This is a genomic window from Arthrobacter sp. zg-Y1110 (assembly GCF_025244865.1).
Taxonomy (GTDB): domain Bacteria; phylum Actinomycetota; class Actinomycetes; order Actinomycetales; family Micrococcaceae; genus Arthrobacter_B.
The window spans coordinates 168,034-224,205 of the sequence record NZ_CP104272.1 but is presented as its reverse complement, the minus strand read 5'-3'; the positions used below and the strand labels follow the sequence as shown (position 1 = coordinate 224,205).

The window sequence follows — 56,172 nt, the reverse complement described above, 5'->3', positions numbered from 1 at the left end:
TGCCCAGCAGTACACCGACTGGGTTCTCGATGAGGCCGCGAAGGATAACGGCAGAAGGCTGGCCGTCGGTATGGTCTATGAAGATCTTGTGGGGTACTGGGATGCCGCCTGCACCGGCGAACCGGACCGTTGGCTGCATCCGTCACCGGTAAAACGGAACATCTGGAACTCCCGCCTGGAACCCGAGTTCAGTACGGCGTACATGGCGTCCGCCTGGAGTGGCCGGGACGCCGAGTGGAGTGAGGATACATTCGAGCTGGCCCTCGAGTTCTATCCGGAGGCTTACGAGGCCGGGCTCGACTCCTACTGCGAGTAAGCGCTCCGGCGCACCTCAGACCGACCCAAACGCCGCCACGGCGTTTTGCCCGCCGAAACCGAACGCGTTTGTGAGCGCATAGCGGACCGGTGCTTCGCGGGCAGCACCGGGAACATAGTCCAGGTCGCACTCCGGGTCTTCAGTGGTGTAGTTCAGCGTGGGCGGAATGACGCCTTCACGGATGGCCATCACGCAGAGCAGGGATCCGAGGGTGCCCGCAGCACCGATGAGGTGGCCGGTCATGGACTTGGGTGCCGTGACAGCAAGCGACGGCGCATGCTCACCGAAGGCGGTGTGCAGCGCTCTGGTTTCGGTCCGGTCATTGGCCTGCGTGGAGGTTCCGTGGGCGCAGATCAGGTCCACGTCCTCGGGGTTCAGGCGGGACCGGTCCAGGGTGCGGCAGATGGCTTGGGCCGCATACTGTCCGCCGGGTTCCGGAGCCACAATGTGGAACGCATCGGAAGTCAGTGCGCCGCCCAGCAGCTCCGCGTACACCTCGGCACCGCGGGCACGGGCATGGCTGAGCAGTTCCAGCACGCACACCACGGCTCCCTCGGCGAAGACAAAACCGTCCCGGTCCGCATCGAAGGGACGGCTGGCTTCCTGCGGTGAATCGTTGTTCCGGGACAATCCGCGCATCGCGCTGAGCCCGGCGAACATCACGGACGTTATGGCCGCATCGGTTCCGCCGGCCACCACCACATCCGCATCGCCGGCCAGCAGGGTCCGGCGTGCCTCGAGCAGGGCCGAGGTGCCGCTGGCGCAGGCCAGGGCGCTGGCGTTCACGGGACCGTGAACTACCAGATCGATGGCCACCTCGCAGGCCGGCATATTCGTCAACGACGACGCCACGAAGCTGGGGCTGATGGGCCGCAGCCCGTCACGGTGGAAGATTTCCGTGGCGGACTGGATTTCCGGATACCCGGAGACAGCACTGTTGATGATTACGGCCGCGTCGGTGTCTTCCAGCGAAGGTCCCAGTCCGGCGTCGGCCACCGCCTCGCGTGAGGCCGCCACTGCCAGCTGGGAAGCACGGGAGGACCGGCGCAGCCGCTTGACCGGCAGGTACTGCGCCGGATCAAAGTTCTTCACTTCCCCGGCAATCCGGGTGGGGAACTCGGAGGCATCGAAGGCAGTGATCTTGTCGATCCCGCTGCGCCCGTCCTTCAGTCCCGCCCAGGTTTCGCCCCAGGTACCGCCGAGCGGCGTCACCGCCCCCATCCCAGTGATGACCACGCGCTCGTCCATCTACTCCGCCTTCCGGACCGGCGCCGGTACGTGCATCCGGCCGTCCAGCCAGTCCTGCGCCGCGGAATCCGCCACCTTGTAATGCATCTTCTTTCCGGTCGCGGTCATCGGCACTTCGTCGACAAAACGGTAGCCGCGGGGCCGCTTGAAATCGGCCAGCCCGGGATGGGCCAGACAGAACGCATCCAGCCCGTCGGCGTCGAGCTCCGCGTCCCGGCGCACCACGTACGCCACCACGCGCTGGCCCCACCGGTCATCCGGCACTCCCACCACCACGGATTCGAGGACGCCGGGGTGGTCCGCCAGGGCCGCTTCCACCTGCACGGGATGGATGTTCTCCCCGCCGGAAATGATCATGTCATCGGTCCGGCCCATGATGGTCAGGTAGCCTTCCGCATCCCAGGTGGCCATGTCCCCGGGGTAAAGCCAGCCGTCGTGGAACTTCTCCTCCTCAACGTGGGGCAGGTTGGCATAACTGAACCCGGATTTCGGCGAGCGCATGATCACCTCGCCGATTTCGCTGCCGTCCCGGGCGGCCAGTTCGTGCGGCTGCCCGCGGCGGCCTTCAAACACGCGGACGACGGCGACGTCGTCGTCCGTGCACGCGCGTCCGGCACTGCCGGCGTGGGCGGGGAGATCCTCGGGCCGCAGGAAGGTGTTCCAGAAGCCCTCGGTGGTCCCGTAACCGTTGAAGATCCGCGGGGTAAGCAGCTCCTGGTACCGGATGGCGGCGGCGCGGTCCAACGGTGCACCCATGGTGACGATGCCGCGCAGCGTCTCCAGGTTCCGCGGGATCTTTTCCTGCTCGACGGCGATCATCTCCAGCGTGGTCGGCGCACCAATCAGGTACGTCAGCCCCTGCTCCCCCACCCAGTCCAGCACCGTTCCCGGATTAAAGCTGCGCATCGGCACCACGGATCCGCCGATGTAGAACACCGGGTTGGGTCCGCCCGAGTGCAGGCCGCCGCGGTGGAACCACGGGGTCATGTTCAGGGTGCGGTCGGACGGGCTGAGTGGAAAGTGCATGATGACGTCGTGGGCGCTCATCAGCTCGGCGATGGACGGCAGCGGCACCCCCTTGGGCATGCCCGTGGTGCCCGAGGTGTAGAAACGGGTGCTTTCCTCGAAGGTGGAAAAGTCCGCGGGGAGGTCCGGCAGGTCCCCGGCGGCCTGCTCGACGGCGGTGTCGAAGTCCTGCCCCAAATGCCCGGACCCCAGTCCCCAAGCCCCGGAGTCGGGAGCGCCCGCCACCAGGACCAGCGGCGACACCCCGGCAAGCTCCAGCGCCTGCGCAGCAGTCTCGGTGTGCTCGGCGTCCACAACGAACACCACCGGGTCACTGTCCCGCAGGATATGCGCCGTCTCAGCGGGCGCCAGCCGGTAGTTCACCGGAACGCTGACAGCCCCCAGCCGCTGGGTCGCCAGGTACAGCAGGGCGAACTCGATGCCGTTGTAGAGCTGGTAAAGCACCCGGTCCCCGCGGCCCACGCTGCGCTCGGCCAGGGCGCGCGCTACGGAGTCCACGGCGTCGCCCAGCTGGGCGTACGTGAATTCCCGGCCCGTCGGCGGATCGGCGAGGGCAACGCGGTCCGCGTACCGGGCCACGTTGCGTGCGAAACCGGCCGCGTAGGTCAGGGAGTGTTCGAAGTAGTTCCGGTAACGGGCGGGATCGTAGCTCACTGATGCTTCCTTTCAGTCCGTACGGCGCGCTTACCGGCTGCCGCCTCGGGTGGGCCGGGTTGGCCGGTCCGGGAGGGCGACCGGCGGACCGGCCGCGTCGGAATGGAACGGCGGGGCGATGACCGAGAGACCGCCGTCGACCGCCAGGACCTGGCCGGTGATGTACTCCGCTCCCGGGGAGAGCAGGAACTCCACCGCGGCGGCCATTTCATCCACGGTGCCGGGCCGGCGTTTGGGCAGGCGGGAGATGACGCTGTCCATCGGCGCCATGCCGTCCATGGAGTAGAAGTAGTCCAGCGAATCGGAATCGATCAGCCCGCCGTTCACCGCGTTGACGTTAATGCCGTAGGGACCGAATTCCACCGCCATGAACCGGACAAAAGACTCCACTGCGGCCTTGTAGGAGCCGAGTGCGGCATAGGTCGGGAAGGCCCGGCTACTGCCGTAACTGGTGAGCGCGACTATCCGGCCGCCGTCGTCCATCAGTTTCACCGCTTCCTGCGCGCCGAGGACAAACGGCCGCACGTTCACTGCGTACGCACGGTCCAGATGATGGGTTTTCAGGTCCACCACGTTCTTGAAGGCGGCAGCGGCGGCGTTGTTGATGAAGTAGTCCAACCGGCCGTATTCGTCCGCTGCGGCGTCGAACAGCCGGACAATGTCTTCGGGGTTCTCCACATCGGCCTGCACCGTGATGCCGCTGCCGCCGAGTTCCTGCAGCGTGGTGACCACTTCCTTGGCCAGCTCGGCATTCCGGCGGTAACTGACGACGACGGCGGTCCCCTGCGCCGCGAGCCGCTCCGCCACGCGCCGGCCGATTCCCCGCGAAGCACCGGTGATCAGCGCTACCTTTCCGCCGCCATGTCCCACGTGTGCCCTCCTGCGCCCGGTGATAGTGCATCACACCTTGTCACCGGTGCCGTCCGCGAACAAGACCCGGGACGAAACAAGCGGCACCCGCCGGTCAGGAGCGGAGGTAGGCCAGAGTCGCCAGCACCCTGCGGTGGCCGCTGTCCGACTGGGCCAGCCCAAGCTTCGCGAAGATATTGCCGATGTGTTTGCTGACCGCGGTCTCGGACACGGAAATGGCCGAGGCAATGGCGGTGTTGCCCAGCCCTTCGGCCACCAGCCCCAGCACTTCGAACTCGCGCGGGGTCAGTGACCGGATGGGATCCTGGTTGCTGCGCCGGCTGAACAGCTGGGCGATGACTTCCGGGTCCATTACGGTGCCGCCGGCAGCTACGCGCCGCAGTCCGTCCACGAATTCCCCCACGTTGCCCACCCGCTCCTTCAGCAGGTAGCCCACACCCTGGGCGCCGGAGGCCAGCAGCCGGCTCGCGTACCGGTCCTCCACATACGCGGAGAGGACCAGCACCGGGAACTCAGGCACCCGGGACCTCAGTTCCAGGGCGGCGCGCAGCCCCTCGTTGGTGAAGGTCGGCGGCATCCGGACGTCCAGCACGGCGCCGTCGGCACTGCCGGGTTCGAAGGCCGCGAGCAGGTCATCGGCGTTGTCCCAGGAGCCCACCACGTCGAAGCCTTCACCTCGCAGCAGCAGCTCCAGTCCGGCCCGCAGCAGGGCATCATCTTCAGCGATCAAAAGGCGCATGGCAGCTCCACTCTCAGGTTCGTCGGTCCGCCGTCGGGGCTGTTCAGCACCAGCCTGCCCCCAAAGGCGGCTGCACGCCGGGCAATCCCGGCCAGACCGGTGCCGGAGCCGTTGGCGTCGGTTGCGCTCTGCGCCCCGGCGGCCGGATCCACCCTCGCGCCGCCGCGGCCGTCGTCGTTCACCAGGATCACCAGGACGTCCTCCCGAGCCGTTGATTCCGTGCGGAGGACCACGTCGATCCGGGAGGCGCCGGAGTGTTTCGCAGCATTGGTCAGGGCTTCGGCCAGGACAAAATATGCCGCCGATTCCACTGCTGCCGGCGCGCGCAGCAGACCCTCCACGTCCAGGGAGCAGGGTATGGGCGAGCGGCTGGTCAGGGCCGAGGCCGCACCGCCCAGGCCGAGTTCGTCCAGGACCGGCGGATAGATATCGTGCACCGCGGCGCGCAGACCGGCGAGTGCTTCGGAGGCGGCATCCTGTGCCCGCCCGATGAACGGTACGGCGGCCGCCGGGTCGGTTTCGGCCGCGCGCTGGGCCAGCCCCAGCATCATTACGACGCCGACCAGCCGGTTCTGCGCGCCGTCGTGCAGTTCGCGTTCGATCCGGCGCAGCTCCGCCGCGTGGGCGGCCAGCGCGCTGGCCCGGGCCGCCGAGAGGTCGGAAATGCGGCGGGCCAGGTCCGCATACCGGCGCGGGGAAAGGATCCCCAGGGTCGCCGCGCTGAACCGCCGTGCCAGCCAGGGCAGCAGCAGCCACGCCCCGGCGGCGTATACGAGTCCCAGCAGCATCATCAGGATGGCATCGCCCCAGCTGCGGACAAAGATGGTCAGTTCCAGCGGCGCGTCCGGCGGGAACAGCTGCCATAGGGGCGCCGCGGCTACATAGAGCACAGCACCGAAGGGAAGCGCCAGGGCCAGCGCCGCTGCCAGTACGGCAAATGCGCAGTGGAAAAGCAGCCAGGAGAGGTCCCGCTTCGTTTCGGGAGCACTCAGCAGGGCCGCCAACTCGGTAAACGAATACCTGCCCGTGAGGCGGCGCCGGTCAAAGGGAATGACCGCGGAGGAGAACGTCGCCGAACGGGCCTGCGCCCTGGCAGCCAAACGGTTCAGGAGGTCCAGGAGGGTAGGCACCGCATACAGGCCCACCCCCAGCGCCACGAACGGAAGCAGCGCAATACCGGCTACCAAAACGGTCAGGGACGCCAGCCAGCACCAGCCCTCGCGCACAAGGAAGGCTGCATCCCGGAGACGGGTCTTGGCGCGGCTGGGAAGTCTCACCCGTTGAATTATGCCCGACCCCCATCGGGCTGTCGGTATAGCCAGCTATACCCCAAACCGGGCTATTGGCTGTATCGGATCGCGTTTCCGGAATCCGTAGCGTCGAAGTCAGCAAGTCAGCTCACTTCACGAACCCGCACCCTCGACCAAAGGATGACCCGATGTTCTCCGACGCTTCCGAATTCTCCGGCCCCGCAGCCCTGCAGCTGCAGGGCGTGTCCAAGAGCTACCGATCCGGCAACACCAGCGTGCCCGCCCTGCGCGATGTGTCCCTGGCGGTTCCGGCCGGAACCTTCACCGCCATCATGGGACCTTCCGGTTCCGGCAAAAGCACGCTGCTGCAGTGCGCGGCAGGACTGGACGCACCCGACAGCGGCCGGGTGCTGCTGGGGACCACCGAAATCTCGAAGCTGCACAGCAAGGCCCTGACCCGCTTCCGCCGGGACCACGTCGGTTTTGTGTTCCAGTCCTACAACCTGCTCCCCCAGCTGACCGTCGCACGGAACGTGACACTGCCGCTGCTGCTGGCCGGACGCGGAACGGACAAGGTCTGGCTGGACTACGTGCTGGAGGCAGTCGGGCTGGCTGGTCTGGGTGAACGGAAACCGCAGGAACTCTCCGGCGGCCAGCAACAGCGGGCAGCCATCGCCCGGGCGCTCATCACCCGCCCGGATGCCGTCTTTGCGGACGAACCCACCGGAGCCCTGGACTCCGGCACTGCACGCCAGGTGCTGGACCTGCTGCGGCACACCGTTTCCGTGCTCGGACAGACCGTGATTATGGTGACCCACGACCCCGTGGCCGCCGGACACGCAGACACCGTCATTTTCCTTGCGGACGGGCGCCTCGACGGCAGCATGACCGGCGCCACCGCCCAGGACGTCAGCGAACGCATGGCCAACCTCGGGGAGCGCTAACATGTTTTCTCTTGCCAGAGCATCCATCCGGCACCACCGCGGCGGATTCGCCGGGGTTTTCGTAGCCGTGTTCCTGTGCGCCGCGCTCATCACCGCGATGGGCGTCCTCATTGAATCCGGAACCCGCGGCGGCATTGCCCCGCAGCGCCTGCAGGGGGCCGACGTCGTAGTGGGTGCGCCGCAGGCACATCCCGTGGTCGAAGACATGGACGCCCCCTTCGCCGAGCGCGTCCTGCTCCCCGCCGACGCGGTCGACGAAATAGCGGCCGTCCCCGGCGTCGAACGCGCCGTGGGCAGCATCGAGCTCCCCCTGGCCACCACCGACGGTACGGCGGTTTCCGCCGCCGCCTGGGACTCGGCGGCCCTGACCCCCTACACACTGACCTCCGGGGAAGCTCCCCGTGGAGCAACCGAAGTGGTGGTGGATGACTCCTTCGGTGTAACTCCGGGAACCTCGCTCACCTTCACCCACGGCGGGGAGCCAACCGAGTACACAGTGTCCGGCGTCGCCGCTCCCGAGTCGGGGGTGGACACCGGCCCTGCCGCTTTCCTGAGCACCGCCGGGGCTCAGGCCCTGTGGCCGCACGGCGACACAGTGTCCACCGTGGGCGTGATCGCCGAATCCGGCGTCCGGCCGGAGCAGCTCTCCGCCGATATCGAGGCGCAGGTGGCCGACGTCGTCGGCTATACCGGGGACCGCCGCGGAGACGTGGAGAATCTCGGCGGGTCCGCCGCCCGCTCCACGCTGCTGCTGCTCAGCGGTTCGCTCGCGGGTGTGGCCGTGATGACCGCGGTCTTTGTGACTGCGGGAACCCTGTCCCTGTCCATCATGGCGCGGCGCCGGGAATTCGCGATGCTGCGCGCCGTGGGAGCCGGCGCTAACCAGACCCTGGGCATCGTGATGCGTGAAGTCCTCCTGGTATCCAGTGCGGCCGCCGTGCTGGGCGCGGCGCCCGGCTTCCTGCTGGCCTGGTTCCTGGGTAACCAGTTCGTTGCCGGCGGTGTGCTTCCGGAATCCTTCGTCCTGGCCTACAGCCCGCTGCCGGCCCTGGCTGCAGTGGCCATCAGTGTCGCCGCAGCAGTGGGCGCCTCGCTCGTCTCGGCGCGGGGCACGGTCCGTGCGGCGCCGACGGATGCCCTGCGGGACTCCGTGACGGAGGCTTCCCGGCTGGGCCGCGGACGCGTCATCACCGGACTGTCGCTGCTTGCCGCCGGTCTGGTTGCGGCCTTGGTACCGATTGCGGTTCCTGGCACTGCGGGCCTGGCGTCGGCAGCCTCCAGCATCCTGCTCCTGATGATCGGCGCGGGCCTGCTGGGACCGTGGCTGGTGACGGGCGCCTTGAAACTGGTGCGGCCGCTGGTCCGCCGCAGCCCCTCCGCGTCGCTGGCCCTGGCGGAGGCCAACGCCAGCGCTTTCCCGCGGCGGCTGGCCTCGGGAATCGTTCCGCTGGCCCTGGCCATTGCGCTCGGGTCCGTGCAGTTCTTTATGCCGGCCACAGTGGCAACGGAAGCCGAGCGGCAGTCCCGCGACGGGGTGGTGGCCGGATATCTGGTTAGCGCTCCGGGATCCGGAGTGTCCGAGGATCTCGCCGACCAGGTGGCGGAGCTGCCCGGGGTGGAGTCCACCTCGCCGGTGGCCCGTTCCGCGGTCCTTGCCAAGGCCGGCTTCGCGGGGATGGAAGACGGTGTGCAGCCCTATGCCATTCAAGGGCTGGCCGCTGAGGACCTGAACGGAACCCTGGACCTAGATGTAAACGAAGGGGCGCTGGACCGGCTGGCGGATGCCGACACCGTGGCGCTGAGCGTGGATCTGGCCCGGGAATCCGGTACGGCCGTGGGCGAGGACTTCGACTTCTACTACGGGGACGGAACCGAGGCGACCGCCGTCGTCGTCGCCACCTACGAACGGGGGCTGGGATTCGGGGATGTGGCGGTGGCGAATGACACTCTGCGCGGCCACACCACAACGGGGTTGAACGACTACTTGCTGGTCAGCACGGCGGGGGATGCCGATTCGGGAGAACTGGCCTCGGCCGTGAGCGGCTTGGGGCTGACGCTCCTGGATAAGGAGGAATTCGGGGCGGCCGGAGCCGCACAACGGGATGCCGACTCATGGGTTTCGGTGATCGCGATGCTGGTCCTGCTGGGGTACCTCGCCGTCTCCGTGGTCAACACATTGGTGATGGCGACGGCGCGGCGCCGGCCGGAGCTGCTGCTGCTGCGGACCCTGGGGGCGTCGGATACCCAGCTGCGGCGGATGATGGGAGCCGAGTCCCTGCTGATCGTCGCGGCCGCCGTCGTCATCGGCACCGTCCTGGCCCTGCCGCCGCTGATGGGAATCGCCGTGAGCGTCTCGGGGATGCCGCTGCCCACGATCGTGCCGGCCGTGTACCTCGGCCTGGCAGGTGCGACGGCGGCACTCGGGCTGGGCTCCATTGCGGTAGCCACGCGTGCCGCGCTGCGGGCCGAGCGGTAGCTGTTCGGGCAAAAAGAAATACCCCGGTCCGAAGACCGGGGTATTTCTTTGTCCTGGCGGAGGATGGGGGATTTGAACCCCCGAGGGCGTTAACCCAACACGCGTTCCAGGCGTGCGCCATAGGCCGCTAGGCGAATCCTCCAGGCTTGCTCCCGTAGAAGCAGATATAAGACTACCCGACACAGGCCCAAACCAACGAATCGACGTCATTTGAGGGGCAGCTTAGGCCTTGCCGGTTCGTCTGCGGCCGAGGCCGTGGAGCAAGGCATTGATAACGACAATTCCCAGCCAGGACCAGCTGGCCGCCTGCGGACTCCACAGGATGGCAATGGGAATCGAGGCCAGGAAAACCGCAGGAGTGACCGGGGCACGGACCTGCGCGAAGGCCGGAAGCCGGGGATCCACGTCATCCCGGAAAAGGCCCACGCGGCTGCAGTAAATCCACAGCCCGGTATTCGCGGTGCCGATAAGACCCAGGGCCGCCGCATAAATCACGACGCCGAGCACCTGGTCTCCGTAAAACGCCAGCATGTCGGTGGCGTAGCCCAGCAGTGCGACGAACAGCAGCAGCAGCAGGTTCAGCTGCTGCAACCGGCCGGTAAATCCCTTCAGGAGCCGGAAGAGCCGGTGATGGCTAAGCCAATAGGCGGCGGTCACCACAAAGGACAGGACGTAAGCGCCGAACTCCGGAAGCTGCGCAGCCACGGCCGACCCAAGCTCGTTGTCCGGCACCTGGGGAACCCGGATGTCCACGGCCAGCAGGGTCATGGCGATGGCGAAGACGGCGTCGCTGAAGAACATAGTGCGGTCCAGGTCCGGACCTGAATTAACTCGGGCAAAGCCTTTGCTGTTGCTGTTTTCGCCGGCCACCGGACCATGCTCGCGCACATACCCCAGCGGGTCGAGCCTCGACTGGAGGAAAGCGGGGCGGAAGGTGGAGTTAAACAGATAAGGACCCGCACGTCCTTGTGCGGATCCTTATCCCAACGCATGTCCGGCGGTGACCTACTCTCCCACATCCTCCCGGATGCAGTACCATCGGCGCTGTGGGTCTTAGCTTCCGGGTTCGGAATGGGACCGGGCGTTTCCCCCACGCTATGACCGCCGTAACCCTAGCCCCGACGGCAAATGCGTCGGGAAGTCTTTGATTACAGGCTGCCCTTTCGGGTTCTGCTCCTTAATCTTACCGCGTCTTCCAGGCGGTTTTGACCACGGTGAGGCTACCGGGCTTGTCCTGGGTGTCGGAATAAACACAGTGCTAAACAAACACAGTGCTGAACAAACACAGTGTCTGACCCAGCACACCCCTATGCCGGCGTTCAGCCCGGTGCCGGCCGGCGGTTCTGCCTGGCGGCGCTCGGCAGGTCAGACCGGTTAAACAGGTCAGGCCCCGCACCAATGGTGCGGGACCTGACCCTCTGTACTAAATATTGTCCGGCGGTGACCTACTCTCCCACATCCTCCCGGATGCAGTACCATCGGCGCTGTGGGTCTTAGCTTCCGGGTTCGGAATGGGACCGGGCGTTTCCCCCACGCTATGACCGCCGTAACCCTTCTACCCGCACCACACACCCGCGAAAACAGGGTATGCGTGGGGAAAACAATGGTTACAACACGTCCCGGAACCACCTCGCAATGAGGGGTGCCGGCAGTGCGGTAAATTGTGAACCCGCCCCCTGGACAAGGGGCAAGGATTCGGTGTTCCAGGGCAGCAACCAACGGTTGTTGTCCGGGAACCACATAGTGGACGCAAGCAGCATGATCTAACAACACCCTTTATACTTTGACGGACCGTTTGAAGTCGTGTCCGTCCAGGTGCTGGTGTGGTGTAAGTTATCGGCCTATTAGTACCGGTCAGCTTCACGGGTCTTTAGTCCCCGCTTCCACATCCGGCCTATCAACCCAGTGGTCTGGCTGGGGGCCTCTCACACACAAGGTGTATGGAAATCTCATCTCGAAGCGGGCTTCCCGCTTAGATGCTTTCAGCGGTTATCCCATCCGAACGTAGCTAATCAGCGGTGCACTTGGCAGTACAACTGACACACCAGAGGTTCGTCCGTCCCGGTCCTCTCGTACTAAGGACAGCCCTTCTCAAATTTCCTGCGCGCGCAGCGGATAGGGACCGAACTGTCTCACGACGTTCTAAACCCAGCTCGCGTACCGCTTTAATGGGCGAACAGCCCAACCCTTGGGACCTACTCCAGCCCCAGGATGCGACGAGCCGACATCGAGGTGCCAAACCATGCCGTCGATATGGACTCTTGGGCAAGATCAGCCTGTTATCCCCGAGGTACCTTTTATCCGTTGAGCGACGGCCATTCCACAATGTACCGCCGGATCACTAGTCCCGACTTTCGTCCCTGCTCGAGATGTCTCTCTCACAGTCAAGCTCCCTTGTGCACTTACACTCGACACCTGATTGCCAACCAGGCTGAGGGAACCTTTGGGCGCCTCCGTTACTCTTTAGGAGGCAACCGCCCCAGTTAAACTACCCATCAGGCACTGTCCCTGACCCGGATTACGGGCCGAAGTTAGATATCCAGTATGACCAGAGTGGTATTTCAACGATGACTCCACCCGAACTGGCGTCCGGGTCTCACAGTCTCCCACCTATCCTACACAAGCCACACCGAACACCAATACCAAACTATAGTAAAGGTCTCGGGGTCTTTCCGTCCTGCTGCGCGTAACGAGCATCTTTACTCGTACTGCAATTTCGCCGAGTTTATGGTTGAGACAGCGGGGAAGTCGTTACTCCATTCGTGCAGGTCGGAACTTACCCGACAAGGAATTTCGCTACCTTAGGATGGTTATAGTTACCACCGCCGTTTACTGGGGCTTAAATTCCCAGCTTCGCCCGTAAGGGCTAACCGGTCCTCTTAACCTTCCAGCACCGGGCAGGAGTCAGTCCGTATACATCGTCTTGCGACTTCGCACGGACCTGTGTTTTTAGTAAACAGTCGCTTCCCCCTGGTCTCTGCGGCCCCGATCCCCTCCGGACAGCAAGTGTCCATCAAGGTTGGGGCCCCCCTTCTCCCGAAGTTACGGGGGCATTTTGCCGAGTTCCTTAACCATAATTCTCTCGATCGCCTTAGTATTCTCTACCTGATCACCTGTGTCGGTTTGGGGTACGGGCGGCTGGAACCTCGCGCCGATGCTTTTCTAGGCAGCATAGGATCACCGGATCCCCCCGTGAGGGGGTCCCGTCGGATCTCAGGTTCGTCATCAAAGACACCGTGACGGATTTACCTATCACGGACCCTACGTCCTTAGACCAGGTCTACCATCGCCTGGCCCGGCTACCTTCCTGCGTCACACCTGTTAATACGCTTACCTCCCAGGATCAGGTCCCGTGCTCGGCCAAAACCCTCACACCACAAGGGTGATCGGGCAGGCTCCGGACGGTTAGTGTCCCCTGCTTGGTATGGGCGGTTCTTCGCCGGTACGGGAATATCAACCCGTTGTCCATCGACTACGCCTGTCGGCCTCGCCTTAGGTCCCGACTTACCCAGGGCAGATTAGCTTGACCCTGGAACCCTTGATCATTCGGCGGACGGGTTTCTCACCCGTCTTTCGCTACTCATGCCTGCATTCTCACTCGTGTAGGCTCCACCACTGGTTTACACCGCAGCTTCACTGCCCACACGACGCTCCCCTACCACTCCAGACGACTGAACCACGAAGGCTTATCTATATCTGAAATCCACAACTTCGGCGGTGTACTTGAGCCCCGCTACATTGTCGGCGCGGAATCACTTGACCAGTGAGCTATTACGCACTCTTTCAAGGGTGGCTGCTTCTAAGCCAACCTCCTGGTTGTCTGGGCAACTCCACATCCTTTCCCACTTAGCACACGCTTAGGGGCCTTAGTTGGTGGTCTGGGCTGTTTCCCTCTCGACTATGAAGCTTATCCCCCACAGTCTCACTGCTGCGCTCTCACTTACCGGCATTCGGAGTTTGGCTGACGTCAGTAACCTTGTAGGGCCCATTAGCCATCCAGTAGCTCTACCTCCGGTAAGAAACACGCAACGCTGCACCTAAATGCATTTCGGGGAGAACCAGCTATCACGGAGTTTGATTGGCCTTTCACCCCTACCCACAGCTCATCCCCTCCATTTTCAACTGAAGTGGGTTCGGTCCTCCACGACGTCTTACCGTCGCTTCAACCTGGCCATGGGTAGATCACTCCGCTTCGGGTCTAGATCACGCCACTGCATCGCCCTATTCAGACTCGCTTTCGCTACGGCTTCCCCTCACGGGTTAACCTCGCGACGTAACACTAACTCGCAGGCTCATTCTTCAAAAGGCACGCTGTCACAGCAATCAGAGCTGCTCCAACGGTTTGTAGGCACACGGTTTCAGGTACTATTTCACTCCCCTCCCGGGGTACTTTTCACCTTTCCCTCACGGTACTTGTCCGCTATCGGTCATCAGGGAGTATTTAGGCTTACCAGGTGGTCCTGGCAGATTCGCACGGGATTTCTCGGGCCCCGTGCTACTTGGGATCCTCTCCAAGCGGCAGCATGCATTCCGGTTACGGGGCTAACACCCTCTACGGCCCGGCTTTCAAACCGGTTCACCTATACATCTGCACTCACTTCACCGATCCGGCAGAATCGGTACGGAAAGTCCCGCAACCCCAGTGATGCAACGCCCGCCGGCTATCACACACCACTGGTTTAGCCTCTTCCGCGTTCGCTCGCCACTACTAACGGAATCACTGTTGTTTTCTCTTCCTGTGGGTACTGAGATGTTTCACTTCCCCACGTTCCCTCCACGCACCCTATGTGTTCAGATGCGGGTCACCCGGTCACTCGCGCGCCGGGCGGGGTTTCCCCATTCGGACATCCTGGGATCAAAGTTCGGTTATCAACTCCCCCAGGCTTATCGCAGATTCCTACGTCCTTCTTCGGCTCCTGATGCCAAGGCATCCACCGTGTGCCCTTAAAAACTTGACCACAAAAGATCAATTTATTATCGCTATCGAGAAAACCACGGTCTCACCAGGCACCCTGTAAGGGGCACCCGGATCTACCAGGTTTTTCTGAAATTGCACTTAATATTTTAAGATGCTCGCGTCCACTATGTAGTTCTCAAACAACAACCCCGTCACACCCGTCCCCGCACCCGGCAACCCCGCAAGGGACTGCCAACGACACGGTTCCGGCCTGCGCAGGAACAAACAGAAACAAACCGGCAAACCCGCGGTACCTCCCCTTGGAAAGGAGAAGACCCGGGTGCCTGTTGCTTCAGGACCCAACAGTGTGCCAAACGACTAACCGGTCTTACCAGGGCCGCAGAGGAGGTTCCAGGAACCCTCCAAGGAGGGAACGTACTGATCCGTTGCGGCCGGCATGCCGGCGCCTATCCATTGATATTCCACCCTTGAGCACCCACCGGAGAACATATGTCTCCGATATGGGCATCTCCTGCGAAGCACACATCCAACACTGTGGAAGGACATGGTCTTCGAGGTGCTCCTTAGAAAGGAGGTGATCCAGCCGCACCTTCCGGTACGGCTACCTTGTTACGACTTAGTCCCAATCGCCGGTCCCACCTTCGACGGCTCCCTCCCACAAGGGGTTAGGCCACCGGCTTCGGGTGTTACCAACTTTCGTGACTTGACGGGCGGTGTGTACAAGGCCCGGGAACGTATTCACCGCAGCGTTGCTGATCTGCGATTACTAGCGACTCCAACTTCATGAGGTCGAGTTGCAGACCTCAATCCGAACTGAGACCGGCTTTTTGGGATTAGCTCCACCTCACAGTATCGCAACCCTTTGTACCGGCCATTGTAGCATGCGTGAAGCCCAAGACATAAGGGGCATGATGATTTGACGTCGTCCCCACCTTCCTCCGAGTTGACCCCGGCAGTCTCCTATGAGTCCCCGCCATAACGCGCTGGCAACATAGAACGAGGGTTGCGCTCGTTGCGGGACTTAACCCAACATCTCACGACACGAGCTGACGACAACCATGCACCACCTGTAAACCGGCCACAAGTGGGGGACCTGTTTCCAGGCCTTTCCGGTTCATGTCAAGCCTTGGTAAGGTTCTTCGCGTTGCATCGAATTAATCCGCATGCTCCGCCGCTTGTGCGGGCCCCCGTCAATTCCTTTGAGTTTTAGCCTTGCGGCCGTACTCCCCAGGCGGGGCACTTAATGCGTTAGCTACGGCGCGGAAAACGTGGAATGTCCCCCACACCTAGTGCCCAACGTTTACGGCATGGACTACCAGGGTATCTAATCCTGTTCGCTCCCCATGCTTTCGCTCCTCAGCGTCAGTTAATGCCCAGAGACCTGCCTTCGCCATCGGTGTTCCTCCTGATATCTGCGCATTTCACCGCTACACCAGGAATTCCAGTCTCCCCTACATCACTCTAGTCTGCCCGTACCCACTGCAGACCCGGGGTTGAGCCCCGGGCTTTCACAGCAGACGCGACAAACCGCCTACGAGCTCTTTACGCCCAATAATTCCGGATAACGCTTGCGCCCTACGTATTACCGCGGCTGCTGGCACGTAGTTAGCCGGCGCTTCTTCTGCAGGTACCGTCACTTTCGCTTCTTCCCTGCTGAAAGAGGTTTACAACCCGAAGGCATTCGTCCCTCACGCGGCGTCGCTGCATCAGGCTTCCGCCCATTGTGCAATATTCCCCACTGCTGCCTCCCGTAGGAGTCTGGGCCGTGTCTCAGTCCCAGTGTGGCCGGTCACCCTCTCAGGCCGGCTACCCGTCGTCGCCTTGGTGGGCCATTACCCCAACCAACAAGCTGATAGGCCGCGAGTCCATCCAAAACCGCATAAAGCTTTCCACGGACCGCCATGCGGTGGTCCGTTGTATCCGGTATTAGACCCGGTTTCCCAGGCTTATCCCGAAGTCAGGGGCAGGTTACTCACGTGTTACTCACCCGTTCGCCACTAATCATTCTGTGCAAGCACAGAAGTCATCGTTCGACTTGCATGTGTTAAGCACGCCGCCAGCGTTCATCCTGAGCCAGGATCAAACTCTCCGTAAATGTGTTACAGACACAGTGCCGAAGCCAAGGAAAATTGGCTGCAGACACTGCACTAAATTCGAAACCGGCTAAAAAAACCGTCCCATACCCACGGGGTGGGCGGAAACGGCCTGTTCAACCAATCAAAATAAATTGGTATCAATAAACTTGGCACACTATTGAGTTCTCAAACAACAGACGCAATCCGAAAATACTCGGGAAAACAATGTTTTCCTTTTCTTCTTCGCTGCAATGTTTTATATCTTATTCCATTCCGGCGTTATTTGCAATTCGCGGTTTCCCTTGTCGGGAGCCCGTGAGAAGCGTTTTACGCCGTTCCGGACCCAGCATCCAACGGAGTCTTTTCCACCGGCCCTGCAAAGGGCGCGCACTGGTTGGACTCTGTTTTTTGTTGGGGTTTGGCCGCCATGCTCGGGCGCTTTTCCAGCGTCCCGGCCGCGGCGACTTAGAAAACTTTACACACGTTTGCCCCCAGCTGCAAATCGGATTCGGGGTGACTCCGGACACGCATTTCCCGCCCGATTCCGGCGTCGTTTCCGGCGCCTTCCCGCAGTGATCAAACGGCCGCCCGGCCCGGGTTCTCACGGCAGGCCCTGCCCTATCCGGGCGGCAGCAGGGTTTCCTCCAGCCCCGCCAGCCCGGAGGCAGCTGCCTCATCCGTGATGACAGTGACCCGCGGATGCAGCTGGAGGATGGAGGCCGGGCAATCAACACTCACCGGCCCGGTCAGTGCCCGCGCCAGGATTCCTGCCTTCTCCCCGCCACGGACCAACAGCAGCAGGTGCCTGGCACGGCGGATGGTCCCCAACCCCTGGGTAATGCAGAACTGCGGAACCTCCCCCATAGAAGGGAAGAACCGGGCGTTGGCCCTGCGCGTGGTTTCGGACAAGCGCTGCACCCGGGTACGCGAATCCAAGGATGAGCCGGGCTCATTGAAGGCCAAATGGCCGTTATGCCCAATCCCCAGCAGCTGAAGGTCCACTCCCCCGGCACTTTCCAGCCGGCGCTCGAAGGCTTCGGCCGCTTCGAAGGGGTCCTCCGCACTGCCATCCGGTACGGCCACACAGTGCGGGCTTAGTCCGAGCGGGCGCGTGACCTCCCTGTCTATGACGGCGGCATAGGACTGCTCACTGCCGGCCGGCAGCCCGACATACTCATCCAGGGCAAACGCCCGCACACGGGACAGGTCCGGTTCGTGCTCCGCCAGCGCCCGGTACACCGGCAGGGGCGAGGACCCCGTGGCCAGCCCGAGCACGGCATCCGGGCGGTCCCGAACCAGCACCTCTATAAAGGAGGCACCAAGCGCGCCCAGCCCGGCGGCGTCGGGCACCGTATATAGGGCGAGACTCAATGCGGCACCCTGGGGACGTTGCCGACCCTATATAGGGCGGGAAAATCGGGACTCAATGAGGGTTCGCTTCGCAGGCACGGCAGCACGGGAAGCACAGGGGATGCTGTCCGGGCTGCTGCCTTTACCTGCATAGCTGGGGAACGCTGCATGGGCACACTCCTGATCCGGCGGGTTTTCCAGTATGGCTCCGTACCCGGAATATGGCTCTACGCCCCGGAACTACACCCGGAATCCGCTGCGAGTCGAGGCCCGGAATTTTCGGGTAGACTGGTTCCCGGCCCCTCATGTGGTGTCATCCTGTGAACTCCCCCAGGACCGGAAGGTAGCAAGGGTAAGCGGGCTCTGGCAGGTGCATGGGGGGTCTTTAATTTTTTTGAGGAAGTGGAGTTTCCACCGTGCCTGCCGCCGGAGGAAAAACCGTCAGTGCCAACCGATAGGCTTCTATCTGTGAGTACAGCCCTTTACCGCCGCTACCGTCCCGAGAGTTTCGCAGACGTGATCGGCCAGGAGCACGTCACGGAGCCGCTGATGGCGGCCCTGCAAAAGAACCGCGTGAACCACGCGTACCTCTTCTCCGGCCCGCGCGGCTGCGGCAAAACAACCTCTGCGCGCATCCTTGCCCGCTGCCTTAACTGTGCCGAGGGCCCCACCCCGGTCCCCTGCGGCAAGTGCGACAGCTGCGTTGAGCTGGCCCGCGACGGTTCCGGCAGCCTCGATGTCATTGAGATTGACGCGGCCAGCCACGGCGGCGTCGACGACGCCCGCGACCTCCGGGAGCGCGCCACCTTCGCCCCGGTCCGGGACCGCTACAAGATCTTCATCATCGACGAGGCCCACATGGTCACGTCCGCCGGCTTCAACGCCCTGCTGAAGATCGTGGAAGAGCCGCCGGAGCACATCAAGTTCATCTTCGCCACCACGGAGCCGGACAAGGTTATTGGAACCATCCGGTCCCGTACGCACCACTACCCCTTCCGCCTCGTTCCGCCGGAACCGCTGCTGGCTTACCTTGAGAAGCTCTGCGCGCAGGAGAACGTAGCGGTCGCCCCGGGCGTCCTTTCCCTGGTGATCCGCGCCGGCGGCGGGTCCGTGCGAGACACCCTTTCCGTCCTTGACCAGCTCATGGCCGGTGCCGGCCCCGACGGCCTGGACTACGAACTGGCCGTCTCGCTGCTGGGTTACACCCCGGTGTCGCTGCTCGACGACGTCGTCGACGCCGTTGCCGCCGCAGACGCAGCTACCGTATTCCGCGCCGTGGACCGTGTCATCCAGACCGGCCAGGATCCCCGCCGGTTTGTCGAAGACCTGCTGGAACGCTTCCGGGACCTGATTATCGTCAACGCCATGCCGGACAGCGCATCCACCGTGCTCCGCGGCATGCCGGAAGACCAGATCAACCGGATGCAGACCCAGGCCACCCAACTGGGCAGCAGCGAACTATCCCGCGCCGCAGACATCACCAACACTGCCTTGACCGAGATGACCGGCGCCACGTCGCCGCGGCTGCACCTCGAATTGCTCTGCGCCCGTATTCTGCTTCCGGCCGCAGACCAGGCCGAACGCGGGACGGCCGCGCGGGTGGACCGATTGGAGCGCCGGCTCAGTTATGCAGGCGATCCCACCGAGGCAATGGGCCGCGCCGCAGCTGCAGCGTCTCCGGTGAACACCATTCCCGCGGCCGCACCCACGGCTTCGCAGGCGGCCGCTTCAGCTCCTGCGGTGGACGAAGCTCCGGCATCTCCCCGGGGAATCGACTTTGCGGCAACGCCGGCCCCGGATGCAGCAGCAGCAACTCCTGCCGCCCCGGCAGCCTCCAGCCAGGACAACAAGCCCGCCGGAAGTTCCCTGGACTGGGGAGGTACGTGGTCCACTCCGGCGCAGACGCCTTCCCCGGCGGACGCCCCTGCCGCTTCAAACGCCGCGCCCGCAGCGGGATCCAACGGTTCCCGCGCGGCCTCCGGCGGACCGTCGCAACCCGCGCAGTCGCAGCAGCCGTCGTCCCAGCCAGCGCAGCAGGCACCGGCACAGCAGGCACCGACTCAGCCAGCCACCCAGCCCGCGCCGGCACAGCAGGCGCAGCAGGCACCGGCACAGCCGGCCCAGCCTCAGCAGCGGCAGGCTCCGGCCGGCGGTCCCGCTTCGGCTCCAGCTGGCGGAAGCGGACAGATCGAAATGATCCGCCGTGCCTGGCCGGAAATCATGGATGCCCTGACCAGCATCCGCCGTGCCACCTGGCTGAACGTCAGCAAAAACTCCAGCCCGCGCGCCTTTGACGGCAAGGTGCTTGAACTTGCCTTCACCAACCCCGGCGCTGCCACCAACTTCAACCGCCCTGACCATTTGGAGAACCTGCGCAAGGCGATCCATCAGGTCCTGGCGCTGGACTGCCAGATCAATCCGATCCATGACAGCTCGGCGTCAGCGGGTGAGTCGGGCCCAAAAGCCGATAGCCGGCAAGCGCCGGCATCCGCACCGGCCGCCAAGGCACCGGTAGTTCAGGCACAACCGGTTCAGGCGCCTCCGGCGCAGGCGCCTGCCGCCCAAGGTCCGTCGGTGCAGGATGGCCGAAGCACCACGGCTGCTGTCGCTCCTTCCAGCGAAACCGCTAAGGTTACCGGCGTTGCTTCCGATGCCCCGGACTCGCGTGCAGCTTCGGCTTCGGCCCCGGGTTCGGCCCCGAAGGCACCTGTGGCAGCGGCAGCGGAGCCAGCGAACCGAGCAGTTCCGACGCAGCAGGCTCAGGCCGTTGCGGCACCGGTGGACGCACCCGCAGCTGTTACCCCGTCCGCACCCGTTTCTCCCAACGAACCGGCGGCACCAGACGCACCGGTCAACGCGGCTTCGGCTGCCCTCCGGCGCCGCGCCGGCAATTCCAACGGCGGCGGAACTCCGTCTACCGGTCCGGGCCATGCCGCCCGCGGAACCTCCGGCCGGAACGGCAGCGCCAGCGCCACTGCCGGCGCACGGACTGCAGGGCGATCAGCCGGAAACCGTCCTTCCGATGAGCCCTGGCCGGACGAGCCCAGCGATCCGTTCAACGATGCGCCCGAAAGCAACGCGTGGGAAACCGCCGAGGCACCCGCGGACGTCTACTCCGGTGGGCACCTCTCGGACTCCGAATGGGCAAGCACCGACTGGGCCGGCACCGGGTCCAGCACCCGACCGGCCGGCGGAAACTCCGCGGCGGATAGCCGGGCCGGCGGCGGACAGACCTCCCCGTCGTCAGCCGTACCCGCAGGCGTCCCGCGGGCTGCGGCACCGGCGTCGGCACCGGCGTCGACCGCCCCCACGGGCCTGACCGCCCGGCCCGGAACCACGACGGCGCCGGGTCAAGACCGGGGTGCAGCAGCACCAGGCGTCCGGACATCCGTTCCGCCGACGACGACGTCCCCCGCCGCCCCCGCCGGCGGTGCTCCCAACCAGCCGCTGAGCCGTTACCAGAAGCTCCTCAATGAAGCTGCCCAGCGCGGCGGCGGAGCCCCCGTCCGGGGGAGCCGCCCAGTAGACTCGACCTACGTCGAAGATGTTCCCAGCGCGGATGACATCACGCTTGAGGATTCCGGTCTGGTGGGGCGTAAGGCGATCGAACGGATTCTGGGCGGGCGACTGATCGAGGAACGCAGCCTGGACGGCCGCTGACCAGCGCTGGTCCCCCGCAAGACGCCCGCTCCGGGGCCCGCAGCATGCGGAAAACCCCGGTAACAGCCAGCTATAAACGCAGTTCAACCCAGCAGAGAAGGTTACGTGTACGAAGGTGCCGTTCAGGAACTCATCGATGAACTAGGCCGTCTTCCCGGCGTCGGGCCCAAGTCCGCCCAGCGCATCGCGTTCCACATCCTCGAATCCGATCCCGATGACATGAAGAAGCTGGCCACGGCCATTGTCACGGTCAAGGACCGGGTGAAGTTCTGCAGTGTCTGCGGCAACGTCACGGAGCAGGAAACCTGCACCATCTGCAGGGACCCGCGGCGGGACCCGACCATGATCTGCGTGGTCGAAGAGTCCAAGGACGTGATTGCGGTGGAGCGTACGCGGTCCTTCCGCGGCCGCTACCACGTGCTGGGCGGCGCCATTAACCCGATTGCCGGCATCGGTCCGGACCAGCTGCGCATCCGGGAGCTGCTCAGCCGGCTGTCGGATGAGCAGATCTCCGAAATCATCATCGCCACCGACCCGAACCTCGAGGGCGAAGCCACGGCCACCTATTTGGTGCGGATGCTCAAGACCCTGGGCATCAAGGTCACGCGCCTGGCCTCCGGCCTGCCCGTCGGCGGAGACCTGGAATACGCGGACGAAATCACCCTCGGCCGCGCCTTTGAGGGCCGTCGGAGCATGTCCTAAGCCAGGACGCCCGTAGGACCCCTAGTCGAGTAGGTCCCTTAGGCGATCCGCGTTCCGGCAGCGAGCTTGCGGACCGGCGTCCGCAGCCGGCGCCGGCCCAGGAAAACCAGCGCCGCAGCCAGCGCCGCCTGGAGTGTGAGCCCCAGCGGCCAGATCGGCGGCACGTCGGGTTCGCCGGCCTCCCGGACCTCGCCGTTGATGCACCGCATGCTGTAGTCCGGTCCGGCCTGGGCCAGGCGCACCACGGAGCTGATCCCCTCCATCACTCCGCTGGAGGTGTATCCGTTCTCGTCCCGTTCCGACGTGACGGGAATCGAATCGGCCACCACCACGAAGGGGTTGGCCGCAAGGATCCACGCAATTCGCTCCGTGTGTGCCACGGTCACATCCATTAACGGACCCGAACAGGTGTATTCGTCCATGCCGTCGCCGGTGTAGCCGTAATATGTCTGGCTGTTGGCCTTGACGGTCTCCTCGGTCAGGAAGCCGCTCAACCCGAACGCGATCAGGGTGCCCAGCCCCAGCAGGGCCACCAGCATGTAGGTGACCACAATGGAGAACAGCGGACGGGCAGCCAGGGCGGAAACGCCAACCCCCACCGCGCAGACAATCCCCAGCTCCACGGCCAGCATAACGAGTGCCACCACGGCCGAGAGCGGCTGGACACCGCCCAGGGCCAGGGCCCACAGCAGGAAGGGAATGCTGGCCACGAGGAACCCCATGGACGCCAGCCAGGACGCCAGCCACTTTCCGGCTAGGATCTGGCCGGGGCGCAGTAGGGTGACCTGCAGGATGGCCAGTGTTCCGGCGGCACGGTCGCCGTTGACGGCATTGGCTGAGAGCGCCGGTGCCAGCAGCAGTCCGAAGAACAGGATGAAGCCAACCATCAGCTCGTAGAGCACCGGGCCCTGCGGCCCCAGGGTGGCGGAGGAACTCAGGGCCGTCAGGGTGGCCACCAGCCCGATCACCACAAACCAGACAACCAACAGCACATACCAGCTGCGGGAGCGCAGCCGCTGCTTCATCTCCAGTGCGAAAACGGAACGCACCCCGCGCCAATAGCCGAGCGCCGGGGCATCAGGGGTAAGGGTCTGCGTACTCATCCGCGATCAGCGTCCAAACTCATGTAGGTCTCCTCCAGAGCACCGCCGGCGGGCGCAAAGGCCGTAACGGCAACGTCGGCCAGCACCAGGGACCGCAGCAGCTCGGCTGCGGCGGCTTCCCCCGCCAACCGGACCTGGATCTCCGGCCGGCCGGCGCCGCCCTGCTGGCGATAAGGGATGCCGCGTTCGTCCACCTGCCGCAGCAGCGAACCGGTGTTCAGGGAGCGGATGGCGTACCAGCGTTCCTGCGCATCGGCGTCGGCAAGTGATTGGGTCTTCACCGTCTCGCCACGGGCCACGAAGACTGCCCGATCCACCATTTCGTCCAGTTCCGAGAGGACATGCGAAGACACCACCACGGTTTTGCCTTCGCCAGCGAGCCGGCGCAGCAGCACCCGAAGGTCCACCCGGGATCCCGGATCGAGCCCCGACGCCGGTTCATCCAACAGCAGGACAGACGGGTCATGGATCAGTGCACGGGCCAGGCTCAGCCGCTGCTGCTGGCCGCGGGAAAACACGCGTGCCGGCTTGTCCGCGAAGTCGGTGAGATGAACGGTTTCCAGCAGCTCGGCCGCCCGCTGTCCGGCCAACGAGCGCTCCATGCCGTAGAGGCCGCCCACCGTCACCAGGATTTCCCGCGCCGTCAGGGACCCCCAGGTGCCCAGGGTGTCCGGCATCCAGCCGATCCCCGCACGCACCCGGCGCGGGTCCACCAATGGGTCGAATCCGTTGATCCGCACCGATCCGGCGTCGGGGGCCAGCAGGGAAGCCAGGATCAGCAGCAGGGTGGTCTTCCCGGAGCCGTTCGGACCGATCAACGCAGTGACCTCGCCGGCGGGCGCGGTGAAGTCCATGTTGCGGATCGCTGCGACATTTCCGAAGCTGCGCTGAATTCCTTCGGCGACCACGCCGGCGCCAGTGACGGCTCTCTTCCCCATGTCGCCCACCATAGGGGCCGGCGTCGTACACCGCGCCCGGACTCGCCGGTGGCGGTAGGTTACGCACCTGTATTTCGGGACTTCCCGACGGCGGCGATAGACTTTCTGGACGGACGAAAGTGAGTAGTGCCGCCCGCTTTTCCGGGGGAACAGTTCGAAGCCGCGTCGAAGATGCCGGGCACCGCAGCCACAATGAAACTTGAGAAAGTGTACGCATGAGCCTGATAGTGCAGAAATTCGGCGGTTCCTCCGTAGCGGACGCCGACGGTATCAAGCGCGTGGCCAAACGCGTGGTGGATACCCATGCCGCCGGAAACGAAGTGGTGGTTGTCGTCTCCGCCATGGGCGACAGCACCGACGAACTGCTGGACCTGGCCGGCCAGATCACCTCGCTGAACAATGCCCGGGAAATGGACATGCTGCTCAGCGCCGGGGAGCGAATCTCGATGGCACTGCTGGCCATGGCCATTAACCAGCTCGGCGGCTCCGCGCAGTCCTTCACCGGCAGCCAGGCCGGCATGATCACCGATGCGATCCACGGCAAGGCCCGGATCATCGATGTATCCCCGCACCGCATCAAGACCGCCATCGAGCGCGGCGACATCGCCATCGTTGCCGGTTTCCAGGGTGTCAGCCAGGACAGTCACGACATCACGACTCTGGGCCGGGGCGGTTCGGACACCACTGCGGTGGCCCTGGCCGCGGCTCTCGAGGCCGACGTCTGCGAGATCTACACCGACGTTGACGGCGTGTACACCGCCGATCCGCGGGTGGTTTCAAGCGCCCAGAAGATCGAGAAGATTTCCAGCGAGGAAATGCTGGAGTTGGCCGCTTCCGGCGCCAAGATCCTGCACCTGCGCTGCGTGGAATACGCCCGCCGCTTCGGCGTTCCCCTGCACGTCCGCTCGTCCTTCAGCTCACACGAGGGAACCTGGGTTCTGCCCAGCCCCGATGACAAGATCAAGATTCAAGAGGGAGAACCCTTGGAACAGCCCATCATCTCCGGCGTTGCCCACGACCGTTCCGAAGCCAAGGTCACCGTGGTGGGTGTTCCGGACATCCCCGGCAAGGCCGCGGAAATCTTCGGCATCGTCGCCGGCGCCAACTCCAACATCGACATGATCGTGCAGAACGTGTCCACCCAGGGGTCGGGCCGGACGGACATCTCCTTCACGCTGCCCATCATTGACGGCAAGGAAGCCATCGATGCGCTGAACGCCGCGAAGGCCGAAGTCGGCTTCGACTCCATCGACTACGACGAGCAGATCGGCAAGCTCTCCCTCATCGGCGCCGGCATGCGGTCCAACCCGGGCGTCTCGCACCGCTTCTTCGAGGCCCTGCACCATGCCGGGGTGAACATCGACATGATCTCCACCTCCGAGATCCGCATCTCCGTGGTCACCAGCGCCAAGCTGCTGGACACCGCAGTACGCGCGGTGCACGCTGCCTTCGGGCTCGACGGCGACAGCGAGGCCACGGTGTACGGCGGCACCGGGCGCTAGGGCCGCTTAGGCAAAATCGGGCAGCAAAGAGGCCGGCACCCACACGGTGCCGGCCTCTGGCGTATCCGGAGCTTATTCGGGGCCTATTCGGGCTTGCGCGAGACGATGTAGCTGCTGCCGTCGGCCCGGGTCACGGTTTCCCACATCGCCTTCTCCTGCGCCTGCTGCTCCTTGAGCAGCGCCTGGTTCTCCTCCGTCATCGGATGGTCCAGCGACCCCTGCTGCGCGGGTCCGAAGATCAGCCGCACCTTGCCCGTGGTCCGCATGAACCGGGTTACAAAGCTTTCCTTCTCAACCATGCTGCACCTTTCCGACGGGCATTGCTGCTCCTATCGTACTAACGATCAGCGCGCCAACCGTTGGCGGCGTTGGGCAGGACGACGGCGGCACCGCCTAGGCGAACACCTCCCGTGCGGCGGCGATGACGGCGTCGGGCCGGTCGGCAGCCACAAAATGGTTGGCTCCGGACAGGTAGTCGACCTCCAAGTCGTCGCAGAACTGTTCGTAGCCGTGCACAAAGCCGGCCTGCATGCCGGGATCGTCGGTGCCGATAAGGACGCGCGTCCGCGTGGCCAGCCGGGTGTTTCGGTAGGCCCCGCGCATGATCCGCACGCCTTCGGGATTGATGAACTGCCGGTACAGTGCCGATCCGGCGCGGGACCGGGCAGGGTCCGCATAACGGCCGGCGAATAGGTCGAGGTCCTGCTCCGTGAACGATCCCGCGGCCGAGAAGTCCGCAAGGACCCTCCGCACCAGAGCCGGGCGCAGCAGCGCGGCTCCGATAACCGGCACGGCCACCACGTTGTGCCGGACATGCCGAAGGATGGTCAGCACCATGCGGATGTCGAAGTTGAAGTACGGAGGGGGAATGCTCAGTGAAAGGTGTGCCGAAACCCGATCCGGGTTGCGGAGGCAGACCTGATAGGTGACCAGCGAGCCCCAGTCATGCGAGAGAACGCCGACCTTCTCAAGACCCAGGGCATCCAGCAGTCCCAGAAAGTCAGCGGCCAGCTGATCCCGCCCGTAACCAGTGCCGGGCGCATCGGTCCAGCCGGCCCCGCGCCCATCCGGGCAGATCACCCGGTGGTTCTCGGCGAGCGGGCCGATGATCCGGTGCCATTGCCACCAGTGCTCGGGAAAGCCGTGCAGGAGCACCAGGGGAGGGCCCTGCCCGGCCTCGGCGACATGGACGTTCAGGCCGCCGACATTAACCGTGCGATGTGTCACCCCGTCGAGCCGGGGCTGGCTATCCAGTGTTGTTTTCATGCTCCGACGCTACTGCGGACATAGTGGAATGTCACTACGTTTCTAGTTTATTTTCACTATGTCTATAGTGAGGGTATGGAGTCACCCCGAAACCGCGCCCTCGATGCCGCCATTGATCTGGTGGGCACCCAGGGCCTGCGAGCCCTCACTCACGGCCGCGTGGATGCCGCTGCGGAACTTCCGCGCGGCTCGACATCGAACTATTTCCGCACCCGCGCGCAGTTGCTGGCCGGAGTCCTGGGGCGTATCGCCGAGCGGGAAATGGGCGGCATCTCCGGCGCGTTCGCAGCCGGAACCCCGGCGGAACTGATCGATAGCCTGGGAACCCTGATCGAAACGACCACCGGTCCCCTGCGGGTGCTGACCACGGCCCGGCTGGCCGTTTTCCTCGAAGCCAGCCGCGACCCGCAGCTTCAGGAGGTGGCTTCCGGCGGGCGGCAGGCGATGCGCGCAGTCATCGCGGACGCCTTTGAACGGCTCGGCGCCGCCGAGCCCGGCCGGCTCAGCGACGCAGTAGTGGCCTGCTGCGAGGGCCTGATCCTGCATCGGATCACCCGGGGCGACACCACCGACCCACGTGCGGTCTTCGCAGCCATCCTGGCCGGGAAGTTTCCCGGCTCCGACTCCTGACAACTCCCGTGGAGTGCCGTTGCACGGCACCCGGAAAACAACCAGGGGACGTAGGCTGCGGCGCCGGCTGTCCGGGATAATGGAACGGTGATTGCTCCCGCCCACCCCACCGTCCTCAGCGAGGACCAATGGCTGCCGCGGCAGTCCGCGCACGAAGAACGCGTCCGGCCCTTCACCGAAGGATTCCTGGCGCGGCGCTCGGCCGGGCGGAAGCATCCGGTGGAGGACTTCCTCTTCACCTACTATTCCCAGAAACCCGGCCAGCTGCTGCGCTGGCACCCGGGCGCCGGCGTCGTTCTCACCGGCCCGTCCGCACTGGAACGCACCGGCTGGAAGTTCTACCGGACACTGACGGAAGCGGAACGGGACGCCGCGGGGATCGACGCCGAAACACCCGCTGTCACTGTGGATACCGAGGGGTTCGCGGCGGTGCGCGGTGACGCCCTCGGGTTCACCACCATGCTGCTTTCCCGCACTGCCGCGCGAAAGCCGGTGCTGGGATGCTTCGGCATGCACGAGTGGGCCATGGCCTACAAGTCGGAAGACAACGGCATCCGGCACGATTACCTGCAGCTGCGGCTCGGCGCCGACGGGACGGACGAGCTGGTGGAGCGCAGCCGGATCCGCTGCACCCACTTCGATGCCTTCCGGTTCTACACACCGGAAGCAGTGCCCCTGAACGAGCTCACGCCCACCCGCGAGAACCAGCGGGAGCTGGAACAGCCCGGCTGCCTGCACGCCAACATGGACCTGTACAAATGGGCCTACAAACTGGTGCCGCTGCTCCCCAGCGAGGTGGTTATGGACGCCTTCGAGCTGTCCTGGCGCATCCGGGAAATGGACATGTGTGCCTCCCCTTACGACCTGGCCGATTGGGGTTACACCCCGATTGCGGTGGAAACTCCGGCCGGCCGGGCGCAGTACGCAGCCGCACAACGCGGCTTCGCCGAGGAATCGCAGCAGTTGCGGGCGCACATCCTGAGCCTGCTGGAACCCTTTGGAGGTCAGCTATGCAACCAGAACCGACAGGCCGGGTTATCCGCACCGGACCCGAGTCCTACGACCTGATTCTTCACCGCAGCTTTCCCGAACCGGCTGCGGCCGTGTGGCCCAGTTTTACCAACCCCGACCTGACAGGCCAGTGGTTCGGCCGCTGGGAAGGAACCCCTGGCAGGGGCGGCACCGTTGACCTGCAGCTGCTCTTCGAAGAGGGCCTGCCGTGGAGCCGGGTCCGGATAGCGGAGTGCGTCTCTCCGGAACTTCTGCGCCTGCTGGTCGAGGATGAATACGGCAGCTGGGACCTGGAGATCCGCCTCCGGGACGAACCGGCCGGCACCGCACTGGGTTTTATCCACCACTTGGAGGATCCGCAGGCCGCCTCAAGCATCGGCCCGGGCTGGGAATACTACCTGGACCACCTGCTGGCCGCCCGCAGCGGCGGCCCGGCTCCGGACTTCGAGGACTACTTCCCAAGCCAGGAAGCCTACTTCGCGGCCTCCGCAGAGGCCGCCGCGGATTCGCCCGACCCTGCTTGACAGGGTTGGCTAGGCTGGTGGCTCCGCTACCAATGGAGGCCGTTCAGTGCGCAACATCCGAGGAATAGCATTAGTCCCCATGCTGCTGTGCACCGCCGTCCTGTTGGCAGCCTGCGGCGCCGATTCCGGCCGTTCTCCGGATTCCCGGGAATCAACAGGCTCCCCCAGTGAGTCAACGACGGCACCGACCTCGCCCGTCGGCCCGCCCACACCGATCGGCTCCCCTACCCCGATTCCCGGGACCGGCGGGGCCTCGGCGGAGGCGCCGGTCTCTCTGACCGTGGAGTTCAGCGCGGACGGGACAACGCCGAGCAGCACGTGGACGCTGCAGTGCGACGGCGCCGAGCCGCGGGAAGGCTCGACCGTACCGGATCCTGCCGGTGCCTGTGCCGTGCTTGCCGAACAGGGGGCAGCCGCCCTCGCTGAGCCGGCAGCGGACTTGATGTGCACCCAGGAAATCCGCGGCATGCAGCGCGCACACGTCACCGGCATGGTTCGCGGCGAGGCCGTGGACACAACCTTCTCACTGACTGACGGCTGCCAGATTTCGCGCTGGGAGCGGCTTACCGCCCTGCTGGGCCCGGCGGACGGCTCCCTCTAGCTACCGGAGCACGCTTTCCCGGCGGGTCAGGATCACCAACGTGCAAATTGGACCCAGCACGGGAAATATCAGGCAGAAGAGAAGCAGTCCAAGCCGCTCCCCGGCAGTGACTGCGCTCGAGCGGGCCAGGCGGATGACCGCCCACACCAGTAAAAGCAGCAGCACTGCGGCGATGCCGGAAACCAGGAGTGTATCGGCGGCCGGGATGGTCGGGTTGGCACCGTCATTCATGAGCTGCCCCCGCTCCGCTGGGCTCCTGCGCTGCCGGCCGGTCCCGTTTGCGCCGCACATGCACCTGCTTGCGTATCCGGGCAACCACGTCGCCGCTGCCGTCGGTCACGTCCACCGAAAACCATTCGAGAACCTTCTCCCCGCCCGCGGCCTGCTTGCGCAGCCGTTCGACGTCGGCCGGGTCCAGGACAAACTCGGCCCGCACCTCGCCCTTTCCCGGCTTCAGGAACTCAATCTCCGCTGCACGGTCCCAGACCACGTGGTCACGGCCGAGGTGGTGGAGCAGCATCATCATCCAGAACGGGTCCGTCATGGCGAACAGGGAGCCGCCGAAATGAACGCCGGCCACGTTCTTGTTCCACCAGTAGGACCGCAGCCGCACAGAGACACCCAGGTACTCAGGGTCCAGTCGGGTGATTCGAATACCGGTAAAGGCAAAGGGCGGCCATACGTTCATTAGCCGGCGAACCGTGGCCGGGCTTGCTTGTAGGAGTCTCACGGCCCCACTCTAACCAGAGGTAATCCAGCTCACACAACGGCCGCAATCTGCACCTGATCCTGCACCCCATGGCCTATTATTGAATAAGCATGCTTAGTATTCTTCCGGACAACGGAGTTCTGGACCGACTGAAAGCGCAAAAATGTCTATAGAAGCAAAGGACCAATATCTCTGGGCACGCGGGATCCTCGAGTCCGACGACGCCGAGTACATGCACTGCGGCGAACCCATGCAGCCCCGGGACAGCCGGCAGCTGTCCATCTTCGAACCGATCACTGTGGAATCCATGCCGCAGGAACCGGTGGATGTACAGCTGGAAACCACCGTGCTCCGCTGCGTCTGCGGCTTCCAGCTGGAGATCCCGGCCTAGGCCCGGAGTCGTCACCGTAACGCAGGTAACGCGGCTAGAATGGCAAGTGCAAGCTCGCGGAGCGCTGAATCAGCGTGAGACGGCAAGGTCCGCGGCCACCCATCTCGTTTAGAGGAGCTGCCGGATGCCCCGGATCGTTGTTGACGTTATGCCCAAGCCTGAAATCCTTGATCCGCAGGGCAAAGCCATTGCAGGGGCACTCCCCCGCCTGGGACTGACCGGCTTCGCCGGAGTCCGCCAGGGCAAGCGCTTCGAGCTCACCGTAGACGGAGACGTCACCCCCGAAATCCTGGAGCAGGCCCGCACCGCCGCCGCCACACTGCTCTCCAACCCCGTGATCGAAGACGTCACCCGCGTTGAAGTAATCCCGGAGGCCTGATCTTGAGTACCCCCCTGATCGGCGACTTTTCCGTTGCCCCCGAGAACGACGCGCTCCGCGCGGTCCGGGTGGGTGTCATCACCTTCCCCGGCACCTTGGATGACCGCGACGCCGCCCGCGCCGTGACCATCGCCGGCGGCACCGCCGTCGGGCTCTGGCACGCCGAAGCCAATCTGCAGTCAGTGGACGCCGTAATCATCCCCGGCGGGTTCTCCTACGGGGACTACCTGCGCGCCGGCGCGATTGCCCGCTTCGCACCGCTCATGGACAAGGTAGTGGACGCCGCAGCCGGCGGCATGCCCGTACTGGGCATCTGCAACGGCTTCCAGATCCTCACCGAGGCGCACCTTCTGCCCGGTTCCATGATCAAGAACAACCACCTCCGGTTCTCCTGCGCGGACCAGCTGCTGCGGGTGGAAAACAACAGCACCGCCTGGACCTCCGCCTACGAACCCGGTGCCGGCATGGTGGTTCCGCTGAAAAACCAGGACGGACAGTACGTCGCGGACGAGAAGACGCTGGACGAGCTGGAAGGTGAAGGCCGGGTGGTCTTCCGCTACGACGGCGGGAACCCCAACGGGTCCCGCCGCGGCATCGCCGGCATTTCCAACGCCGCAGGAAACGTCGTCGGGCTGATGCCCCACCCTGAACACGCCGTCGAACCCGGCTTCGGCCCGGATTCCTCCGCCTACGGCGAGGTAGGCCTGGGCTACGGCACCGACGGGCTGCGCATCTTCAGCTCTGTACTCAACTCGCTCGTTGCCGGAGGCAAGTCATGACCGTTTCCCCCAGTGCTGCCGCTGAGCAGAAGAAGTTCCGCATCGACACCGTTGAGCACGCCGCTGCCACCCCGGACACGGAACTGCCCTGGGCCGAGCTCGGCCTGAAGGAAGACGAATTCCACCGCGTCGTGGAGATCCTGGGCCGCCGCCCCACCGCGGCGGAACTGGCCATGTACTCGGTGATGTGGTCCGAGCACTGCTCGTACAAGTCCTCCAAGGTGCATTTGAAGCAGTTCGGTGACAAGGTCACCGACAAAATGAAGGAACACCTGCTGGTGGGCATCGGCGAGAACGCCGGCGTCGTGGACATCGGTGAAGGCTGGGCCGTGACCTTCAAGGTCGAATCCCATAACCACCCGTCCTTCGTGGAGCCCTACCAGGGGGCGGCCACCGGCGTCGGCGGCATTGTCCGCGACATCATCTCCATGGGTGCCCGCCCGGTGGCCGTGATGGATCCGCTGCGCTTCGGCGCCATCGACCACCCGGACACTGCCCGCCTGGTGCACGGCATCGTCTCCGGCATCGGCGGCTACGGCAACTCCCTGGGCCTGCCGAACATCGGCGGGGAACTGGTCTTCGACTCCGTCTACCAGGGCAACCCGCTGGTCAACGCCCTGGCTGTGGGCGTAATGCGCCACGAGGACATCCGCCTGGCCAACGCCTCCGGCGCCGGCAACAAGGTGGTGCTCTTCGGCGCCCGCACCGGCGGCGACGGCATCGGCGGCGCGTCCGTGCTGGCCTCCGAATCCTTCGACGCGGACAAGCCTTCCAAGCGTCCCGCCGTCCAGGTGGGCGATCCGTTCGCGGAGAAGGTGCTCATCGAGTGCTGCCTGGAGCTGTTCAAGTCCTCCGTGGTGGAGGGCATCCAGGACCTGGGCGCGGCCGGCATTTCCTGCGCGACGTCGGAACTCGCCTCCAACGGCGACGGCGGTATGCACGTGGAACTGACCAACGTGCTGCTGCGCGACCCCACCCTGACCCCCGGCGAGATCCTGATGTCCGAGTCACAGGAACGCATGATGGCCGTGGTGACGCCGGAGAACGTGGAAGCGTTCGAGGCGATCATGGACAAGTGGAACGTGGAGTACTCCTGGCTCGGCGAGGTCACCGGCACCGGCCGGCTGATCATCGACTGGGACGGCGAGACCATTGTGGACGTGGATCCGCGCACGGTGGCGCATGAGGGACCGGTGTACCAGCGCCCCATGGCCCGCCCGGCCGCACAGGACAGCATCGAGGCCGACTCCTTCAATGCGGAACGGCCCTTCGGCAGCGCCGCGGTCAAGGACGCCATCCTGGAACTCATGGCCTCGCCGAACATGTGCGACAAGTCCTGGGTCACCAACCAGTACGACCGCTACGTGCAGGGCAACACCGCCCTGGCCATGCCGGACGACGCCGGTGTGGTCCGCGTGGATGAAACCACCGGACTGGGCGTCGCCATTTCCACCGATGCCAACGGCCGCTACTCCTACCTCAACCCGTACGAGGGCGCGAAGCTGGCCCTGGCCGAGTCCTACCGCAACGTGTCCACCGCCGGCGCAAAACCCCTGGCGGTCACCGACTGCCTGAACTTCGGCTCCCCGGAGGACCCCGAGGTCATGTGGCAGTTCGCCGAGTCCGTACGCGGACTGGCCGACGGCTGCCGCGAACTCGGCGTGCCTGTCACCGGCGGCAACGTCTCGCTCTACAACCAGACCGGCGGCGTCGCCATCCATCCCACCCCCGTGGTGGGCGTGCTGGGCGTGTTCGACGACGTCGCCCGGCGCACGCCGTCGGGCTGGCGGCAGGACGGCCAGGCCATTTACCTGATGGGCACCACGCAGGACGAGCTGGACGGTTCCGAATACGCGAACCTGCGCGGCCACCTGGGCGGACAGCCGCCGAAGGTGGACCTGCAGGCGGAGAAACTGCTCGGGGAACTGCTGGTCAATGCCTCCCGCGACGGAATGATCGACGCCGCGCATGACCTCTCCGAGGGCGGCCTCGCCGCCGCACTGTCCGAAATGGCCCTGCGCTTCGGCGTGGGCGCACGGATCGGCCTCGGCGAAGTCTGCGAACGCGACGGGGTGGACCTGTTCACCCTGCTGTTCTCCGAGTCCCAGGCCCGCGCCGTCGTCGCGGTGGCCCGGAGCGAGGAGGTCCGCTTCAAGGACATGTGCTCGGCGCGCGGCTTCGCTCATGCCCGGATCGGCGTGGTGGATACCGAGATCGGTGCCCTGGACTTCCAGAGCAACTTCGTCCTGCCGCTGGATGAGCTGAAGGCTGCGCACGAAGGGACCCTGCCGAAGCACTTCGGCTAGTATCCCGCGGCTGCACGGGCCCGGGATACGGGCCCGTGTAGGCTCCTCAGGCATGGACAAGATCTACCGAACGCAGCAGGTCCGCCAGGTTGGCGGAGTACTAAGCCTGGCGGCGGGCGCCGTCCCACTGATTTTGAACCTGCCGTATTTGTTCAGCGGGGATGACCGGCTGACGGCCGGCCTCACCGTCGCGGCCGGGCTGCTGGCAGCAGGCATCGGGGTGTGGTTGCTGGCGGGGGCCCGCAGCCGGGGCAAGGAACAGGTGCTGACTGCGGACCGGGGACGAGTCAAGTTCATGGCGGCGACCGCGGTGCTGTGCGCAGTACTGCTCATCATTTCGTTGCTGCTGCTCCAGCAGCCCACGACGTCCACCGGACTGTTCGGACTCCTCCTGGCGAACTCGTTTCGGATGCTCTTCGTACCTGTTGGCCGCCAAACCAGGTAGTCCCCCGCGCGTCCGGACCGCCGAATGAAGCAAAACCCGGAAGTACGTGCAAAATTAGCTCGTGAGCATAATCCCCGAGAACCTGGCCGCAGACGCCGGCATCCCCACGCAGCGCCTGACGCTGGACCTGATGACCGTGGCGGAAGTGGACGCCCTCATCATCCAGACGCGCCACCCGGACTGGGCGGAGGACTTCCCGCAGCCCACCGACTACGACGCCGCCCGCCAGTTCTTCGAGGCCGGATTGCTCGGTCCCGCTGCGGCAACGTTCGGCACCCGCCTGATCCGGGAAATATCCACCACGCTGGTGGTGGGAACCATCGGCTTCGCCGGCCTGCCCGATGAAGGCACGGTGGAAGTCAGCTACAACGTTGCGCCCTCCCGCCAGGGCCAGGGCTACGCCACTGAAGCGTTGCTGGCGTTGGCCCGGTTTGCGCTCACCCACCCGGAGGTGGACGCCATTATTGCCTACACGGAGCCGGGCAACGACGCGTCCCAATCCCTGCTCCTGAGCGCGGGCTTTATGCCGGAAGAGGAAAACGGCCTCACCCTGAAGTTCATCCTCCGGAGGGATCAGCTCCCGGAGGCCAGCCGGTAGGCAGCTGCGAAGTACCGGTTGGTGTAGAACTGCTGGACCCTCACGTTGACGGCGTTCGCTGCACCCACCAGCCGGTTGCCTGGACGGCTGTAGGCGGCGATCCGGAAATACAACCGGCCCTCCTCGTCGAGTTCGGCATAAAAGCCTTCTTCGCCTCGCTCCGGGTGTCCAGCCAAGGTCCCGTAGCCAAAACCGCTGCGCTGACCGCGGACCGGTGCGCCGTCGTCGTCGACCACCGCTTCCGCTGCCCAGATCACCCGGCACGGCGCGTAGTAGCGCACCCGCCAGAACCCGACGCCGGACGCCATGTCGACACCGGGGACGGCGCGGGGCGTGCCGGGGGGCACATACAGCCCCGCCCGGCGATGCAGGTCCCAGTCCAGCAGCCCGTTGGTGAGGCGGAGGAACCCGGCCTGCGGGTCGGCCACCTCCAGTTCTTCCTTGCGCAGCACCAGCCGGTAACCCGCAGGCCAGCGGTCCGTCATCGGCGCCGGATACGGCCGCTCGGTAAACCCCTGCTCCGCGTAGGTGAAGCCGGTGTTGCCCCTCATCCGCCCGCCAGGCCCTTCCACTCGAGTGATTCCCGGTCTTTTCGCGGCAGCGACGCCACCACCAGGTCATAGGAGTCCTCCACCAGGTCCCGGATCATTCCGTGCGGCAGGCCGGAGGCAACTTCCACCTGGTTCCAGTGCGTCTTGTTCATGTGCCAGGCGCCCGTGATTTCCGGATGGGCGGCTCGCAGCTGGAGCGCCAGTTCCGGTTCGCACTTCAGGCTGATCATCAGGGGCTCGCCGGCTAGGGCGGCAAGGGCAAACATTTTCGCTTTGCCGCCGGCCGCCCGCACCTTGAACACCGAGGACTCCGGACCGAAAGGGAAATCTTCAAACGCTCCGGGCAGGGACAGGCACAATCGTTTAAGCTCACCCGCATCCATGTGGACAGCCTAGCGCTGCCGTCCGTGCGGTGGCACTGCCGCCACCCATGGGTGGCAGGATGGGAGGAACAGGTAGGAAAGCTGCGGGCATGCCGGCAGCGGAGCGAAGGACAAAACGGTTTGAACCACAACAACCGCAGTACCGGCACCGTCAGCCAGGCCGCCGAGCGCGCCGCCGATTCCACGGCCTTCGAGCGGTTCGCCCGGGTGGGCTACGTGGCAAGCGGGATCGTGCACATTGTCATCGGCGCGATCGCCCTGCAGATCAACGCCGGAGGATCCGGCAACGCGGACACCAGCGGAGCCGTAGCCGCTGTGGCCAAACAGCCCGCCGGGTACGTGCTCCTCTGGTTCTGCTTCCTCGGCTGCTACGCCCTGGCACTGTTCCAGCTCAGCCGCATCTTCCTTGCCGGACAGCAGCTGAAAGACACGGAGCTCTGGAAGGACCGGGCCAGCAACGCCGGACAGGTGCTCGTTTACGGGGCCATCGGAACCATTTTCGCTTCGTTCTCCCTGGGCCGCGGCAGCAACGACGGCAGCTCTTCCTCAGTCAGCTGGACCGCCCGCCTGCTGGCGGTACCAGCGGGCCAATGGATTCTGGGCCTCGCCGGACTGGTTGTGGTGGGGGTAGGCGGCTACTTCATTTTCAAGGGAGCCACCCGCCGCTTCCGCCGAAACCTCACCGGCGTCCCCGGCGGTCTCTGGTCAAAGGCCGTGGATATCACCGGCGTGGCCGGCTTTATCGCCAAGGGAGTGTCGCTTGGCATCCTGGGGGCGCTGCTCACCCTGGCCGCCGTGCAGGCGGACCCGGAGGAGTCCACCGGCCTCGACGGTGCGCTGCATACACTGCGGGACCAGCCCTTCGGCATGGTGGCGCTGGCCGCGGTGGGTGTCGGCCTGATGCTTTACGGGCTGTACATGGGAATCATCCGCGCCCGGTTCGCCAAACTCTAGAGCCCGAAGCGCGGTGCTTCGATCACCGGGCAGGCGTCCATAACGACGTCGAGCCCTGCCGCTGCTGCACGCGCGGCTGCCGCTTCGTCCACCACGCCGAGCTGCATCCAGACAGCCTTGGCGCCGACTTCGATGGCCTGGTCCACGATGTCGCCCACGCGGGCGGAATTCACGAAACAATCGACCACGTCGATGCTTCCCGGGATTTCGCTGAGCCGGCGGTAACCCTTGTTGCCGTGCACGTCATCGCCCTTCAGGCTCACGGGAATGATCTCCATGCCCAGATGGTCCTGGACAAAGCGTGAGACGCCGACGGCGGGGCGGAGCGGGTTATTGGACAACCCCACGATCGCCCACCGGGCCGGCTTGTTCCGGAGCAACCGCTCGATTACCGCAGGGTCGTTGACGTGTGCGCTGCTGTCACCGTTGAACTGGAACATCTGCCGTCCTTTGCCGAGCCCGAAGATTGGGCTTCAGCTTACGCCCGGGGCCGCCTAGCTCAGGAAAGACTCGATGGCATCGGTCAGGGCCGCGTCGGGGACACCGCCGGTATCCGACTCCAGCAGCAGGAACTCCCCCGAGTCCAAGGCCTCGGCGGTCTGGCGTGCCAGGTCCTGGGTATCGTCGCCGCTGCCGCTGCCGGCCATCACGAGAACGGGGATGCGGACGCCGGCGAGGCCCTCGATCTCGGTCTGCAGGACCATCAGTTCGTCCTCCCCGTCAGCGAGGGACAGGGTGGGTTCCAGGGCCACCACCCGGCTGACCACCGTGGATTCCTCGGCGGCCCTCAGGGCCAGGAATGCCCCTTCATCAAACCCGTAAAGGTCGGTTGTTCCTCCCGCCACTTGGAGGACAGCCAGCAGGTCATCAACGTCCGACTCCGCGGTGTATTCCTCGCCCATGCCGCTTTCCCCGATACCCCGGCGGTCATAGGTGTAGACCGTGTGGTTTTTCGAGAGGGCGTCCGCCAGGACCACCGTCGCGGGGCTGCTGCGGTGCGCCAGCAGGGGTCCCACAATCGCCAGCGGCGGGCCGCTGCCCTGCCGGGACCACGCAATGGGTGTTCCATCGGCGGACATCACGATTCCGGAGGCACCCGAAGCTGATTCCATGGCCGGCTCCCTGCTGGTTGGGGGTAGGAAGATGCTGGAGAGCCGACGGGCCCGCCTTAATGCACCGTGTTCCAAAATTAGGAGCCGACGGCGCGCGAGGTCAATGCCCGCAGGCGGCAGGTGCACGGAAGTGCCGCAGAAGGCAAGACCGGCGACGGCGCCGAACATTTCCTTATGTGAACGGGCGCACCTGCCCGGGCTTGTCGGATCCGCGGATCCGGCGTTTAGTAGTCCTTGACCATCCCGAGCGGCTGAGAGACCTGGATCGATGAAGCCGCAGCAACCCTGGTTGCCGCATTTCCTCCTTGAGAGGCGGCAATAACGAGGCTGGTGTCGCAGGAAGCCGTTATCCCGGCTCAGGACACCTTCCGTAGGGTGCTACTGCCAGGTTCGATGGAGCGTTCCTATGACTGCAGTATTGCCCTCTTCCACGTCCACCCCGCCTTCGCGCACCGGACGGCCCGCCCCCAACGGGGCAGCCCTGCCGGTTCGATTCGCCGGGCTCAGCCGCAGTTTCGGCACCGGCCTGGATGAACACGTTGTCCTTCGGGACATTACCTTTGACATCCATCCCGGCGAGGTGCTGGCCATCCTCGGCCCCAGCGGCTGCGGCAAGTCCACGCTGTTGCGTGCAGCTGCCGGCCTGGATCTTCCGACGTCCGGCAGCGTCCTGATTGACGGCAGTACCGTCAACGGAATCGATGACCGCTGCGCCGTCGCCTTCCAGGAACCGCGGCTGCTGCCGTGGCAGACCCTGCAGGCCAACATTGCGATCGGGCTCCCGAAGTCCGCGAGCGCCAGCCGAGGGAAGGCCAAAGTTGCCGAGCTCCTGGACCTGGTAGGCCTGTCCGCCTTCGCCAAGCACCGGCCGCGGGCGGTTTCCGGAGGCATGGCCCAACGGACTTCCCTGGCCCGTGCCCTCGCCCGGGAACCCGGCGTTTTGCTGCTCGATGAACCCTTTGGCGCCTTGGACGCGCTGACCCGGCTGAAGATGCAGGACCTGCTGCTCACCCTGCACCGGGCTGCGCCTGCCACCGTGCTGCTGGTTACCCACGACGTAGATGAAGCCCTGCAGCTGGCGGACCGCATCATTGTCCTCGGCCCCGAGGACACTGCTCCCGGCGCCACCATCACCGAGGTTGTCACCGTCCCCGGCCGTCGGCCCCGGGACCGCGCCTCGGCAGAGCTGGCCCGAATGCGCGGCGAGCTCCTCGCCCTGCTCGGCGTAGAGCGCCACTAGCCCTCCCACGCCTCCCAGGCCCTTCGCAACGGGCACCGCCCCGCCCCGTCAGGGCAGACACACCGCTGCCCTCTCCACACGCACACCCTAACTGCGCTTTTGCGCACCCTCCTCCCGTAAGGAACCATCATGAACAGCCGTTCCCACCTGTCCCGTCCGTCCCGTCCGTCCCGCCTCCCCCGCCGGACGCCCCGCATGCTCGCCGCCGCCGCGGCGGCCGCCGCGCTCGCCCTCACCGGATGCGTTGCCGGGGAAGACACCACCGGCGCCTCCGCCGTAGAGGAGGCCGACGGCGGGACGCTCACGCTCGACTTCGCCACGTATAACCCGCTGAGCCTGATCATCAAGGACCAGGGCTGGCTGGAGGACGCTTTGGCCGATGACGGGGTCGCGGTGGAATGGGTCCAGTCCGCCGGCTCCAACAAGGCCAACGAGAACCTGCGTTCGGGTGCGATCGACGTCGGCTCCACCGCTGGTTCGGCCGCCTTGCTCAACCGGGCCAACGGCTCCCCGATCAAGGTGATTGACGTCTTCTCCCAGCCCGAATGGTCGGCCCTGGTGGTCGGTCCCGATTCCGACATCAGCTCGGTAGCCGATCTGGCAGGCAAATCCGTGGCCGCAACCAAGGGCACCGACCCCTACTTCTTCCTGGTCCAGGCGCTGGACGAGGCAGGGCTGAGCCTCTCCGACATCACCGTGGAGCAGTTGCAGCATGCCGACGGCCGCGCTGCACTGGAGAACGGGTCAGTGGATGCCTGGGCCGGACTGGATCCGATCATGGCCGGAGCCGAGCAGAACGGTTCCCGCCTGGCCTACCGCAACCTGGACTTCAATACCTACGGGCTCCTCGCAGCGAACGAGTCCTTCCTGTCGGAAGACCCCGAGCAGGCGCAGGCCGTGGTCAACGCGTACGAAAAGGCCCGTGCCTGGGCGGCAGCAAATCCCGATGAAACCGCGCAGATCCTGGCCGACGTGGCCGGGCTGGACCCCGCCGTCGCCCAAACGGTGATCGGCGAGCGCAGCAACCTCGACGTAGATCCCGCACCCGGGGAAGCCCAGCGCAGCGTCCTGGCGAAGATCGGCCCCACGTTGGTGGAGACCGGTGACGTGGCCAGCCAGGAGCAGGTCGACGACGCCCTGGCCAGTCTCCTCGATGACTCCTATGTGCGGAACGCAGATCCGGATTCACTGGGAGCCTCCTCATGAGCACCCCGGCCACGTCCACGGCTCCGGCCCCAGCCCGCACCCACACCCGCAAAGCCTCCCTTCGAACACCGGCAGCTTCAAAGGCCACTGGGCCGGACCGACGGCTTCCCCGGCTCGGACTGGGCCTGTTCGTCCCGGTGCTGCTGCTCGCGGCCTGGCATCTCACCTCAACCACCGGGGTCTTCAGCGCCGTGCAGCTTCCCTCCCCCGCGGCGGTCTATTCCGCGGCCGCGGACCTGGTGCAGCGCGGCCAACTGGGTGGCCACATCGCCATCTCCACCCAGCGGGTGCTGACCGGCTTTGCCATCGGTTCCGCCCTGGGACTGGTCCTTGGCGCCCTGCTGGGCCTGTCCCGGCTGGCCGATGCCCTGCTGGGCCCGGTCATCGGAGCCCTCCGGGCGGTTCCCTCCCTGGCATGGGTACCGCTGCTGATCCTCTGGATGAAAATCGGCGAGGATTCCAAGATCACGCTGATCACCATCGGCGCGTTCTTTCCGGTCTTCACCACCGTTGCGCTGGCCCTGCGCCACGTGGACCGGAACCTGGTGGAGGCAGCCCGCGCCTTCGGGCTCCGCGGCGTGAAGCTGCTGACCACCGTGCAGTTGCCGGCCGTGGTACCGGCCGTTTTCTCCGGCCTGCGGCTCGCACTCGCCCAGTCCTGGCTGTTCCTCGTTGCGGCGGAACTGATTGCGTCCTCAATGGGGCTCGGCTTCCTGCTGATGGACTCGCAGAACAACGGCCGGACCGACCGCATGTTCCTGGCCATCATCACACTGGCCGTCATCGGCAAAGCCACCGATGCCCTGCTGGGAATCGCGGAGAGGAAGGCGGTACGGAAATGGGCCTGATCTCCGTACTGGCCGCCGCTGGGACCTCCCCGGACCCTGTCACCGAAACCGAACGTATTGCATTCTGGGAGTCTGCGGCCCGCCGCCTGCAGTGGGACGAGCCCTGGCATACCGCCCATTCCTTCCAAAGGCCGCAGCGTCTCAGCGGCACAGAGGTCCCGGAAGCAGAGGCGGAGTACACCGTTCCGAGTATCGAGTGGTTTGCCGGGGGCCGCCTGAATGCCGCCGTGAACTGCGTGGACCGGCACGTGGCAGCCGGGCACGGCAGCCGGGTTGCCCTCCACTTCGAGGGCGAACCCGGAGACCGCCGCTCCGTCACCTACGCCGAACTGCTGCAGCAGGTCTGCCGCGCCGCCAACGCCCTGCAGGCCCTGGGCGTAGGCGCCGGTGACCGGGTGGTGATCTATCTGCCCGTCCTCGTCGAGACCATTGTCATCACCCTGGCCTGCGCACGGATCGGGGCAGTACACTCGCTGGTGTTCGGCGGGTTCTCCGCCGAGGCGCTGAAGTTCCGCGTCCGGGACACCGGTGCGAAACTGCTGGTCACCACGGACGGCCAGTACCGACGAGGCAGAGCCGTACCAGTGAAGGACAATGCGGATGCAGCCGTCGCCGATGCCGACTCCGTTGAGCACGTCCTGGTGATCCGGCGGACCGGATCTCCGGTTCGCTGGGTGCACGGCCGCGATGTGTGGTGGCACGAGAGCGTGGACACGGCGTCGGACGTCCATGAAGCCGGCACGTTCGACGCCGAGTCGCCGCTGTTCATCATGTACACCTCCGGCACCACCGGCCGGCCGAAGGGCCTGGTCCACACCACCGGCGGCTACCTGACCCAGGCAGCACAGAGCTACGACTACCTCTTCAGCCATCCGGACCCCGCCCAGCGGTCAGCCGACGTGCACTGGTGCACCGCGGACCTGGCGTGGGTCACGGCGCACACCTATGAGATCTACGGACCCCTCGCCAACGGCGCCACCCAGGTGATCTTCGAAGGCACCCCGGACACCCCGCACCCGGGCCGGCACCTTGAAATCATCGAACGCTACGGGGTCACCAGCTACTACACGGCCCCCACCCTGGTGCGTTCCCTGATGGGGTGGTTTCCCGACGGCGTCCCGCCGCGCTATGACCTCTCCTCGATCCGCCTGCTCGGCACCGTCGGCGAAGCGGTGAACCCGGAGGCCTGGCGCTGGTTCCGGGAGCAGTTCGGCCGGAGCGAGGTTCCGATGCTGGATACCTGGTGGCAGTCCGAAACGGGTGCCGCCATCCTCACCCCGCGGCCCACCGACCGCACGTTTAAACCCGGCTGCGCCTCGCGCCCCATGCCCGGAGTCGGCACCCGGGTAGTGGACGGCGACGGGTCCCCGGTCCCGCCGAATACCCAGGGCCTCATTGTCGTGGACCGGCCCGGCCCCGGCATGGCCCGCACGGTATGGGGAGACCCGCAGCGCTATCTCGATTCCTACTGGCGGCAGTACGCACGGCAGGGATGGTTCCTGGCGGGCGACGGCGCCCGCTCCGACCCCGACGGCGACACCTGGATCCTGGGGCGGGTGGACGACGTGCTGAATGTTTCCGGGCACCGGCTCTCCACCATCGAAATCGAATCTGCCCTGGTGTCCCACCCCTGGGTGGTCGAAGCCGGCGTCTGCCCGGTTACCGATTCCCGCACCGGGCACGCAGTCGTTGCCTTCGTGGTGCTCACGGAGACAGCGGAGGCCGCACGCGCCGGCGCCGTGCTGCGGGCACACGTGACCGGGGAGATCGGACCGATAGCCCGGCCCGCCGCCGTCGTTGTGGTTCCCGATGTGCCCAAGACGCGCTCCGGAAAGATCCTGCGCCGCCTGCTGGCCGAGCTGTTTGAGGGCGCACCGCTGGGCGACACCAGCAGCCTCCAGAACGAGCCGTGCATCGCGCCGATCAGGGCAATTTGTGCGGCTCGGCGCGAAGGGACGGCCTAATGCTTCCTGGTCAGCGTGATCCGGTCCATCACCACGGAACCGCCCATTTCCTCCTGGACCCGCAGGAATTCCGTGGGCGAGACTTCCAGGACCATGGTCCCGGGGCGGGGAACCAGCAGGTCCTCGTGTCCGCCGTCCATCAGTTCCAGCAGCAGCTGGGTGGCCTCGGCCTGGGACATCGCCTTAGTGAAAGCGATCGTGTGGGTGGCAGCGGCACGCCGGTAGCCGGTTTCAATCACGATTACGTACTCGTCCATCGCCCGCCACCCTCGCTTCGGTCCGCCGGCAGATCCGTGCGCCCAGCCGGCACCCGCCTGCTCCCCATTGTTTGCCTGCACTCACCAAGTTTTCAACGGTTCCCCCGTTTCCAGCCCTCTCCACTCCCAAGGAAGGAGCACTCAGCTTATGAGTGAACACCAATTCGGATTCCGCACGCGCGCCCTGCACGCCGGCGGGACCCCCGATGCCCTGCACGGTGCGCGCGCCGTTCCCATCTACCAGTCGACCTCGTTTGTCTTCAAGGACACGGACGACGCCGCCAATCTGTTCTCGCTGCAGAAGTACGGCAGCATCTACTCGCGGATCGGCAACCCCACGGTGGCTGCCTTCGAGGAGCGCATCGCATCGCTGGAGGGCGGGATCGGGGCGGTGGCGACGGCGTCGGGCATGTCCGCGGAATTCATCACCTTCGCCGCGCTCTGCTCCGCCGGGGACCACATCGTGGCGTCGGCCCAGCTGTACGGCGGCACCTTCACCCAGCTGGACGTGACCCTGCGCCGGTTCGGGATTGACACCACTTTCGTGGCCGGCACCGACCCGGCTGACTATGCCGCGGCCGTACAGGAAAACACCAAGGCCGTCTACGCCGAGGTGGTGGCCAATCCCAGCGGCGAAGTAACGGACATCGAGGCCCTGGCCCGGGTGGCGCACGACGCCGGGGTGCCGCTGATCCTCGACGCCACTCTCAGCACCCCCTATCTGGTGCAGCCCTTCACCCACGGCGCGGACATCGTCATCCATTCCGCCACCAAGTTCCTGGGCGGACACGGCACCACCCTGGGCGGCGTCGTCGTGGAGAGCGGCCGGTTTAACTGGGGCAACGGTAAATTTCCGGCCATGACGGAGCCGGTGCCCAGCTACGGAAACATTTCCTGGTGGGGGAATTTCGGCGAATACGGGTTCCTGACCAAACTGCGCTCCGAACAGCTGAGGGACATCGGCCCCTCCCTCAGCGCCACCTCGGCTTTTGCCCTCCTGCAGGGAGTGGAGACGCTGGCGCAGCGGCTGGATGAGCACCTGCGCAACGCCCAGGCGGTGGCCGAATGGCTGGAGGCGGATCCCCGGGTGTCCGGGGTCAGTTACGCAGGGCTGCCCTCACATCCGCATTACGCGCGGGCCCGGAAGTATCTGCCCAAGGGACCCGGATCGGTGTTCAGCTTCGGCGTCCGGGGCGGCCGTGCCGCGGGGCAGGCGTTCATTGAGGCGCTCCAGCTGGCCTCGCATCTGGCGAACGTGGGCGATTCCCGCACGTTGGTGATCCATCCCGGGTCCACCACGCACCAACAGCTCTCGCCGGAGCAGCTTCGCAGTGCAGGAGTACCCGAGGACCTGATCCGGATTTCCGTGGGCCTTGAGGACCTGGAGGACATTCTCTGGGACCTGGACCAGGCATTGTCGGTGGCCTGCGGGGACGCGGGCAGCCAGAGAGTTTCCGCCGCCGTACCCGTCCTCGAGGAGGCCGCCCATGTCCGCTGACACTGCTGCGCAGGTTCGTTCCTGGATTGGACCAACGGCGCCGGAACGGCTGGCGTTGCTGCGCTCGGCCGAATCCATCGCCATTGTCGGCGCGTCGGCCAAGGCCTCCCGGGCGTCCTACTTCGTTGCCACCTATCTGCTCTCCTCCTCGCGGTACCGGGTCTATTTCGTGAACCCGGCAGTGAAGGAGATCCTGGGCCGGCCGGTGTTTCCCTCGCTGGCGGACCTCCCGGAGGCGCCGGACATCGTGGACGTGTTCCGCCGCCACGAGGACCTGCCCTCAGTGCTGGCCGAGGCCCGGACGGCCGGCGCGAAAACGCTGTGGCTGCAACTGGGATCCTGGCACGAGGAGGTGGCCCGGGACGCCGAACAATCCGGCTTACAGGTGGTGATGGACCGCTGCGTAAAGATCGAGCATGCGCGCTTCCACGGCGGCTTGAACCTGGCCGGCTTTAATACCGGCGTGATCTCCTCAAAACGGCAGCTGACCGCGCAGTGACCGTGCCGGCGCTGAACGCCTAGCGGTCCCGGCCGGACTGGCCGCTGCCGTGGGAGTTGGCCCCGCCATTGCCCCGGCCGTTTCCCGGGCCCGAGTCCTGGCGTGACCACGGTCACCGGCGGGATCCGCTCCGGCTCGCTTGGAGTCTTGTCCCCGGCCTGCGGCATTGGGGTTCCCGTGAAGGTCGTCGCCGCGAGGCGGCTCCGGAACAATTGCTTTGCCGCCCCCAATGCCCGGAAGCGGCGGGTTGCCCGGCTCCACGCCCGGAGCGGGGACGATAGCCGGGGTCGGCGCCGGTTCCGGCTCCGGAGCGGGGACGGGCACAGGTACCGGGACGGCTTCCACGATCGGCGCGGGCTCCGGTGCCGGAACGGCAGCAGGGGGCAGCGGATCCGTGACGGCCTCCGGGGCGGCGGGCTCGGCTCGTTCCAGCGTGGGCGTTTCCGGGGTGAAGGTGACCTCGGGAGTCGGATCCGCTCGGATCAGGAAGTCAGGGTTGGCCGCCACGCCGCCTGCACCGACGGCCATGGCCCCGATCAGGGCTGCACCGAGAATCATGCCGCGGCCGCGCCGAGCCCGGGGGCGAAGCGGCACGGGGTTGCCGGCAAAAAGGGCAGCCAGCTCTCCGTCCGGTTCCGGCGCGGGGACGCGGGACTGCATGCGCAGCGCGAGCAGCTGCTCAACCAGCTCGGGGGACTCCTCTACGCCGGCTTCCGCCAGGAGGCCGCGGACGTGGAGCGTGTCCTGCGCTTCAGGATGCTCGTTCATTGTCCGGTACCTCCTTCCGTTCGAGTTGGTTCTTGAGTACGCCCAGTGCGCGGCGCTGAAGCTGCTTGACCGCTCCGGCACTGCGTCCCATGATCTTCGCCGATTCTTCAATGGAAAGATCGGCCACTACACGCAGAAGCAGGACTTCCTGCTGCTGCGCCGTGAGCCCTTCCAGCAGTGCTGCGGCTCCGGCATCGGCGCCGAGCACGCTTTCCTCGGCGGATTCTGCTTCACGGCGGTCCAGCTCCGGATCAAACACGGCCATCACCGGCTCACGCTCGCGCCGTCGAACGTCGTCCACCATGCGGGCGTGGGCGACGGAGAAAGCGAAGGTCCGGGCGCCGCGGAGCCCTCCCTTAAGCGTGTCCAGCTTGGAGAACAGTGTCAGGAAGACTTCCTGCGTGAGCGCTTCGGGGTCGTCGCACCCCTTGGAGCGGAGGTAGCCGAGGATGCCGGGCGCGAAGTCGTCGTAGATTTCCCGCAAAGCCGCCGGTTTTCGGGCACGCGCATCACGGAGCGTTTGCTCAGTAAGCGGTGCAGGCACGGCGGATTCACTTTCCTGGGAAGCGGGAGTGGTCCAAATGCTACCGTGTCCGTCGCCGTTGACATGCGTGCAACGGCCGCACCGATGCTCGTTGGGGGGATAAGCCTCGGCGCGGCCGTTACAAACAGGTAATCGTGAACGGGTAGGAAAAGGTTACGCACCACGCGGAAAATCTTTTCAGCGCCGGTCTCCCGGACCTAGTGCGCCTCCACAATCCGCGCATTTCCGGCAAAACGGCGGTTCTTCAACACCGGGAGGAACTGGCGGACGTCGTCGATCCGCTGACGGGTGACGTCCGCCGTCACCACCGCCTCGCGCTCGTCCTCCAGCGCCGCCTGCGGCACTCCCATGGGGTCCAAAATGACGGAGTGGCCCACGGTATGCCGGCTGGAGGTACCGGCCGCTGCGACCCACAGGGTGTTTTCGATGGCGCGGGCCTTGAGCAGGGTTTCCCAGTGGTCGATCTTGTGCTCGCCCTTGAACCAGGCCGCCGGCACAGCCAGCAGATCTGCGTCCAGGTCGGCGAGCGCCCGGGCCAGTTCCGGGAAGCGCAGGTCATAGCAGGTCATGACCCCCACCCGGAGGTCCCCTACCTGCATAACCTTCACGCCGCCGTCGCCCGGTTTGATCCGGGTCGATTCGGCGTAGGAGAACGCGTCGTAGAGGTGCAGCTTGCGGTACGTGTCCACAATCCGTCCGGTCGCATCGATGAGGACCAGGGTGTTGAAGGGCCGTTCCTCACCGCTGGACTCATAGCCGCCGGCGATCACCGCAATCTCCAGCTCGGCGGCGAGCAGGGACAGCTGGGAGACAAAAGTGGTCCAGGAGGCGTCGACGGCGGCGGCCAGGGTTCCTTCCACCTTCCCGATGCTGAACATGGATTCCTCGGGGAAGATGATCAGCTCCGATCCCTCGGCGCGTGCCTTGCCGGCCAGGGAGCGCATGGTGTCCAGGTTCTCCCGGACCCCACCGGCGGGGCTGAACTGACCGACGCTGACTTTCACGGGAAACCACCTTCACTTCGGGCTGGGTTGCTCCCAGCCTAGAGCAGGTCAGCGTTGTTCTGCAGGATCCTCCGTGATGCGGGAGATCGGTGACGGGTGCCGCAGCCGCACCAATCCCGGCCGCTATCCGCCGTCCGGGGCGGCCCAGAACTGCAGTATGGTCCGGGTGACCTCCTTCGGAGCCACGAGCAGCGGCGCGACGTGTCCACCACCTGTCACAGGAACGAATTGACCGGCAGGCAACGAACGGGCCGCCTGTTCCGCCTCCCCGGCGTCGCTCATGGCATCATCCCGGCCGGCCATCAACAGTGTCGGCACCTGCAGCCGAGGCAGGACCGGGCGGAGGTCCGGACGGCGAAGCATCAGCGAGCGCATAGCCCAGTACTTGCCCCGCCTGTCGCCGCGTTGAAAGGCGGCGGCAACAATTGAAGCAGCTGAAGGCGCGCTCGCGGCGGCTCCTTGCCCAACCAGTGCTTCCACCACCGTTTTGCTAAACGGTCCCGGACCCAGAATCCGGTACAGCCGGACGAGGAGTGCGGTCTTCCGGCGGTCGGCCGCTGGCAGCGGATAGGCCGGGGTGCCGATGGCCGTCAAGGTCCTGATGCGGGCGGGAAAACCATCCGCCAGGAGTATGCCCACGTGTCCGCCCCAGGCGTTGCCCACCCAATCGACCGGGGCGGCAACCTGCAGGGCGTCCATCACCTGCACCGCCGCTGTGGCGCAGTCCTGCAGGGAATAGAACCTTCGGGGACCTGGACTGTCTCCATGACCGGGGCCGTCCACCAGGAACAGCTCGCGCCCGTCCCCCAGCTCTTGGGTGACGAGGTCAAAAGTCTCTGAATCAACGAACATGCTGTGCCACAGGAACACCGGCGGACCCACGCCGATCCGGCGGATTTTGATGGGGCCAACAGCCGTAGGGACCACGGTTGACGTTGTTTTCGTATCCACGCCCGCCTCCTAAGAACGGATCCTTGGAATGCTTCGGATTCCGAAGCTTATGCCCTAGACTTTCCACCATGTCACTGCCGCCGTCAAGAGGTTCCGCTACCGAAAATCCGAACCGAAGGCGGCTCCCCGTCGGCCAGCTCCTGGTCCGCCTCCTGGCCGAATTCCGACGTGTTCTGCTGGAAGAGGCAGACCGGCACGGATACGGGGATCTCCGCCCCGCCCACCTGCAGATCACCGGCAATATAGGCACGAAGGGAATCCGTCTGACGGCCCTCGCAGCAAGGGCGCAGCTCAGCCTCGCCGCCACATCGGAACTGGTGAATGAGCTGCAGAGTCTGGGATACCTGATGCGCAAGCCCGACCCCGCGGACGCACGGGCAAAACTTATCCTGCCAACCCCGCGGGGGCTGCAGCTGCTCCGCGACGCGTCGGACAAGGTTCGTGAACTGGAACAACAGTGGGGAACATACGCCGGCGAGCAACACTTCGAAGCGGCGATGTGGACTCTCCAGGACATCCTGGACGCTACTAGACGGCGGGACGGGAACGGATAGACCGAGCGGCGGCGTCGTCGAGGCGCATCCCCTCCGCTCCCCTAGACTTGGGCCGCATGGATGAAATCACTGCCCCCGTTGACCTCGGCTCGCCTGCCGGGGTGCTGAATCCGGCAGCCGTGGGCTTTGCCCGCAGCGCCCTGCACCGTCCCGTGGTTCCCTCCGGCGCCAAGGGCGGTTGGCGGACCAAGCGCTGGGAGTACTGGGGCATCCTCACGCCCGAACTTGCCGTCGGCCTCACCATCGCCCACCTGGATTACGCCTCCACCCTGCAGCTGTACGTGTTCGAACGCAGCACGGGCAAGGAGACCAGCCTGGAGCCGCTGAAGATCCTGCCCTCCTACGCGGATGTCTCCCTGCCGGATACGCTGCCGCCGCTCACTGCCTTCGGCGCCTTTGGCGGTGCCGGCCTGCGTTTCCACGACGCCGACGGCGGCACCCGCCTGCAGGCCTCGTCGCCGCAGATCACTGCAGACCTGTTCGCCGAAGCGGACGGGGATGTCCTCGGCGTGGTGGTGCCGTGGTCAGCGAGCCGGTACCAGTACACGCTGAAGGACGTCGCCCGCCGGGTTTCGGGCACCGTCACCGTGGACGGGCGCGAGTATCCTGTCGGCGGAGAAGACTCGTTTGCCGTGCTGGACCGCGGCCGCGGACGCTGGCCGTACTCGCAGCGCTGGAACTGGGGTGTCGGCTCGGGCACGGTGGACGGCACCCGGCTGGGACTGCAGGTCGGCGGAAAGTGGACCGCCAACACGCCGGCCACGGAGAACGCCCTGATCGTGGACGGGCAGCTGCACCATTACGACGGCGAACTGGAGTTTGAGTACGATCTCGCCGATCCGGCGTCGACCTGGCGGGTGCACGGACCGTGGGTCGATGCCACTCTCACCCCGTTCCACCGTCGCACCGCGGCAACGAACGCCGTCGTGATCAGCGCCCGGACCTGGCAGGCCTTCGGCACCTGGAGCGGAACGGCCCGCACCCCGGACGGCACCGAGTATTCCCTGAACGGGCTGGGCGGGTGGATCGAGGAGGCCCGGAACCGCTGGTAGACGCACGAAAGGCCCCCAGCCTCAAGGGCTGGGGGCCTTCCGTGCGTGGCGGCGTTACTCGTTGATGAGGTCCCGCACCACGATGGTCTGGTCGCGGTCCGGACCCACGCCGATGGCGGAGAACCGGGTGCCGGACATCTTTTCCAGCGCCAGCACGTAGTTCCGGGCGTTGTCCGGGAGGTCCTCAAGGGTCTTGGCCCCGGTGATGTCCTCGGTCCAGCCGTCAAAGTACTCGAAGATCGGCTTGGCGTGGTGGAAATCGGTCTGCGTCATCGGCATCTCGTCGAACCGCACACCGTCGACGTCGTAGGCCACACACACCGGGATCTTCTCGATGCCGGTCAGCACATCCAGCTTGGTCACGAAGTAGTCCGTGAAGCCGTTGACGCGGGAAGCGTGGCGGGCCAGGACGGCGTCGTACCAGCCGCAGCGGCGCGGGCGGCCGGTGTTCACACCGAACTCGCCGCCGGTCTTCTGCAGGTACAGGCCCATGTCATCAAACAGTTCGGTGGGGAACGGCCCGGCACCGACGCGGGTGGTGTAGGCCTTGATGATGCCCACGGAGCGGGTGATCCGGGTGGGGCCGATACCCGAGCCCACGGACGCGCCGCCCGCGGTCGGGTTGGAGGACGTGACAAACGGGTAGGTGCCGTGGTCCACGTCCAGGAACGTGGCCTGGCCGCCCTCCATGAGGATGACCTTGCCCTCGTCCAGGGCGGAGTTCAGCTCATAGGTGGAGTCGATGACCATGGGGCGCAGCCGGTCCGCGTAGGAAAGGAAGTACTGGACCACCTCTTCGGCGTCGATATCGCGGCGGTTGTAGACCTTCAGCAGCAGCTGGTTCTTCTGCTTCAGTGAGCCTTCGACCTTCTGGCGCAGGATGGACTCGTCAAAGATGTCCTGGACACGGATACCCAGCCGGGCCACCTTGTCCATGTAGGCCGGGCCGATGCCGCGTCCGGTGGTGCCGATGGCACGCTTGCCCAGGAAGCGCTCGGTGACCTTGTCCATCACCTGGTGGAACGGGGCCACCAGGTGCGCGTTGGCGGAAATCCGGAGCTTGGACGTATCCGCACCGCGGGATTCGAGGCCGTCGATCTCGGCGAAGAGTGCCTCAAGGTTCACCACGCAGCCGTTGCCGATCACCGGAATCGCGTTGGGGCTGAGGATGCCTGCGGGCAGCAGCTTGAGTTCGTATTTTTCACCGCCGACGACGACGGTGTGGCCGGCATTGTTTCCGCCGTTGGGTTTGACGACGTAATCGACGCGGCCGCCGAGCAGGTCGGTGGCCTTACCTTTACCTTCGTCGCCCCACTGGGCGCCGACGATGACAATAGCTGGCATGGGATCCTCCCCCATTAGATACGGGACGGAGCTGCTTGGTTGCAGATCCGCTACCGTGCATGAGAACGCCCCTGAACTCGCGTCTCCTGCCTTACGGCGTACCTCGGCGCAAGTTGCGGGGCTCTTACCTGCCAAGTTTAGCCGATCATGCTGTTGCTCACTTGAAAATACGCTGCAGGGGCATCTATCTGCGGTGCTTCGCAGGTAGCGTAGCCAAATGGACCGATTACGCGGCTACATTGCAGGGCTGGGCACTGCCTCCGGCACAAGGCTGGTGGTTGGGCACTGGCTCGATTCCCCGCTGGGCGCTTTCACCGACGTGATGGCCGAGGACGACGCCGGCGTGCGGACGCTGCTGGCCCCGTCCGAGGCGGCGGCCCGGTATATCGGCGAAACCTACAATTTCGACCGGACCGTGGTGGCACCCGTGGACGCAGTCCTTTCCCCGGAGGCGCTCCGGGTGGCCGCAGGACCGCTGCGGCTGGAGGTCGTGCTGGGGCCGGTGACCTTCCTGGGCCGGGTATTGGAGCATGTGCCGGGTCCGCTGGCCGTGGCTCCGTGGTGGCTGCGGCTGATCAATCCCGTCGCCAAGCTGCTGGCTCCGGGCGTGCTGACCGCCGGATCGGCAGGCGGCGGGCGGCGGGAGTTCTACGGCGTCCGGTCCATCCGTTCGCTGGTGTCCGCTACCGCCGCGTGGGACGGCGCCGATCTGGGCGGGCTGCGTCCAGTCGAACCGCCCGTAAACTTCGGCTTCAGTTCCGTTCCGGCTGCCCCGCGGATTGTCGCCGTCACCACCACCATCCTGCCCTGAGTGCCGGTTTTCGACTTGGATTTCCGGATGCTTCCTGGAATCCCTGCGTTGGGGCTGCCTCCGCTCCTCTGACCCTGCGCTATGTCGGGGCTCCTGCGGTTTGTCCGGGCTCCTGCGCTTTGTCCGGGCTCCTGCGCTTTGTCGGAATCCCCGCGCCGCGCAGCGAAGGGATCCGGACAAACCGAAGGGATTGGGACATAGCGGAGGGATTTGACGGGATTCGGCGCCATTCGATGCCAGCCCGGTCCATTTCTGTCCGACGAAGCTGTTGCATGCGGGCAACCTTTGCCCCGGCGAACTAATACGGGTTCGGCGGACCCAATTTCGTACGGAGGGGGAGCGTACCGATTCCGCGCTCCATACGCTTTCAAAGTCATCCAATACCTGGATGCCCTTCTTTACTCAGAAAGCAGGGAATCACATGAAAAAGACGACAACGGGCCTCGCTCTGACCGCCCTCACCGGATTCGGGCTCCTTTCGGCAACACCGGCACTGGCCGACGGGCCCTCTCCTAGGCCAACGCCGCCTCCACCCATGCCGTACGCCAACTGCACCGAGGCAGCAGCGGACGGCGTCTACAACATCCCCTCCACGCACCCGCGCTACGGCGCCTGGCTGGACAACGACATGGACGGTATCGGATGTGAGGATTCCTCCCGGCCCATGCCCCAGCCGCAGGGTCATATGGACAGCAACGGGACCTGGATTCCGTCTTATGTGGAACCAATGCCCGCCCAGGTAGGCAGGGTGCCCGCCGGCGGCGCCAACACCGGCATCACGCAGGAGCCGGAGGAGTCCAGCGCCGGAGTCCTCGCCCTTGGCGGCGGCCTGGTGCTCGCGGCGGCAGCAGGCGGCACCTTCATGGTGCGGCGGCGGCTCGCCGGACAGGAATAAGCAGAAACAGGCAAGCAGGTCAACATGGGGAACACTCAGCGCGGCCGCCGCAGAAGCCTTGGTTTGGCTGCGGCGGCCGCGCTTCTCTTTGCAGGGGCCGGCAGCGCCGGGCCCGTAGGCGTTCGCGACGCTGCAGCCACAACAGCACTTGCCCCGGCTCCCGTTCCCGGTGCTCTCAGCTCCCCGGCGCCAGGCGCGCCAGCACCAACCGGTACCGAAACAGCTGTCCCGGTGCCCGCGCCGTCGTCTGCGCCGACGACAATGCCCGCCGCGCCCGCGGCTCCAAGTGCGGGAATGCCGGAATCCGCACCGGCGACGTTGCGCATCCCATCGATCGGGGCATCGTCGAGACTTATCCGCCTGGGCCTGGACGACGACGGCGCGCTGCAGGTCCCTCCGGGCAAAGCGGGCTCACCTGCCGGCTGGTACGAGCATTCCCCGACCCCGGGTGAACCGGGTCCGGCCGTGCTGCTGGGCCATGTGAATGCCGAGGGAGGCGGGCCCGGGATTTTCGCCGACCTCCGCCGACTCTCCCCCGGCGACCGGATTGAAGTTGTCCGGGAAGACGGCAGCACGGCCGTTTTCACGGTGCGCAGCGGCGAGCAGTATCCCAAGGACAACTTCCCCACGTCGCAGGTGTACGGAAACACTGCCGGGCCGGAACTCCGCCTGATTACCTGCGATGGCTACGATCCGAAAACCGGGCACTTTGATGACAATTTCGTGGTGTACGCCGCGATGGTTCCCTGAAGCTGCACTGCCTTCCCCCTGCACTGCCGTCCTCCTGCACTGCCTTCCTGCTGCACTAGGGTCGTGGGTAACAGCGGCTCCGTTAGCGGAACAGTCAGGACGGTGCAGAGTTTCAGGGGGAAATAATGGGTAAACCGGCTTTTCGTTTCGGCGGTGCCCAAGGAAGGCCAAAGAATAAGCGGAAAATTGCGCGGCGTGAGGCATCGTCTTTTTTGGCCGCACTGATCTGCCTGGTGCTGGGCGGCTTTTCCCTCCAATGGGACATCACCGATGTCCGGGATGACGAGCGCCTTCTTGCAGAGGGCCTGCAGGCTCAGGGCGTTGTTATGCGCACTTACGAGGAGCGGCGCGGAACAGCACGGTACGGGTACAACGAGACCGTGGCTTCGATCATTTATTCACCCTCCAATGGGAACGAAGTCCTAATCACCCATACGGTGCGGAAGGCACCAACCGAGGGCCTTGAGGACCAAGAGGTAACCCTGTTCTACAACCCGGCTGACCCGTCCGAAGCTGTTGTCGAAGAATGGCGTGACGGGTACGACTGGATGACCGCGGGGGCAGTCCTGTTTTTGGCCGGGGGTGCCTTCACCGTGGGGGCAGGTACGCGCTCGTATATCAGGGGGCGCCGGAAGCCGGCGGGCCAACCGCTCTAAATCAGGTTTCGGTGCTGCGGACCGGCTGGCGCAGCACCGTCCGCAGCTTCTCGGGAGCGGCCCGCCGCGGGTCGCTGAGGTACACCTCGTGGTGGTCGCCGTTGAACGTCAGCCCGCGCTCGGGCATCCAGGAGTCGTGCAGCCGGGCCAGGACCGGGCCCTCGGCGTCGTAGGGCCCGACAAAAAGGATCTGCGCCGCGAGACCCTCCGTGAGCGTCAGCAACCGGACATCTTCCAACCCGGGAACCTTCTTCTTGGCGGCAACCGAGGCAACAGCCGCGTCCACCATCTCCGGGGTGATCCACTCCGGCTGCGCAATGAGCATGGTCCAGTCCCAGGCGCTTTTGTCGCGGCGGACAAAGGCCGCCGGGTCCTCGGCACGCCACAGTCCTTCCAGCGGACCGACGGTAAAGTCCGCCTCCAGCTCATCCTTCGAGGCGAACTTCAGTGAATACGCCACCGGATAGAGGCATTCGAGGGCACGGGTGTATTCGGGCGAGGTATTGGGGTCACCGTGTCCGTCTACGGCGAGGTAGTGCATGATCGGCACGTCCACCAGCGTGAAGTCCCGGCCGCCGGGCGAATAGAGCTCGGGGTAGGAGCGTTTCAGGTCGAACTTTTCCATGCGCTGTCCACCTTTCGAGCGGCTTTCCAGCGTAGGCGGATGCGCCCGGATACCGGGAGGCCCGGCCCCGCAAGGGCATCCCGGCAGGGCCAAAAAGCAAGCGCAGGCACCAGAACGGCGGCCCCCGGAAACCCGGGGAACCGCCGTCGTTGGGGTGAGTCCGGAAGCCTACAGGCTTTCGATAGCTGCCTTGGCCTGCGGATCGGAATCGTCCAGGAACTTCCGGATCCGGTCTACTTCCTCGGTCTCCCCGATGGCCGCCGCCGCCCGGCCCAGCGCGTACAGCGAGCGCAGGA

At 65.5% G+C, this 56,172-nt stretch carries 54 protein-coding genes, 1 tRNA gene, 4 rRNA genes and 1 other RNA gene (2 of these 60 cut by a window edge); 30 read left to right on the top strand and 30 right to left on the bottom strand.

What is annotated here, in order from left to right; all coding sequences use genetic code 11:
* On the top strand, positions 1–316 hold the end of the coding sequence (locus tag N2K99_RS01165) for a hypothetical protein (RefSeq protein ID WP_227934085.1). It extends 989 nt beyond the left edge of the window; the window shows 316 of its 1,305 coding nt (coding positions 990–1,305); its start codon lies off the left edge, out of view; its stop codon occupies positions 314–316.
* Between the two features lie 15 nt (positions 317–331).
* Here the strand turns inward: N2K99_RS01165 and N2K99_RS01160 are convergent, their stop codons facing one another.
* From N2K99_RS01160 to N2K99_RS01140, 5 genes are all read right to left on the bottom strand, one after another.
* Entirely contained in the window at positions 332–1,564 is a 1,233-nt protein-coding gene (locus N2K99_RS01160; protein WP_227924171.1) for a beta-ketoacyl synthase, read from the bottom strand.
* Complete coding sequence (locus N2K99_RS01155) at positions 1,565–3,244, bottom strand: class I adenylate-forming enzyme family protein (protein ID WP_227934084.1); 1,680 nt, start codon at positions 3,242–3,244, stop codon at positions 1,565–1,567. It lies immediately after the preceding gene.
* 30 nt (positions 3,245–3,274) lie between these two features.
* Positions 3,275–4,114 (bottom strand): SDR family oxidoreductase, encoded by an 840-nt coding sequence (locus N2K99_RS01150; protein ID WP_227934083.1) that lies wholly within the window; start codon positions 4,112–4,114, stop codon positions 3,275–3,277.
* Between the two features lie 94 nt (positions 4,115–4,208).
* Complete coding sequence (locus tag N2K99_RS01145) at positions 4,209–4,853, bottom strand: response regulator transcription factor (RefSeq protein WP_227924174.1); 645 nt, start codon at positions 4,851–4,853, stop codon at positions 4,209–4,211.
* Positions 4,841–6,130 carry a histidine kinase gene (locus tag N2K99_RS01140; protein ID WP_227934082.1) on the bottom strand — a complete coding sequence of 430 codons (1,290 nt, stop codon included), beginning with the start codon at positions 6,128–6,130 and terminating at the stop codon, positions 4,841–4,843. Before N2K99_RS01140 ends, N2K99_RS01145 begins: the two co-directional genes overlap by 13 nt.
* Positions 6,131–6,291: 161 nt before the next feature.
* Between N2K99_RS01140 and N2K99_RS01135 the strand changes: the two genes are divergently transcribed.
* Both N2K99_RS01135 and N2K99_RS01130 read left to right on the top strand, forming a co-directional pair.
* A complete protein-coding gene (locus tag N2K99_RS01135; protein WP_227924176.1) occupies positions 6,292–7,047 on the top strand; it encodes an ABC transporter ATP-binding protein in 756 nt (251 codons plus the stop codon).
* 1 nt (position 7,048) lies between these two features.
* The gene (locus N2K99_RS01130) at positions 7,049–9,523 is read left to right on the top strand and encodes an FtsX-like permease family protein (protein ID WP_227934081.1); all 2,475 of its coding nucleotides are present in this window, start codon (positions 7,049–7,051) and stop codon (positions 9,521–9,523) included.
* Positions 9,524–9,577: 54 nt separating this feature from the next.
* On the opposite strand, the gene N2K99_RS01125 is transcribed toward N2K99_RS01130, so the two are convergent.
* The 7 genes from N2K99_RS01125 to N2K99_RS01095 all read right to left on the bottom strand — a co-directional run bounded on the left by N2K99_RS01125 (position 9,578) and on the right by N2K99_RS01095 (position 17,887).
* Positions 9,578–9,665: transfer RNA gene (locus N2K99_RS01125), tRNA-Ser, on the bottom strand.
* An 80-nt stretch (positions 9,666–9,745) separates the two neighbouring features.
* Entirely contained in the window at positions 9,746–10,393 is a 648-nt protein-coding gene (locus N2K99_RS01120) for a TMEM175 family protein (RefSeq protein WP_227934080.1), read from the bottom strand.
* Between the two features lie 122 nt (positions 10,394–10,515).
* Positions 10,516–10,632 (bottom strand): 5S ribosomal RNA (gene rrf / locus N2K99_RS01115).
* Between the two features lie 323 nt (positions 10,633–10,955).
* Positions 10,956–11,072 (bottom strand): 5S ribosomal RNA (rrf, locus tag N2K99_RS01110).
* A gap of 274 nt (positions 11,073–11,346) precedes the next feature.
* Positions 11,347–14,481: ribosomal RNA gene (locus N2K99_RS01105) — 23S ribosomal RNA — on the bottom strand.
* A gap of 527 nt (positions 14,482–15,008) precedes the next feature.
* Positions 15,009–16,536 (bottom strand): 16S ribosomal RNA (locus N2K99_RS01100).
* Together the 16S, 23S and 5S rRNA genes form the textbook arrangement of a ribosomal RNA operon.
* A gap of 598 nt (positions 16,537–17,134) precedes the next feature.
* A complete protein-coding gene (locus N2K99_RS01095) occupies positions 17,135–17,887 on the bottom strand; it encodes a glucosamine-6-phosphate deaminase (protein ID WP_227932580.1) in 753 nt (250 codons plus the stop codon).
* Between the two features lie 273 nt (positions 17,888–18,160).
* On the opposite strand from N2K99_RS01095, the gene ffs reads away from it, so the two are divergent.
* From ffs to recR, 3 genes are all read left to right on the top strand, one after another.
* Positions 18,161–18,256, top strand: an RNA gene (gene ffs, locus N2K99_RS01090) — signal recognition particle sRNA small type.
* Positions 18,257–18,334: 78 nt separating this feature from the next.
* The gene (locus N2K99_RS01085; protein WP_227932581.1) at positions 18,335–21,526 is read left to right on the top strand and encodes a DNA polymerase III subunit gamma and tau; all 3,192 of its coding nucleotides are present in this window, start codon (positions 18,335–18,337) and stop codon (positions 21,524–21,526) included.
* 105 nt (positions 21,527–21,631) lie between these two features.
* Positions 21,632–22,228 (top strand): recombination mediator RecR, encoded by a 597-nt coding sequence (recR, locus tag N2K99_RS01080; RefSeq protein ID WP_227920863.1) that lies wholly within the window; start codon positions 21,632–21,634, stop codon positions 22,226–22,228.
* Positions 22,229–22,266: 38 nt separating this feature from the next.
* On the opposite strand, the gene N2K99_RS01075 is transcribed toward recR, so the two are convergent.
* Together N2K99_RS01075 and N2K99_RS01070 are read right to left on the bottom strand one after the other, a co-directional pair.
* Positions 22,267–23,331 (bottom strand): ABC transporter permease, encoded by a 1,065-nt coding sequence (locus N2K99_RS01075; protein ID WP_227932582.1) that lies wholly within the window; start codon positions 23,329–23,331, stop codon positions 22,267–22,269.
* Positions 23,328–24,269 (bottom strand): ABC transporter ATP-binding protein, encoded by a 942-nt coding sequence (locus tag N2K99_RS01070; protein ID WP_227920859.1) that lies wholly within the window; start codon positions 24,267–24,269, stop codon positions 23,328–23,330. Before N2K99_RS01070 ends, N2K99_RS01075 begins: the two co-directional genes overlap by 4 nt.
* Before the next feature lie 215 nt (positions 24,270–24,484).
* Between N2K99_RS01070 and N2K99_RS01065 the strand changes: the two genes are divergently transcribed.
* Positions 24,485–25,771 carry an aspartate kinase gene (locus N2K99_RS01065; RefSeq protein WP_227932583.1) on the top strand — a complete coding sequence of 429 codons (1,287 nt, stop codon included), beginning with the start codon at positions 24,485–24,487 and terminating at the stop codon, positions 25,769–25,771.
* Positions 25,772–25,854: 83 nt separating this feature from the next.
* Here the strand turns inward: N2K99_RS01065 and N2K99_RS01060 are convergent, their stop codons facing one another.
* Entirely contained in the window at positions 25,855–26,070 is a 216-nt protein-coding gene (locus tag N2K99_RS01060; protein WP_227932584.1) for a hypothetical protein, read from the bottom strand.
* Between the two features lie 94 nt (positions 26,071–26,164).
* Complete coding sequence (locus N2K99_RS01055) at positions 26,165–27,037, bottom strand: alpha/beta fold hydrolase (RefSeq protein WP_227932585.1); 873 nt, start codon at positions 27,035–27,037, stop codon at positions 26,165–26,167.
* Between the two features lie 75 nt (positions 27,038–27,112).
* On the opposite strand from N2K99_RS01055, the gene N2K99_RS01050 reads away from it, so the two are divergent.
* The 4 genes from N2K99_RS01050 to N2K99_RS01035 all read left to right on the top strand — a co-directional run bounded on the left by N2K99_RS01050 (position 27,113) and on the right by N2K99_RS01035 (position 29,803).
* Positions 27,113–27,667, top strand: coding sequence for a TetR/AcrR family transcriptional regulator (locus tag N2K99_RS01050; protein WP_227920855.1), 555 nt, complete (start codon positions 27,113–27,115; stop codon positions 27,665–27,667).
* A 90-nt stretch (positions 27,668–27,757) separates the two neighbouring features.
* The gene (locus N2K99_RS01045; RefSeq protein WP_374200026.1) at positions 27,758–28,735 is read left to right on the top strand and encodes a 3-methyladenine DNA glycosylase; all 978 of its coding nucleotides are present in this window, start codon (positions 27,758–27,760) and stop codon (positions 28,733–28,735) included.
* Positions 28,678–29,202 (top strand): SRPBCC domain-containing protein, encoded by a 525-nt coding sequence (locus tag N2K99_RS01040; protein WP_227932587.1) that lies wholly within the window; start codon positions 28,678–28,680, stop codon positions 29,200–29,202. The genes N2K99_RS01045 and N2K99_RS01040 overlap by 58 nt, the downstream gene beginning before the upstream one ends.
* A 79-nt stretch (positions 29,203–29,281) precedes the next feature.
* The gene (locus N2K99_RS01035; protein WP_227932588.1) at positions 29,282–29,803 is read left to right on the top strand and encodes a hypothetical protein; all 522 of its coding nucleotides are present in this window, start codon (positions 29,282–29,284) and stop codon (positions 29,801–29,803) included.
* Here N2K99_RS01035 and N2K99_RS01030 read toward each other — a convergent pair whose 3' ends face one another.
* Complete coding sequence (locus tag N2K99_RS01030; RefSeq protein ID WP_227932589.1) at positions 29,804–30,034, bottom strand: hypothetical protein; 231 nt, start codon at positions 30,032–30,034, stop codon at positions 29,804–29,806. It abuts the gene before it with no gap.
* Complete coding sequence (locus N2K99_RS01025; RefSeq protein ID WP_227920843.1) at positions 30,027–30,533, bottom strand: DUF4442 domain-containing protein; 507 nt, start codon at positions 30,531–30,533, stop codon at positions 30,027–30,029. The genes N2K99_RS01030 and N2K99_RS01025 overlap by 8 nt, the downstream gene beginning before the upstream one ends.
* Positions 30,534–30,675: 142 nt before the next feature.
* Here N2K99_RS01025 and N2K99_RS01020 point away from each other — a divergent pair, with 142 nt between their 5' ends.
* The 6 genes from N2K99_RS01020 (at position 30,676) to N2K99_RS00995 (ending at position 35,410) form a co-directional block, all read left to right on the top strand.
* Positions 30,676–30,903, top strand: coding sequence for a hypothetical protein (locus N2K99_RS01020; protein WP_227920841.1), 228 nt, complete (start codon positions 30,676–30,678; stop codon positions 30,901–30,903).
* Positions 30,904–31,027: 124 nt separating this feature from the next.
* Entirely contained in the window at positions 31,028–31,282 is a 255-nt protein-coding gene (gene purS, locus N2K99_RS01015; RefSeq protein ID WP_227920839.1) for a phosphoribosylformylglycinamidine synthase subunit PurS, read from the top strand.
* Positions 31,282–32,061, top strand: a complete 780-nt coding sequence (gene purQ / locus N2K99_RS01010; RefSeq protein WP_374200027.1) for a phosphoribosylformylglycinamidine synthase subunit PurQ — start codon at positions 31,282–31,284, stop codon at positions 32,059–32,061. The genes purS and purQ overlap by 1 nt, the downstream gene beginning before the upstream one ends.
* On the top strand, positions 32,058–34,367 hold the full coding sequence (purL, locus tag N2K99_RS01005; protein WP_227932590.1) for a phosphoribosylformylglycinamidine synthase subunit PurL: 2,310 nt from the start codon (positions 32,058–32,060) through the stop codon (positions 34,365–34,367). Before purQ ends, purL begins: the two co-directional genes overlap by 4 nt.
* A 52-nt stretch (positions 34,368–34,419) precedes the next feature.
* Positions 34,420–34,812: a hypothetical protein gene (locus N2K99_RS01000; protein WP_227920834.1), complete on the top strand. Its 393-nt coding sequence runs from the start codon at positions 34,420–34,422 to the stop codon at positions 34,810–34,812.
* 61 nt (positions 34,813–34,873) lie between these two features.
* Positions 34,874–35,410: a GNAT family N-acetyltransferase gene (locus N2K99_RS00995; RefSeq protein ID WP_227932591.1), complete on the top strand. Its 537-nt coding sequence runs from the start codon at positions 34,874–34,876 to the stop codon at positions 35,408–35,410.
* Here N2K99_RS00995 and N2K99_RS00990 read toward each other — a convergent pair.
* Both N2K99_RS00990 and N2K99_RS00985 read right to left on the bottom strand, forming a co-directional pair.
* A complete protein-coding gene (locus N2K99_RS00990; RefSeq protein ID WP_227932592.1) occupies positions 35,386–35,961 on the bottom strand; it encodes a DUF1990 family protein in 576 nt (191 codons plus the stop codon). The genes N2K99_RS00995 and N2K99_RS00990 overlap by 25 nt on opposite strands.
* Positions 35,958–36,344: an MmcQ/YjbR family DNA-binding protein gene (locus N2K99_RS00985; RefSeq protein ID WP_227920830.1), complete on the bottom strand. Its 387-nt coding sequence runs from the start codon at positions 36,342–36,344 to the stop codon at positions 35,958–35,960. Before N2K99_RS00985 ends, N2K99_RS00990 begins: the two co-directional genes overlap by 4 nt.
* A 120-nt stretch (positions 36,345–36,464) precedes the next feature.
* Here N2K99_RS00985 and N2K99_RS00980 point away from each other — a divergent pair, with 120 nt between their 5' ends.
* Positions 36,465–37,298 (top strand): DUF1206 domain-containing protein, encoded by an 834-nt coding sequence (locus N2K99_RS00980; protein ID WP_227920828.1) that lies wholly within the window; start codon positions 36,465–36,467, stop codon positions 37,296–37,298.
* Here the strand turns inward: N2K99_RS00980 and N2K99_RS00975 are convergent.
* Together N2K99_RS00975 and N2K99_RS00970 are read right to left on the bottom strand one after the other, a co-directional pair.
* Positions 37,295–37,738, bottom strand: a complete 444-nt coding sequence (locus N2K99_RS00975; protein ID WP_227920826.1) for a CoA-binding protein — start codon at positions 37,736–37,738, stop codon at positions 37,295–37,297. The genes N2K99_RS00980 and N2K99_RS00975 overlap by 4 nt on opposite strands.
* A 54-nt stretch (positions 37,739–37,792) precedes the next feature.
* Complete coding sequence (locus N2K99_RS00970) at positions 37,793–38,410, bottom strand: alpha/beta fold hydrolase (protein ID WP_227920824.1); 618 nt, start codon at positions 38,408–38,410, stop codon at positions 37,793–37,795.
* A 406-nt stretch (positions 38,411–38,816) separates the two neighbouring features.
* Between N2K99_RS00970 and N2K99_RS00965 the strand changes: the two genes are divergently transcribed.
* The 4 genes from N2K99_RS00965 to acs all read left to right on the top strand — a co-directional run bounded on the left by N2K99_RS00965 (position 38,817) and on the right by acs (position 43,668).
* Positions 38,817–39,650 carry an ABC transporter ATP-binding protein gene (locus N2K99_RS00965; protein WP_227932593.1) on the top strand — a complete coding sequence of 278 codons (834 nt, stop codon included), beginning with the start codon at positions 38,817–38,819 and terminating at the stop codon, positions 39,648–39,650.
* Positions 39,651–39,779: 129 nt separating this feature from the next.
* Positions 39,780–40,856: an aliphatic sulfonate ABC transporter substrate-binding protein gene (locus tag N2K99_RS00960; protein ID WP_374200010.1), complete on the top strand. Its 1,077-nt coding sequence runs from the start codon at positions 39,780–39,782 to the stop codon at positions 40,854–40,856.
* Positions 40,853–41,704, top strand: coding sequence for an ABC transporter permease (locus N2K99_RS00955; RefSeq protein WP_227932594.1), 852 nt, complete (start codon positions 40,853–40,855; stop codon positions 41,702–41,704). Before N2K99_RS00960 ends, N2K99_RS00955 begins: the two co-directional genes overlap by 4 nt.
* The gene (acs, locus tag N2K99_RS00950; RefSeq protein ID WP_227932595.1) at positions 41,695–43,668 is read left to right on the top strand and encodes an acetate--CoA ligase; all 1,974 of its coding nucleotides are present in this window, start codon (positions 41,695–41,697) and stop codon (positions 43,666–43,668) included. The genes N2K99_RS00955 and acs overlap by 10 nt, the downstream gene beginning before the upstream one ends.
* On the opposite strand, the gene N2K99_RS00945 is transcribed toward acs, so the two are convergent.
* Positions 43,665–44,006, bottom strand: a complete 342-nt coding sequence (locus N2K99_RS00945) for a hypothetical protein (RefSeq protein WP_227920814.1) — start codon at positions 44,004–44,006, stop codon at positions 43,665–43,667. The genes acs and N2K99_RS00945 overlap by 4 nt on opposite strands.
* Positions 44,007–44,073: 67 nt before the next feature.
* Here N2K99_RS00945 and N2K99_RS00940 point away from each other — a divergent pair, with 67 nt between their 5' ends.
* Together N2K99_RS00940 and N2K99_RS00935 are read left to right on the top strand one after the other, a co-directional pair.
* Positions 44,074–45,423: an O-acetylhomoserine aminocarboxypropyltransferase/cysteine synthase family protein gene (locus N2K99_RS00940; protein ID WP_227932596.1), complete on the top strand. Its 1,350-nt coding sequence runs from the start codon at positions 44,074–44,076 to the stop codon at positions 45,421–45,423.
* Positions 45,413–45,922 carry a CoA-binding protein gene (locus N2K99_RS00935; protein WP_227932597.1) on the top strand — a complete coding sequence of 170 codons (510 nt, stop codon included), beginning with the start codon at positions 45,413–45,415 and terminating at the stop codon, positions 45,920–45,922. Before N2K99_RS00940 ends, N2K99_RS00935 begins: the two co-directional genes overlap by 11 nt.
* On the opposite strand, the gene N2K99_RS00930 is transcribed toward N2K99_RS00935, so the two are convergent.
* The 4 genes from N2K99_RS00930 to N2K99_RS00915 form a co-directional block, all read right to left on the bottom strand.
* A complete protein-coding gene (locus N2K99_RS00930; RefSeq protein ID WP_227932598.1) occupies positions 45,896–46,690 on the bottom strand; it encodes a hypothetical protein in 795 nt (264 codons plus the stop codon). The two genes, N2K99_RS00935 and N2K99_RS00930, sit on opposite strands and share 27 nt — an antisense overlap.
* A complete protein-coding gene (locus N2K99_RS00925) occupies positions 46,674–47,234 on the bottom strand; it encodes an RNA polymerase sigma factor (protein ID WP_227920801.1) in 561 nt (186 codons plus the stop codon). The genes N2K99_RS00930 and N2K99_RS00925 overlap by 17 nt, the downstream gene beginning before the upstream one ends.
* Before the next feature lie 197 nt (positions 47,235–47,431).
* Positions 47,432–48,238, bottom strand: coding sequence for a carbon-nitrogen hydrolase family protein (locus N2K99_RS00920; protein ID WP_227920798.1), 807 nt, complete (start codon positions 48,236–48,238; stop codon positions 47,432–47,434).
* A gap of 123 nt (positions 48,239–48,361) precedes the next feature.
* Positions 48,362–49,189 (bottom strand): alpha/beta fold hydrolase, encoded by an 828-nt coding sequence (locus tag N2K99_RS00915; protein ID WP_227932599.1) that lies wholly within the window; start codon positions 49,187–49,189, stop codon positions 48,362–48,364.
* Positions 49,190–49,257: 68 nt separating this feature from the next.
* Between N2K99_RS00915 and N2K99_RS00910 the strand changes: the two genes are divergently transcribed.
* Together N2K99_RS00910 and N2K99_RS00905 are read left to right on the top strand one after the other, a co-directional pair.
* Positions 49,258–49,743, top strand: coding sequence for a MarR family winged helix-turn-helix transcriptional regulator (locus tag N2K99_RS00910; RefSeq protein WP_227932600.1), 486 nt, complete (start codon positions 49,258–49,260; stop codon positions 49,741–49,743).
* Positions 49,744–49,799: 56 nt separating this feature from the next.
* Positions 49,800–50,795: a DUF2804 domain-containing protein gene (locus N2K99_RS00905; RefSeq protein ID WP_227932601.1), complete on the top strand. Its 996-nt coding sequence runs from the start codon at positions 49,800–49,802 to the stop codon at positions 50,793–50,795.
* A 54-nt stretch (positions 50,796–50,849) separates the two neighbouring features.
* On the opposite strand, the gene N2K99_RS00900 is transcribed toward N2K99_RS00905, so the two are convergent.
* Positions 50,850–52,139: an adenylosuccinate synthase gene (locus N2K99_RS00900; protein WP_227920787.1), complete on the bottom strand. Its 1,290-nt coding sequence runs from the start codon at positions 52,137–52,139 to the stop codon at positions 50,850–50,852.
* A 217-nt stretch (positions 52,140–52,356) separates the two neighbouring features.
* Here N2K99_RS00900 and N2K99_RS00895 point away from each other — a divergent pair, with 217 nt between their 5' ends.
* The 4 genes from N2K99_RS00895 to N2K99_RS00880 all read left to right on the top strand — a co-directional run bounded on the left by N2K99_RS00895 (position 52,357) and on the right by N2K99_RS00880 (position 55,251).
* Positions 52,357–52,950 carry a hypothetical protein gene (locus N2K99_RS00895; RefSeq protein ID WP_227920785.1) on the top strand — a complete coding sequence of 198 codons (594 nt, stop codon included), beginning with the start codon at positions 52,357–52,359 and terminating at the stop codon, positions 52,948–52,950.
* Between the two features lie 421 nt (positions 52,951–53,371).
* A complete protein-coding gene (locus N2K99_RS00890; protein ID WP_227932602.1) occupies positions 53,372–53,845 on the top strand; it encodes an excalibur calcium-binding domain-containing protein in 474 nt (157 codons plus the stop codon).
* Between the two features lie 294 nt (positions 53,846–54,139).
* A complete protein-coding gene (locus N2K99_RS00885; protein WP_227932603.1) occupies positions 54,140–54,595 on the top strand; it encodes a class F sortase in 456 nt (151 codons plus the stop codon).
* 212 nt (positions 54,596–54,807) lie between these two features.
* On the top strand, positions 54,808–55,251 hold the full coding sequence (locus N2K99_RS00880; RefSeq protein WP_227920778.1) for a DUF3592 domain-containing protein: 444 nt from the start codon (positions 54,808–54,810) through the stop codon (positions 55,249–55,251).
* A 1-nt stretch (position 55,252) separates the two neighbouring features.
* Here the strand turns inward: N2K99_RS00880 and N2K99_RS00875 are convergent, their stop codons facing one another.
* Together N2K99_RS00875 and N2K99_RS00870 are read right to left on the bottom strand one after the other, a co-directional pair.
* Complete coding sequence (locus N2K99_RS00875) at positions 55,253–55,876, bottom strand: GyrI-like domain-containing protein (protein WP_227920776.1); 624 nt, start codon at positions 55,874–55,876, stop codon at positions 55,253–55,255.
* 168 nt (positions 55,877–56,044) lie between these two features.
* Positions 56,045–56,172: the 3' end of a DUF3151 domain-containing protein gene (locus tag N2K99_RS00870; RefSeq protein ID WP_227920763.1), read on the bottom strand. It continues 295 nt past the right edge of the window; only the last 128 of its 423 coding nucleotides appear in the window; the start codon falls outside the window, past its right edge — the gene reads right to left on this strand; its stop codon occupies positions 56,045–56,047.

Bases quoted from the DNA above. Each gene is read 5' to 3' on its own strand.
- N2K99_RS01160 (WP_227924171.1), bottom strand. From the start codon at position 1,564: ATGGACGAGCGCGTGGTCATCACTGGGATGGGGGCGGTGACGCCGCTC.
- N2K99_RS01145 (WP_227924174.1), bottom strand. From the start codon at position 4,853: ATGCGCCTTTTGATCGCTGAAGATGATGCCCTGCTGCGGGCCGGACTG.
- N2K99_RS01135 (WP_227924176.1), top strand. From the start codon at position 6,292: ATGTTCTCCGACGCTTCCGAATTCTCCGGCCCCGCAGCCCTGCAGCTG.
- N2K99_RS01130 (WP_227934081.1), top strand. From the start codon at position 7,049: ATGTTTTCTCTTGCCAGAGCATCCATCCGGCACCACCGCGGCGGATTC.
- N2K99_RS01075 (WP_227932582.1), bottom strand. From the start codon at position 23,331: ATGAGTACGCAGACCCTTACCCCTGATGCCCCGGCGCTCGGCTATTGG.
- N2K99_RS01070 (WP_227920859.1), bottom strand. From the start codon at position 24,269: ATGGGGAAGAGAGCCGTCACTGGCGCCGGCGTGGTCGCCGAAGGAATT.
- N2K99_RS01065 (WP_227932583.1), top strand. From the start codon at position 24,485: ATGAGCCTGATAGTGCAGAAATTCGGCGGTTCCTCCGTAGCGGACGCC.
- N2K99_RS01060 (WP_227932584.1), bottom strand. From the start codon at position 26,070: ATGGTTGAGAAGGAAAGCTTTGTAACCCGGTTCATGCGGACCACGGGC.
- N2K99_RS01055 (WP_227932585.1), bottom strand. From the start codon at position 27,037: ATGAAAACAACACTGGATAGCCAGCCCCGGCTCGACGGGGTGACACAT.
- N2K99_RS01050 (WP_227920855.1), top strand. From the start codon at position 27,113: ATGGAGTCACCCCGAAACCGCGCCCTCGATGCCGCCATTGATCTGGTG.
- N2K99_RS01040 (WP_227932587.1), top strand. From the start codon at position 28,678: ATGCAACCAGAACCGACAGGCCGGGTTATCCGCACCGGACCCGAGTCC.
- N2K99_RS01035 (WP_227932588.1), top strand. From the start codon at position 29,282: ATGCTGCTGTGCACCGCCGTCCTGTTGGCAGCCTGCGGCGCCGATTCC.
- N2K99_RS01030 (WP_227932589.1), bottom strand. From the start codon at position 30,034: ATGAATGACGGTGCCAACCCGACCATCCCGGCCGCCGATACACTCCTG.
- N2K99_RS01020 (WP_227920841.1), top strand. From the start codon at position 30,676: ATGTCTATAGAAGCAAAGGACCAATATCTCTGGGCACGCGGGATCCTC.
- purS (WP_227920839.1), top strand. From the start codon at position 31,028: ATGCCCCGGATCGTTGTTGACGTTATGCCCAAGCCTGAAATCCTTGAT.
- purL (WP_227932590.1), top strand. From the start codon at position 32,058: ATGACCGTTTCCCCCAGTGCTGCCGCTGAGCAGAAGAAGTTCCGCATC.
- N2K99_RS01000 (WP_227920834.1), top strand. From the start codon at position 34,420: ATGGACAAGATCTACCGAACGCAGCAGGTCCGCCAGGTTGGCGGAGTA.
- N2K99_RS00990 (WP_227932592.1), bottom strand. From the start codon at position 35,961: ATGAGGGGCAACACCGGCTTCACCTACGCGGAGCAGGGGTTTACCGAG.
- N2K99_RS00985 (WP_227920830.1), bottom strand. From the start codon at position 36,344: ATGGATGCGGGTGAGCTTAAACGATTGTGCCTGTCCCTGCCCGGAGCG.
- N2K99_RS00975 (WP_227920826.1), bottom strand. From the start codon at position 37,738: ATGTTCCAGTTCAACGGTGACAGCAGCGCACACGTCAACGACCCTGCG.
- N2K99_RS00970 (WP_227920824.1), bottom strand. From the start codon at position 38,410: ATGGAATCAGCTTCGGGTGCCTCCGGAATCGTGATGTCCGCCGATGGA.
- N2K99_RS00965 (WP_227932593.1), top strand. From the start codon at position 38,817: ATGACTGCAGTATTGCCCTCTTCCACGTCCACCCCGCCTTCGCGCACC.
- N2K99_RS00960 (WP_374200010.1), top strand. From the start codon at position 39,780: ATGAACAGCCGTTCCCACCTGTCCCGTCCGTCCCGTCCGTCCCGCCTC.
- N2K99_RS00955 (WP_227932594.1), top strand. From the start codon at position 40,853: ATGAGCACCCCGGCCACGTCCACGGCTCCGGCCCCAGCCCGCACCCAC.
- acs (WP_227932595.1), top strand. From the start codon at position 41,695: ATGGGCCTGATCTCCGTACTGGCCGCCGCTGGGACCTCCCCGGACCCT.
- N2K99_RS00940 (WP_227932596.1), top strand. From the start codon at position 44,074: ATGAGTGAACACCAATTCGGATTCCGCACGCGCGCCCTGCACGCCGGC.
- N2K99_RS00935 (WP_227932597.1), top strand. From the start codon at position 45,413: ATGTCCGCTGACACTGCTGCGCAGGTTCGTTCCTGGATTGGACCAACG.
- N2K99_RS00930 (WP_227932598.1), bottom strand. From the start codon at position 46,690: ATGAACGAGCATCCTGAAGCGCAGGACACGCTCCACGTCCGCGGCCTC.
- N2K99_RS00910 (WP_227932600.1), top strand. From the start codon at position 49,258: ATGTCACTGCCGCCGTCAAGAGGTTCCGCTACCGAAAATCCGAACCGA.
- N2K99_RS00905 (WP_227932601.1), top strand. From the start codon at position 49,800: ATGGATGAAATCACTGCCCCCGTTGACCTCGGCTCGCCTGCCGGGGTG.
- N2K99_RS00900 (WP_227920787.1), bottom strand. From the start codon at position 52,139: ATGCCAGCTATTGTCATCGTCGGCGCCCAGTGGGGCGACGAAGGTAAA.
- N2K99_RS00895 (WP_227920785.1), top strand. From the start codon at position 52,357: ATGGACCGATTACGCGGCTACATTGCAGGGCTGGGCACTGCCTCCGGC.
- N2K99_RS00890 (WP_227932602.1), top strand. From the start codon at position 53,372: ATGAAAAAGACGACAACGGGCCTCGCTCTGACCGCCCTCACCGGATTC.
- N2K99_RS00885 (WP_227932603.1), top strand. From the start codon at position 54,140: ATGCCGGAATCCGCACCGGCGACGTTGCGCATCCCATCGATCGGGGCA.
- N2K99_RS00875 (WP_227920776.1), bottom strand. From the start codon at position 55,876: ATGGAAAAGTTCGACCTGAAACGCTCCTACCCCGAGCTCTATTCGCCC.